Origin of the sequence: Butyrivibrio sp. INlla14 (assembly GCF_900102515.1) — a bacterium.
Classification (GTDB): domain Bacteria; phylum Bacillota; class Clostridia; order Lachnospirales; family Lachnospiraceae; genus Butyrivibrio.
Map to the genome: position 1 here is coordinate 1 of NZ_FMVS01000003.1, position 57671 is coordinate 57671.

At 40.8% G+C, this 57671-nt stretch carries 48 protein-coding genes, 2 tRNA genes and 1 pseudogene (1 of these 51 running past the window's edge); 19 read left to right on the plus strand and 32 right to left on the minus strand.

Going from position 1 to position 57671, the window contains the following annotated elements:
• Positions 1–295, plus strand: a pseudogene (locus BLO53_RS19415) (hypothetical protein); the annotation flags it as partial.
• Between the two features lie 35 nt (positions 296–330).
• Here the strand turns inward: BLO53_RS19415 and BLO53_RS01345 are convergent.
• From BLO53_RS01345 to BLO53_RS01355, 3 genes are all read right to left on the minus strand, one after another.
• Positions 331–1512: a galactokinase gene (locus tag BLO53_RS01345; protein WP_092058526.1), complete on the minus strand. Its 1182-nt coding sequence runs from the start codon at positions 1510–1512 to the stop codon at positions 331–333.
• Positions 1513–1776: 264 nt separating this feature from the next.
• The gene (locus tag BLO53_RS01350; RefSeq protein ID WP_092058528.1) at positions 1777–2937 is read right to left on the minus strand and encodes a toxic anion resistance protein; all 1161 of its coding nucleotides are present in this window, start codon (positions 2935–2937) and stop codon (positions 1777–1779) included.
• A 33-nt stretch (positions 2938–2970) separates the two neighbouring features.
• The gene (locus BLO53_RS01355) at positions 2971–4224 is read right to left on the minus strand and encodes a 5-bromo-4-chloroindolyl phosphate hydrolysis family protein (protein ID WP_092058530.1); all 1254 of its coding nucleotides are present in this window, start codon (positions 4222–4224) and stop codon (positions 2971–2973) included.
• A 195-nt stretch (positions 4225–4419) separates the two neighbouring features.
• Here BLO53_RS01355 and BLO53_RS01360 point away from each other — a divergent pair, with 195 nt between their 5' ends.
• Positions 4420–5331 (plus strand): AraC family transcriptional regulator, encoded by a 912-nt coding sequence (locus BLO53_RS01360; protein WP_092058532.1) that lies wholly within the window; start codon positions 4420–4422, stop codon positions 5329–5331.
• 18 nt (positions 5332–5349) lie between these two features.
• Here the strand turns inward: BLO53_RS01360 and BLO53_RS01365 are convergent, their stop codons facing one another.
• Positions 5350–7830 (minus strand): glycogen/starch/alpha-glucan phosphorylase, encoded by a 2481-nt coding sequence (locus BLO53_RS01365; protein ID WP_092058534.1) that lies wholly within the window; start codon positions 7828–7830, stop codon positions 5350–5352.
• Between the two features lie 249 nt (positions 7831–8079).
• Here BLO53_RS01365 and BLO53_RS19810 point away from each other — a divergent pair, with 249 nt between their 5' ends.
• Entirely contained in the window at positions 8080–9402 is a 1323-nt protein-coding gene (locus BLO53_RS19810) for a flagellin N-terminal helical domain-containing protein (protein ID WP_092058536.1), read from the plus strand.
• Between the two features lie 117 nt (positions 9403–9519).
• Here the strand turns inward: BLO53_RS19810 and BLO53_RS19835 are convergent, their stop codons facing one another.
• From BLO53_RS19835 to BLO53_RS01395, 4 genes are all read right to left on the minus strand, one after another.
• Positions 9520–11478 (minus strand): flagellin N-terminal helical domain-containing protein, encoded by a 1959-nt coding sequence (locus tag BLO53_RS19835; RefSeq protein ID WP_330388781.1) that lies wholly within the window; start codon positions 11476–11478, stop codon positions 9520–9522.
• A 15-nt stretch (positions 11479–11493) separates the two neighbouring features.
• Positions 11494–11892 carry a hypothetical protein gene (locus tag BLO53_RS01385; protein WP_092058537.1) on the minus strand — a complete coding sequence of 133 codons (399 nt, stop codon included), beginning with the start codon at positions 11890–11892 and terminating at the stop codon, positions 11494–11496.
• A gap of 177 nt (positions 11893–12069) precedes the next feature.
• Positions 12070–15261 (minus strand): isoleucine--tRNA ligase, encoded by a 3192-nt coding sequence (gene ileS / locus BLO53_RS01390; protein WP_026489535.1) that lies wholly within the window; start codon positions 15259–15261, stop codon positions 12070–12072.
• 357 nt (positions 15262–15618) lie between these two features.
• Entirely contained in the window at positions 15619–16308 is a 690-nt protein-coding gene (locus BLO53_RS01395) for an MIP/aquaporin family protein (RefSeq protein WP_092058539.1), read from the minus strand.
• A gap of 255 nt (positions 16309–16563) precedes the next feature.
• On the opposite strand from BLO53_RS01395, the gene BLO53_RS01400 reads away from it, so the two are divergent.
• Positions 16564–18138 carry a glycoside hydrolase family 28 protein gene (locus BLO53_RS01400; RefSeq protein WP_092058541.1) on the plus strand — a complete coding sequence of 525 codons (1575 nt, stop codon included), beginning with the start codon at positions 16564–16566 and terminating at the stop codon, positions 18136–18138.
• A gap of 111 nt (positions 18139–18249) precedes the next feature.
• Here the strand turns inward: BLO53_RS01400 and BLO53_RS01405 are convergent, their stop codons facing one another.
• From BLO53_RS01405 to BLO53_RS01420, 4 genes are all read right to left on the minus strand, one after another.
• Entirely contained in the window at positions 18250–19326 is a 1077-nt protein-coding gene (locus BLO53_RS01405; protein ID WP_092058543.1) for a threonine aldolase family protein, read from the minus strand.
• A gap of 18 nt (positions 19327–19344) precedes the next feature.
• Positions 19345–19845, minus strand: coding sequence for a GAF domain-containing protein (locus BLO53_RS01410; RefSeq protein WP_092058545.1), 501 nt, complete (start codon positions 19843–19845; stop codon positions 19345–19347).
• Positions 19846–19949: 104 nt separating this feature from the next.
• Complete coding sequence (locus BLO53_RS01415; RefSeq protein WP_176757110.1) at positions 19950–21023, minus strand: GGDEF domain-containing protein; 1074 nt, start codon at positions 21021–21023, stop codon at positions 19950–19952.
• A gap of 95 nt (positions 21024–21118) precedes the next feature.
• On the minus strand, positions 21119–22414 hold the full coding sequence (locus BLO53_RS01420) for a class I SAM-dependent rRNA methyltransferase (protein ID WP_092058549.1): 1296 nt from the start codon (positions 22412–22414) through the stop codon (positions 21119–21121).
• A 103-nt stretch (positions 22415–22517) separates the two neighbouring features.
• Between BLO53_RS01420 and BLO53_RS01425 the strand changes: the two genes are divergently transcribed.
• Positions 22518–23651 carry a CapA family protein gene (locus BLO53_RS01425; protein WP_176757111.1) on the plus strand — a complete coding sequence of 378 codons (1134 nt, stop codon included), beginning with the start codon at positions 22518–22520 and terminating at the stop codon, positions 23649–23651.
• A 97-nt stretch (positions 23652–23748) separates the two neighbouring features.
• Positions 23749–23821 (plus strand) — tRNA-Gly (locus BLO53_RS01430).
• 71 nt (positions 23822–23892) lie between these two features.
• Here the strand turns inward: BLO53_RS01430 and BLO53_RS01435 are convergent.
• Complete coding sequence (locus tag BLO53_RS01435) at positions 23893–25425, minus strand: Na+/H+ antiporter NhaC family protein (protein WP_092058553.1); 1533 nt, start codon at positions 25423–25425, stop codon at positions 23893–23895.
• Between the two features lie 159 nt (positions 25426–25584).
• Here BLO53_RS01435 and BLO53_RS01440 point away from each other — a divergent pair, with 159 nt between their 5' ends.
• The 4 genes from BLO53_RS01440 to BLO53_RS01455 all read left to right on the plus strand — a co-directional run bounded on the left by BLO53_RS01440 (position 25585) and on the right by BLO53_RS01455 (position 28099).
• Entirely contained in the window at positions 25585–26025 is a 441-nt protein-coding gene (locus BLO53_RS01440; RefSeq protein WP_092058555.1) for a LytTR family DNA-binding domain-containing protein, read from the plus strand.
• Position 26026: 1 nt separating this feature from the next.
• Positions 26027–26503, plus strand: coding sequence for a DUF3021 family protein (locus tag BLO53_RS01445; protein WP_092058557.1), 477 nt, complete (start codon positions 26027–26029; stop codon positions 26501–26503).
• Between the two features lie 104 nt (positions 26504–26607).
• Positions 26608–27303: an ABC transporter ATP-binding protein gene (locus BLO53_RS01450; protein WP_092058559.1), complete on the plus strand. Its 696-nt coding sequence runs from the start codon at positions 26608–26610 to the stop codon at positions 27301–27303.
• Positions 27304–27307: 4 nt separating this feature from the next.
• Positions 27308–28099 carry an ABC transporter permease subunit gene (locus BLO53_RS01455; RefSeq protein ID WP_092058561.1) on the plus strand — a complete coding sequence of 264 codons (792 nt, stop codon included), beginning with the start codon at positions 27308–27310 and terminating at the stop codon, positions 28097–28099.
• On the opposite strand, the gene BLO53_RS19060 is transcribed toward BLO53_RS01455, so the two are convergent.
• From BLO53_RS19060 to BLO53_RS01470, 3 genes are read right to left on the minus strand one after another with little or no spacing between them, the layout of a single operon-like run.
• The gene (locus BLO53_RS19060; protein WP_176757112.1) at positions 28100–28384 is read right to left on the minus strand and encodes a hypothetical protein; all 285 of its coding nucleotides are present in this window, start codon (positions 28382–28384) and stop codon (positions 28100–28102) included. It lies immediately after the preceding gene.
• Positions 28368–28604: a helix-turn-helix domain-containing protein gene (locus BLO53_RS01465; protein ID WP_092058563.1), complete on the minus strand. Its 237-nt coding sequence runs from the start codon at positions 28602–28604 to the stop codon at positions 28368–28370. Before BLO53_RS01465 ends, BLO53_RS19060 begins: the two co-directional genes overlap by 17 nt.
• Positions 28605–28614: 10 nt before the next feature.
• A complete protein-coding gene (locus tag BLO53_RS01470; protein WP_092058564.1) occupies positions 28615–29154 on the minus strand; it encodes a hypothetical protein in 540 nt (179 codons plus the stop codon).
• A gap of 196 nt (positions 29155–29350) precedes the next feature.
• On the opposite strand from BLO53_RS01470, the gene BLO53_RS01475 reads away from it, so the two are divergent.
• A complete protein-coding gene (locus tag BLO53_RS01475; RefSeq protein ID WP_092058566.1) occupies positions 29351–31084 on the plus strand; it encodes an ABC transporter ATP-binding protein in 1734 nt (577 codons plus the stop codon).
• Between the two features lies 1 nt (position 31085).
• Here BLO53_RS01475 and BLO53_RS01480 read toward each other — a convergent pair whose 3' ends face one another.
• From BLO53_RS01480 to BLO53_RS01525, 11 genes are all read right to left on the minus strand, one after another.
• Positions 31086–33677: an ABC transporter permease gene (locus BLO53_RS01480; protein WP_092058568.1), complete on the minus strand. Its 2592-nt coding sequence runs from the start codon at positions 33675–33677 to the stop codon at positions 31086–31088.
• The gene (locus tag BLO53_RS01485; protein ID WP_026663387.1) at positions 33674–34369 is read right to left on the minus strand and encodes an ABC transporter ATP-binding protein; all 696 of its coding nucleotides are present in this window, start codon (positions 34367–34369) and stop codon (positions 33674–33676) included. Before BLO53_RS01485 ends, BLO53_RS01480 begins: the two co-directional genes overlap by 4 nt.
• Positions 34370–34580: 211 nt before the next feature.
• Positions 34581–35579 (minus strand): sensor histidine kinase, encoded by a 999-nt coding sequence (locus BLO53_RS01490; protein WP_092058570.1) that lies wholly within the window; start codon positions 35577–35579, stop codon positions 34581–34583.
• Between the two features lie 19 nt (positions 35580–35598).
• Positions 35599–36309 carry a response regulator transcription factor gene (locus BLO53_RS01495; protein WP_092058572.1) on the minus strand — a complete coding sequence of 237 codons (711 nt, stop codon included), beginning with the start codon at positions 36307–36309 and terminating at the stop codon, positions 35599–35601.
• 156 nt (positions 36310–36465) lie between these two features.
• Positions 36466–37782: a tyrosine-protein phosphatase gene (locus BLO53_RS01500; RefSeq protein WP_092058574.1), complete on the minus strand. Its 1317-nt coding sequence runs from the start codon at positions 37780–37782 to the stop codon at positions 36466–36468.
• Between the two features lie 63 nt (positions 37783–37845).
• On the minus strand, positions 37846–38592 hold the full coding sequence (locus BLO53_RS01505; protein ID WP_092058576.1) for an alpha/beta hydrolase family protein: 747 nt from the start codon (positions 38590–38592) through the stop codon (positions 37846–37848).
• Positions 38593–38692: 100 nt separating this feature from the next.
• Positions 38693–39787 (minus strand): GNAT family N-acetyltransferase, encoded by a 1095-nt coding sequence (locus tag BLO53_RS01510; protein WP_242875274.1) that lies wholly within the window; start codon positions 39785–39787, stop codon positions 38693–38695.
• Positions 39733–39984 carry a hypothetical protein gene (locus BLO53_RS19545; RefSeq protein WP_242875266.1) on the minus strand — a complete coding sequence of 84 codons (252 nt, stop codon included), beginning with the start codon at positions 39982–39984 and terminating at the stop codon, positions 39733–39735. Before BLO53_RS19545 ends, BLO53_RS01510 begins: the two co-directional genes overlap by 55 nt.
• Positions 39985–40739: 755 nt before the next feature.
• Positions 40740–41186: a GNAT family N-acetyltransferase gene (locus tag BLO53_RS01515; RefSeq protein WP_242875267.1), complete on the minus strand. Its 447-nt coding sequence runs from the start codon at positions 41184–41186 to the stop codon at positions 40740–40742.
• 365 nt (positions 41187–41551) lie between these two features.
• The gene (gene tnpA, locus BLO53_RS01520; protein WP_092058580.1) at positions 41552–41956 is read right to left on the minus strand and encodes an IS200/IS605 family transposase; all 405 of its coding nucleotides are present in this window, start codon (positions 41954–41956) and stop codon (positions 41552–41554) included.
• 34 nt (positions 41957–41990) lie between these two features.
• Positions 41991–42149, minus strand: a complete 159-nt coding sequence (locus BLO53_RS01525; RefSeq protein ID WP_092058582.1) for a DUF551 domain-containing protein — start codon at positions 42147–42149, stop codon at positions 41991–41993.
• Positions 42150–42230: 81 nt separating this feature from the next.
• Here BLO53_RS01525 and BLO53_RS01530 point away from each other — a divergent pair, with 81 nt between their 5' ends.
• The 4 genes from BLO53_RS01530 to BLO53_RS01540 all read left to right on the plus strand — a co-directional run bounded on the left by BLO53_RS01530 (position 42231) and on the right by BLO53_RS01540 (position 47499).
• Entirely contained in the window at positions 42231–43370 is a 1140-nt protein-coding gene (locus tag BLO53_RS01530; protein WP_092058584.1) for an RNA-guided endonuclease InsQ/TnpB family protein, read from the plus strand.
• A gap of 131 nt (positions 43371–43501) precedes the next feature.
• Positions 43502–43687 carry a hypothetical protein gene (locus tag BLO53_RS18915; protein ID WP_143003190.1) on the plus strand — a complete coding sequence of 62 codons (186 nt, stop codon included), beginning with the start codon at positions 43502–43504 and terminating at the stop codon, positions 43685–43687.
• 447 nt (positions 43688–44134) lie between these two features.
• Positions 44135–45916, plus strand: coding sequence for an MATE family efflux transporter (locus tag BLO53_RS01535; RefSeq protein ID WP_092058586.1), 1782 nt, complete (start codon positions 44135–44137; stop codon positions 45914–45916).
• 29 nt (positions 45917–45945) lie between these two features.
• Entirely contained in the window at positions 45946–47499 is a 1554-nt protein-coding gene (locus BLO53_RS01540; protein WP_092058589.1) for a glycosyltransferase family 2 protein, read from the plus strand.
• A 9-nt stretch (positions 47500–47508) separates the two neighbouring features.
• On the opposite strand, the gene BLO53_RS01545 is transcribed toward BLO53_RS01540, so the two are convergent.
• Entirely contained in the window at positions 47509–48141 is a 633-nt protein-coding gene (locus tag BLO53_RS01545; RefSeq protein WP_092058591.1) for an HDOD domain-containing protein, read from the minus strand.
• 136 nt (positions 48142–48277) lie between these two features.
• Here BLO53_RS01545 and BLO53_RS01550 point away from each other — a divergent pair, with 136 nt between their 5' ends.
• A complete protein-coding gene (locus BLO53_RS01550) occupies positions 48278–49498 on the plus strand; it encodes a MerR family transcriptional regulator (protein ID WP_092058593.1) in 1221 nt (406 codons plus the stop codon).
• A gap of 33 nt (positions 49499–49531) precedes the next feature.
• Here the strand turns inward: BLO53_RS01550 and BLO53_RS01555 are convergent.
• A tRNA-Gly gene (locus tag BLO53_RS01555) sits at positions 49532–49604 on the minus strand.
• 214 nt (positions 49605–49818) lie between these two features.
• On the opposite strand from BLO53_RS01555, the gene BLO53_RS01560 reads away from it, so the two are divergent.
• The 3 genes from BLO53_RS01560 to BLO53_RS01570 are packed head-to-tail and all read left to right on the plus strand — an operon-like array spanning position 49819 to position 54424.
• Positions 49819–51321, plus strand: a complete 1503-nt coding sequence (locus tag BLO53_RS01560; protein WP_092058595.1) for a GGDEF domain-containing protein — start codon at positions 49819–49821, stop codon at positions 51319–51321.
• Between the two features lie 9 nt (positions 51322–51330).
• Positions 51331–52872 carry a glycosyltransferase family 39 protein gene (locus tag BLO53_RS01565; RefSeq protein WP_092058597.1) on the plus strand — a complete coding sequence of 514 codons (1542 nt, stop codon included), beginning with the start codon at positions 51331–51333 and terminating at the stop codon, positions 52870–52872.
• Positions 52865–54424, plus strand: coding sequence for a glycosyltransferase family 39 protein (locus BLO53_RS01570; RefSeq protein WP_092058599.1), 1560 nt, complete (start codon positions 52865–52867; stop codon positions 54422–54424). The genes BLO53_RS01565 and BLO53_RS01570 overlap by 8 nt, the downstream gene beginning before the upstream one ends.
• A 1-nt stretch (position 54425) precedes the next feature.
• Here the strand turns inward: BLO53_RS01570 and BLO53_RS01575 are convergent, their stop codons facing one another.
• The 3 genes from BLO53_RS01575 to BLO53_RS01585 all read right to left on the minus strand — a co-directional run.
• Entirely contained in the window at positions 54426–56438 is a 2013-nt protein-coding gene (locus BLO53_RS01575) for an FtsX-like permease family protein (protein ID WP_092058600.1), read from the minus strand.
• Positions 56428–57198, minus strand: coding sequence for an ABC transporter ATP-binding protein (locus BLO53_RS01580; RefSeq protein ID WP_092058602.1), 771 nt, complete (start codon positions 57196–57198; stop codon positions 56428–56430). Before BLO53_RS01580 ends, BLO53_RS01575 begins: the two co-directional genes overlap by 11 nt.
• 144 nt (positions 57199–57342) lie before the next feature.
• Positions 57343–57671: the final stretch of a sensor histidine kinase gene (locus BLO53_RS01585; protein WP_242875268.1), read on the minus strand. The gene runs 589 nt beyond the window's last position; the window shows 329 of its 918 coding nt (coding positions 590–918); its start codon lies off the right edge, out of view; it ends in the stop codon at positions 57343–57345.

Sequence of the window (57671 nt, forward strand, 5' to 3'; positions counted from 1 at the left end):
AAATGCTGGACTTCTGAAACAGATGTCCTATGGTGAACTCATGGATGATCTTTCATCAGCATGGCGTAGGGCGGATGCACCTGCAGAGCCATCATCCGCTGACGGGTTTTGGGTGCACACAATACAAACCGCAATGGAAGAGCTCGAAGCTCTTGGGCTTTCAAAGCCGGCTCCAAAGCCTGAGCCTAAGAAACGCGGGCGAAAGCCGAAGCCAAAGGATCAAGTTGAAATAAAACCCAAGCGGCCACGTGGTCGCCCAAGAAAGGAAGCTAACCCTTCTGCCGGAAATCTATAGTCCGGCAGATTGGGAAACTTTTAATAAACCTAAGATCAAACTTCCTGTGGGCCACCGCCAATTTCTACTGTGTAGAAGGTTGCATCATAGCCAATCTTCTTGCGGTAGTTTTCTCCAACTGTCTTTTTGAAGTTTTCCACAGCCTCGTCCTTAACAATTGAAACTGTGCAGCCGCCGAATCCGCCGCCTGTCATTCGAGAACCGATAGCTCCAGGGATCTTCCATGCTTCTTCTGCAAGTGTATCAAGCTCAATGCCTGTTACATCATAGTCGTCACGAAGTGACTCGTGGGACTGTCTCATAAGCTCGCCGAAATGATTGATATCTCCTGCCTTAAGAGCCTTAACAGCCTCGATTGTACGCTGGTTCTCATATACAGCGTGCTTGGCCTTTCTCTGCATATCAGGATCTGTAAGGACATCCTTGTGAGCTTCAAATTCTTCTATTGAGAGATCTCCAAGTCCCTTAATATCAACAGTCTTCTGAAGGATTGCAAGTGCTTCCTCACACATGCTGCGTCTTGCATTGTACTGAGAATCTGTAAGTTTGTGCTTTTTGTTGGTATTAGCAATAACAATCTTAGCTCCATCAAGCTTGATTGGTGCATATTCAAAAGAAAGATCTGCTGTATCAAGGAAGATTGCGTTGTTCTCCTTGCCCATTGCAGAAGCAAACTGATCCATGATTCCGCAGTTACAGCCGTTGTAGTTATTCTCTGAATACTGGCCAATAAGAGCTATATCCTGGTTAGTAACATCAAATTTATAGAGATCCCTTAAGATAAATCCAGTAAGGACCTCAAGGGAAGCTGATGATGAAAGACCTGATCCATTAGGAATATTTCCGTTGATAACCATGTCAAAGCCCTTATCAAGCTTCATTCCACGCTTTGCAAAGGCCCAGATAACACCGATTGGGTAGTTTGTCCAACCAGCCTGGTCACTTATAGTATCTATATCATCAAGATTTACTCCATATACGCCAAATCTGTCCTGGTTAACAGAATAGAACTGAACCATGCGATCATCTCTTTTTGCTACAGCTGCGTAAGTACCAATTGTAAGAGCGCATGGGAACACATGGCCTCCATTGTAGTCTGTATGCTCGCCAATAAGATTAACTCTTCCTGGTGCGAAGTATGTCTTGACGTCTTCTCTTTTTCCAAAAACCTTCTCGAAGTTCTCAAGAACTGACTGCTTCATGTTCTGATCGATCATAAAACCCTCCTGAATTTTAACTTTATGTATATTTCTATTAAAACTTTTGACCGCTTACTTGCTCATAAAGAGCAGTTATTCTGCTTATACTATATATTTATGCTGCAAATAATTAAATACCTCTTTGTTCATATTACCTGTCAAAATGTTAACTGTTGACTATAATCATCTAAAAAATTTTTTGAAAAAACCCGGGTATACATAAGCCATATACCCGGGTCGAATTGTTCATATGAAATTATGTATCTATACAGAACAGTGCAATTACTGCTTGGCAGCCTGAAGGAGCTTATCCTTGAGCTGTGTCTCGATCTGAGCAAGCTCAGCCTCTGCCTCACGGCGTTTGCTCTTACCTTCTGTCTGGATCTTAAGAACCTCATCAAGAGTTGTGATAAGAGATTCGTTAGTGTGCTTTAGAGTCTCGATATCAACAATTCCTCTCTCTGCCTCTTTAGCACTCTCGATTGTAGCAACCTTGAGGGCATCTGCATTGGCCTTAAGGAGTTTATTGGTCATATCATTAACCTCACGCTCTGCCTGAGCAGCCTGTGTTGAATGCTCGATACCAATAGCAATAACCATCTGGTTCTTCCAGAGTGGAATTGTATTAACGATGGTTGACTGGATTTTCTCAGCCATTACTGTATCTGAGCTCTGTACCATACGGATCTGAGGGCCAGTCTGCATAGCAATTGTTCTTGTAAGCTCAAGGTCATAGATCTTTTTCTCAAATCTGTCGCACTTATTAGCAAAATCCTTGGCCTTTTCAGCATCCTCAGGAAGTCCTGATGCCTCAGCCTTTTTCTGAAGTTCTACAAGAGTTGTGTTTCTCTCCTCTTCAAGTCTCTTCTTACCAGCAAGGATGTACATTGTAAGTTCCTTGTAGTAGTTGAGGTTAAGGTCATACATTCTGTCAAGGAGCTCAACGTCCTTCATAAGTGTAACCTGGTGCCTCTCAAGCTCATTAGCAATAGTCTCAACGTTTGTCTCAACCTTGCTGTACTTAGCCTTCATTCCTTCAATTCTATTGGCACTCTTTTTGAAAAGAGCCTTAAGTCCCTTCTCATCCTCAGCAACTTCAAAGTTCTTGAGCTGAGTAACAAGGTCTGTGATCATATCACCAACCTGGCCCATATCCTTGGTGCGGACATTGTCGATTGCCTTCTCAGAGAAATCTGCAAGCTTCTTCTGTGTTCCAACACCATAGTTCATGATACCTGTTGTGTTGCTGATATCGATCTGCTTACTAAAGTCCTCAACCTGCTTGAGCTCTTCTGCTGAAAGCTGCGCCTCCATAGCAACGTTGCCCTTATCCTTGACCTTTTCAGGTTCTACTGCAGGCGCTGGTGCTTCTGCTGCTGCCTCAGCCCCAAAAGAAAGTGTAGGTGCAGCTGGTGCTGCATCAAAATTAAGTTCGTCACCCATTATAAAAATCCTCCTAAATACTTTTTCTCTTTATTATTTCTGGTCAAATTCCAGCATTACCCCTTGTTGTGCCTGTGCCATTGCTCCTCCTGCTGTCTGAGCCGCCTGAGCTGTAGCCACACCTGATACCCCAGACATAAGGGCATCTTCTGTAAGTCCGTCCTGAGCCATCATAGTCTTCATAACTGATATATCAGATGAAATATCCCAGGCCAGATCCTGGAATAGACTATCAAGAAGATTAGCAAATGCCTCGTTGATAGTATCCATAACCGTTTCTATCTCTCGCTTAGTCTGCTTGACGTTTTCACCGTTTCCTGCCTGCTGCCTGTCAAGATCAACATAGGCTGTAAGGAGCTTTTTAGTTGTTGGCAGATAATAATTCATAAGCTTATGAAGATCATCTGCTGTCTCAGGCTCTTTTTTAACCTGTTCAAAAATCTTATTCATGATGCTCTCAAGCTTGTAGAGCTTGTTAGACATCTCCTCACTGTCAGGGACAATATCATTGATATGTCTTACAAATGCTATATACTCGCTTCCCTCATCCAGAATGCTCTGAACCTTGGGATCAATACCGTTTTCAGCAGCTCTCTTCTTGGTATCTTTGGCCTTCTGTTCAACATTTACCTGTTCTCTTGCAAGTCTGTCCTGTTCAGCGCCAAGATACAGCTGATATGCCGCATCTGTAATCATAAATGTGCTCTGAGTAGAATCAAATCTTCCTCTTGGAAGGTAGCCAAGATCCATCATTCCCTTTAAGTTCTTGCGGACATCCTCATCAGTCTCAAGAGCTGCCTGGGCAAGATCACTTACATTAAAGAACTCGGCATCCTTTAAAATATTGCCGTATTTGTGGTATTCCTTGGAAAGCTTAAGCTTTTTAAAGCCTCTAAATCCTATAAGACCTGAGCCAATCGTTAAAGCAAGCCAGGTAATTATAAGTGCTGGGATATGAGTAAACAGACATCCAAAAAATGCCCAGAAAAAGCAAAATCCCAGGGAACTACCAAGTATTCCCTCTAATATTCCATTATATTTGCTGACTCCCTTGGCCAAAAAAGGATATTTCCTTGCTCTTGGAGCAGATACCCTGTGCACAACTCTAAGATCCTGCTCTGGTACCCTTCCGCTTGCGTAAGTAGTTCTTCGTTCAATGCTGACTGATTTCACGGTACTTGCTATCTCTGAAGCCAATTTGCTGTAGTCATTGGTGTCTATAGCCTTGGTCACACTCTTTAATATATCACTTCCCGCATCCAATAAATCCTGCGTATTCTTCTCCACAACCTGCCTCCACGTATATCTTAATAAAGCAAAAATTTAACACACGATGCAAGTCCATTTTACAGTAACTCTACCCAAAATACAATTTGTTGAGCCTATTTGTTTCATTTTTAACTTGTTTTAATCCGCATAACTTGATTTAAACCATCCATAATTGATAAGATTGGTTTATAGATAGTTTTTTGAGGAAAAGACATGGAGAAAGCATATAAACTACTTTTTAATACAGAAGAATCTGACGACCTGTACGTATATTGCTGCGGCTTGTCCCAGACAGAGCCTGGTCACAGCTTTGGTCCCGCCCTTAAGCCCCACTTTATGATCCACTACGTGCTAAGTGGCAAGGGTTCTTTTTCTATTGGAGGGAAAAGATATCCACTTAACGAGAAATATGGTTTTCTCATCATCCCAGATGAGCTTGCCTACTACGTAGCTGATGAAAACGACCCCTGGACCTACGTTTGGATAGGTTTTGGCGGACGAAGAGCCGAGGAAATAGTATCTCAGCTTGGTTTATCCCTTCAGCAGCCTGTGTTTAAAAGTGAGAAATCAAAAGATATATACGACATAGTAAAAGATATGATGGATCATAACACCTTTAGTGTTGAAGATGATCTTAGAAGAAACGGGCTCTTATCAATGTTTCTGTCCGTTATTGCATCTGGCCTTAGCGTCACACCAAAGAGTGATTCCGGAAGTGCCAATGATTACGTAAACAGAGCCCAGGCCTATGTCCGCAGTAATTACTGTAACCCGATCAAAGTCACAGATATCGCCGACTACGTGTGTATCAACAGAAGCTATTTGTATACTCTTTTCCAGAATGCACTAGGTATTTCGCCGCAGCAATATCTGGCCAGATATCGTATTGCCAAGGCCGTTGAACTTCTGCAGCTCACAAGCCTTCCCATTGAGTCAGTTGCTATATCCTGCGGATACTCAGACCCACTTGTATTTTCAAAAGCCTTCAAGCAGGAAAAAGGCATTTCACCCTCTACCTACCGCAAGTCCCTTCCAAAGAGCGACAATGCAGCAGGTAAAGAGCATCTTCAACAGGTAGAACAATTGATAGAGGAAAAACATCTGGAATCGACTGATCCAAACTAGTAAATTCAATGCATCAAATTATTTAGCTTCTACGTTTACCTTATCCAAGTGCCATACTTCATCTACGTATTCCTGAATAGTTCTGTCTGATGAGAACTTGCCACAGCAAGCTGTATTCATAAGAGCCATTCTAGCCCAGCGCTTCTTGTCAGTGTAAGCATCTGAAATCCTTTTCTGTGCTTCCATGTAGGATTCAAAATCCTTAAGTATAAAGTACTGGTCTGCCTTGTTGGAATTAACTGTATTAAGGAGGCAGTTATACAGAGGTCTAAAGAGTTCTCTATCCTTGGAGAAGGTTCCATCTACCAGCATATCAAGGACTGTCTTGACGTTAGGATCTGAATTGTAGATATCCATTGGATTGTAATTGCCATTTTTCTCATATTCCATGACTTCCTGAGAGGATAGTCCAAAGATAAAGGCATTCTCTTCACCAACTTCATTGACAATCTCAACGTTAGCACCATCCATTGTACCAATTGTGACCGCACCATTTAGCATCATCTTCATATTACCAGTACCAGATGCTTCCTTACTTGCTGTAGATATCTGCTCTGATACGTCTGCTGCTGCAAAGATAAGCTCAGCGTTTGAAACCCTGTAGTCTTCTATAAATACCACCTTGATCTTGCCCTTGATATCCGGATCATTGTTGATAACATCCGCAACTGCATTTATAAGCTTGATCGTAAGCTTGGCTGTCAGATATCCAGCTGCTGCCTTGGCTCCAAAGATATAGGTCTTTGGATAGAAGTCTTTACTAGGATGCGTCTTTATATCATGATACTTGTACATTACAGTCAGTATGTTAAGGAGCTGACGCTTGTATTCATGAAGTCTCTTAACCTGAACATCAAAGATGGACTTGGGATCAACCTTAACACCGTTGTGCTCTAAGATATAAGCAGCAAGTCTTTGTTTGTTCTTGTACTTGATATCCATGAACTCGGCCTGAGCCTTCTTGTCATCCACAAAGTCTTTTAACTTATCCATCTGAGACAGATCTGTTATCCAGCCATCTCCAATCTTTTCTGTAACCCAGTCTGCAAGAAGAGGATTTGCATGCATCAGGAATCTTCTCTGGGTGATACCGTTGGTCTTATTATTGAATTTCTCGGGCATCATCTCATAGAAGTCCTTAAGCTCACGCTTTTTAAGAATTTCTGTATGGAGCTTGGCAACGCCGTTTACAGAATGTCCGCCGACGATAGCAAGGTGAGCCATCTTGACCTGATTGTCGTAGAGGATAGCCATGCTGCGTATCTTGGCCTGAACATCTATTCCGGCTGAGCCACTGTAGGTTCTCATGATCTGGTCAACAAATCTTCTGTTTATCTCATCTACTATCTGATAAATTCTAGGAAGAAGCCTTTGGAAAAGATCTACAGGCCACTTCTCAAGAGCTTCTGACATGATAGTGTGGTTTGTGTAACAGCAGGTCTTAGTTGTTACTTCCCATGCCTCATCCCATGAAAGATAATACTCATCCATCAGGATACGCATAAGTTCTGCAACAGCAACTGTTGGATGCGTATCATTAAGCTGGAATACAGCCTTTTCATAGAAGTGCCTGATATCATCGTGATTACGCAGATATCTCTGAACTGCTGTCTGAACAGAAGCTGAGATAAAGAAATATTGCTGCTTGAGACGCAGCTCTTTACCTGCAATGTGATTGTCATTTGGATAAAGGACTTCACAGAGCTGGCTTGCAAGGTTCTCCTGCTCTACAGCCTTCTGATAATCGCCCTTGTCAAAAGAGTCAAGCTGGAAACACTGTATTGGCTCAGCATCCCAGATTCTAAGAGTATTAACCACGCCGTTTCCATAGCCCAGAACTGGCAGATCGTATGGAACGGCCCTAACTACCTGGTAGCCTTCCTGTTTGAAGATGGTCCTGCCATAATCGTCAGTATACATATTTACATAGCCGCCAAATTTAACCTCTTTGGCAAGCTCGTTTCTTCTAAGTTCGAATGGATTTCCGTTTTCGAGCCAGGTATCAGGAACTTCTACCTGATAACCATCCTGGATTTTCTGGCGGAACATACCATATTTGTAACGGATACCACAGCCATAAGCTACATATCCAAGTGTAGACAGAGAATCAAGGAAACATGCTGCAAGTCGTCCAAGACCACCATTTCCAAGGGCTGGATCCGGTTCCTGATCTTCCACAAGGTTAACATCGATTCCCAGCTCATCAAGTGCCTCTTTTACCGGCTTATAAGCCTGAAGATTGATCAGATTGTTACCAAATGCTCTTCCCATGAGAAATTCCATGGACATATAGTAAACAATCTTGGGATCCTGCTCAGCTACTGCTCTCTGAGTAGTCATCCAATGATCAACAATGGCATCCTTTATAGCATATGCTGCTGCCTGGTAGATTTCCTGAGGTGTAGCCTCTTCCATTGTTTTTCTGTACAGGGTCTTTACATTGTACAGGACACTACGCTTAAACAAATCCTTATCAAAAGATAACTGTTTTTTCTTCATAAAGCCTCCTCAAATGCAAGATATTATTAACATTATAGCAAACATTTCTGTGCCCGTGTGGGTTTTTGCCATATGGACAAAACTATACGTATATATTTTACCGCAATTTCATTTATCTTTTTATTAAATATCCCTAAACACAAAACCGGTATTTCAAAATTTCTTTTTGCTCAATCTAATTTGAAACTAATATTCACATTTATCTTACCGATATATATATTGAAAATATCTGCACAAGGATGTCTGAACATGGTAATACAACACAATATAGCTGGTATGAATGCCAACAGACAACTGAATATCACCACTAATCTTCAGGCCAAGTCGTCAGAAAAGCTCTCCTCTGGTTACAAGATAAACAGAGCGGCTGATGACGCTGCAGGTCTTGCTATTAGTGAAAAAATGCGCCGTCAGATAAGAGGTCTTACTCAAGCCTCAGAAAATGCTCAGGATGGCGTTTCTCTCGTGCAGGTTGCAGATGGTGCCATGGCTGAAGTTCATGACATGCTACAGCGCACTAATGAACTTGCTGTAAAAGCTGCCAATGATACACTTCAAGACACAGACAGAGCCTATATCCAGTCTGAAATTGACAGGATAAAAGAGGAAGTTGACGCCATAAACGGCAAAACTACTTTTAATGAGATATATGTTTTAAAGGGAAAAATTACTGGTGGAATTGATCTTGGAGTAACTATTGATTCTTCTACTAAACTGCCTGACTGGGTAGGCATAAGTGATACGGATGGGGGACATATGTCCGGAAGCTATGGAACTAATCAGGCTTCATCCACTCTTGATTTTAGTAGCTTTGATGGTTCGCAGGACATGATAGATGAGCTTGCAGGAAAAGGTTTCCACTTTACCTGCTGTACCTGCGATAATCATTACAGCGTCAGGTTCAACAATGGTGAAGGCAATTCCGTAGAAACAAGTGGCAGGCATTATATTTATAATGTCGATATCAGTGGTGCGCAAAATGCTGATGATATTATGGACAAGATCATAAGCGGTACGCAAAACGGTCATCCCAACAACCACTACACAGAGCTCACTAAAGATAATGGCAAATTAGTCATCTACGATAATCGTCCAAATCAGCGCCCTTCAGCAAACTATGGTTTCTTTGGAGAGGGCGTTGCCAAAAAGCAGGATAAATATGATGATGCTGAAGGAGATATTATCCTTCAGGTAGGCTCAGAAACAGATAGCCAGAATCAGATTACTCTGGAAATGCCCTATATATGCGCACAAACCTGTAAGATTGATCAGATAAGTGTGATGAGCCACAGACAGGCACTTGATGCTATAGAGAGCATTAAGGATGGTCTTAGCTTCGTAAGCGAAGAGCGAAGCCGCATGGGTGCTTACCAGAATCGTTTGGAACACACTATTAAAAACCTGGATAATGTCGTTGAGAATACTCAGTCTGCTGAATCTCTTATTCGCGATACAGACATGGCCGCAGAAATGGTCAAGTACTCCAACAATAATATTCTGGCTCAGGCAGGACAGTCTATGCTGGCTCAGGCTAACCAAACCAATCAAGGTGTACTTTCACTTCTTCAGTGAGCTTAAACTATTTTCATATATTTGACTAATCAAAAAAAGACTGACAACGGGAATTATGCTCAATCCCGGAGCCAGTCTTTATTTTTTGCTCAAATATCATTTTGATGATTACTATATCTACTGAAGGAGTGATAGCACTCCCTGGTTAGTTTGATTTGCCTGGGCCAGCATGGCCTGACCAGCCTGAGCCAGAATGTTGTTATTAGAATATTTGACCATCTCAGAGGCCATATCTGTATCTCTAATCCTGGATTCTGCCGACTGAGTGTTTTCTACTACATTGTCAAGATTCTTGATCGTATGCTCAAGGCGATTCTGCATAGCACCGTAGTAGCTTCTAACCCTTGATACATTCTGAGCTGCGGTCTTAACAGTATCAATGGTCTCAAGGGCTTTTTGCCTTGTAGTTGTGTCAAAGGTCTTACCCTCTGAAAGAGCTGCCATTGTCACGTTAAATCTCTTTAGGGCTATCTCATTTTCGCTGGATGTTTCTGACCCAACCTGCAAAAATAGTGTATTCCCAAGGCCATCATCTGTACCTTCACCTGTCGCAGTACCGCTTTGTTTTTCAGGGAAGACATAGCCTGTTCCATAAGCATTTGCATACTGGGTGTTTCCTGTATTTATCGTATAATTTGATCCGCTCGATGTAAGCGATGAAGGAGCAAAAAGAGTCTCTTCAGGAGTACTTAAGTTTCCAAACAAAGATCCAGCTCCGTTTGTACCTCTTGCATCAAGAAATGCATCTGTAAAGGCAAGGGGGTCAAGCCCTGCCACACCGGATTTGGCTGATGCAGATTTAAAGTGTGATTCAAAATCGCTAAGACCTGAATAACCTGTTAGATCTGCTATAGCCTGATCTAACGTCTTTTTAGGAGAACCTGACATTTCTCCCATCAGCTTATTAAGTCCACTTGCAATATTAGATGAGTTCACAGCGGTATTGCCATCTGCAGCTGATACCGCGTAGCCAAGATACATAGCTGCCAGATATCCAGCTCCATAGGGCATTGAGTCCAGTTGTGACATGTATGATTTCATGTTGGCTTCACTAGATCCAGGGTTTAAGCTATTCGAAAGCCACCCACCATCTCCACATGAAGTCTGGGCAACACCTTCTACAAACCACTGTGGAAAACCAGATAGCATACCATCTGTCAGGGTATCATACATAGCAAGATGAGTCATCTCGTGGCCTATTGTTGCAGCAAGATCTGCCTTTTGAGCATCTGTCATGCTATCAAATGATGACAATGGATAATCCGCTGTATCGATCTGCATAGTATAGCTCATGACCGTGTAGGAGCTAGTATAGGACATTGAAAGGGAAGCTCTTGCCAGTGTGCCGCCAGAGCCATCAATGCCAGATAGTTTAAGTCCAACCTGAACGTCATTAGATGCAGCATTAGAGAAAAGAGTTGGAAAATTATTATATAGATTTGCTATAGCATCAGCAGCCGCACTCTGAACGAACTTGGCATAATCAGAATCAGCATAGCTTGTATCCTGACCAACAGCCTGGCTGGCTTGTGTATTAACCTTATTTCCATCGCTATCTACAAATTCACAGGTTATTTCTACATTGGTTCCATTGGGAAGGACCATTGATATAGAATTTTCTTTTCCCGAAGTAACCATTGCATTACTTGGAGAAAAGCCTTCATCAGAGAAAATATGTATATTATTAAACTCTGTAACTCCATGGATCCTGTCTATTTCTTCGCTAAGTCGCTGAACCTCAGCATTTATATATTCTCTGTCTGTATCCTGAAGCGTGTCATTGGCTGCCTTAATAGACAAGTCACTTGCCCTTACCAGCATGTCACTTACTTCATTCAAGGCTCCATCTGCAATCTGGCACCAGGAAACTCCATCCTGAGCATTGCTTGATGCCTGCGTAAGACCTCTGACCTGACGTCTCATCTTCTCTGAAATAGCAAGGCCCGCAGCATCATCAGCTGCTCTGTTTATCCTGTAACCGGAAGATAACTTTTCTGAGGATTTAGCCTGGATTCCAGTTGTAATATTCAGTTGTCTGTTGGCATTCATGCCAGAAATATTATGCTGTACTACCATTTGGCTACTCCGCTATCAGTCCCAATACCCCTCATTCCTTGCTACAAGAAGATCTCCACAAGCCGGGCACTCAAGTTTGATCTCGCCACTTAATACCTTTTCCATATCTACAATGTCCACATCTCCGCCGCAGATGCACTTTCCTCTGTATTCAACAACAGTGCCATCCTCTTTATTGAGGATAAATACAGGTATTGCGGAAATCTTGCGGCACCTTTCGCAGACGCCTATTTCCTTTGTTATGGTCCAGGTTCCGTTTGGATTTTTCTCAAGATCATTTCTTATTCTCTGCTGGGTATCTTTATTAAAAAGAGTTATTGTCTTTTCGATGTCAAAAAAGGTCATCCCCGCCCCAACCCATAGGTTTGCCTCATAACCACATCTTTCGCACTTTAGATTAACAATCTGTCCCATATTATCTCCTAACCCCAAAATACTATTTGCAAATACTATTTACTTTGTCTTATTTTATATCGGACAATTTTATTCGGTATATTATGCTTCAAGATAATTTTACACAACTTTTTTGCAAAAAAACGAGGGCCTCCAATTAAGGAGAACCCTCGCGTTTTATCATCTATTCTGTTTTGATCAGATCTTCTCAACTCCGATTGTTACCTTCTCGCCGTTGATATCCCATTCCTTGGCATTAGCAACGTCTGAGCCGTAAACAACTTCGTTGGCAAGAACTTTTGTAGAGATGCTGCTCTCGTTGTCCTTAACAATCTGCGCAAGCTTATCATTGCCGTTAAGAGAAACCTTGATATGATCCATAACTTCAAAGCCTGAATCCTTACGCATAGTCTGGATCTTACTGATAACCTCCAGAACAAAACCTTCATTGATAAGTTCCTCTGAAAGGTTAGTATCAAGAACAACTGTAATACCCCAGTTCTCCTGAGATACAAAGCCTTCCTTCTGAGCCATCTCGATAAGGAGGTCTTCCTTAACAAGTTCTACATCTACGTCGTTTACATTGAACTTAATTGAACCATTAGTATTAAGCTCGTCCATAGTAGCGTTTCCATCGAGGCCTTCAAGATAGGCCTTGATAGCACCGATGTTCTTGCCATACTTAGGTCCTAATGTCTTAAGCTGTGGCTTAAAGCTGTAGCTTGTGAAGTCACGAACATCATCTGTAAAGCTTACATTCTTGACATTAAGCTCTTCTCTGATGATCTCTGTGTAGAACTCGCCTACAGTCTGCTCTGCCTTAACATACATCTGTCCGATAGGCTGACGGTTCTTGATGTTAGCTGCGTTTCTTGCAGCACGGCCGAGTACTACGATATCAAGAACTTCTTCCATATCCTTCTCAAGCTTAGTGTCGATAAGAGACTCATCAACAGCAGGGAAGTCACAGAGATGGATTGACTCTGGAGCATCTTTAAAGCTGTTACGAACAAGGTTCTGGTAGATTTCCTCTGTCATGAATGGAACCATAGGTGCTGCAGCCTTACATACAGTAACAAGTGCTGTATAAAGAGTCATGTAAGCAGAAATCTTATCCTGTTCCATTCCCTTAGCCCAGAATCTCTCACGGCTGCGACGTACATACCAGTTAGACATCTCATCAACAAAGTTATCAAGTGCCTTACCAGCCTCAGGAATCCTATAGTTATTAAGGTTATCATCTACTGCCTTAACACAGCTGTTGAGCTTAGAAAGAAGCCACTTATCCATTACAGTAAGCTTATCAAGTTCAAGCTTGTAGTTTGCAGCATCGAAACCATCGATATTTGCATAAAGTGTAAAGAATGCATAAGTGTTCCAAAGTGTTCCGAGGAACTTACGCTGTCCTTCCATAACTGCATCACCTGAGAAACGGCTAGGAAGCCAAGGCGCTGAGTTAGTGTAGAAGTACCATCTGATAGCATCTGCACCATATTTTTCAAGAGCATCGAAAGGATCAACAGCGTTACCCTTAGACTTACTCATCTTCTGTCCATTTTCATCCTGCACAAGGCCGAGTACTATAACATTTTTAAATGCAGGCTTATTGAAAAGAAGTGTTGCCTCTGCGTGAAGTGAGTAGAACCATCCACGTGTCTGGTCTACAGCCTCTGAGATAAACTCAGCAGGGAACTGCTTCTCGAAGAGTTCCTTATTCTCAAATGGGTAGTGGAGCTGAGCAAATGGCATTGCGCCTGAATCGAACCAGCAGTCAATAACCTCTTTTACTCTGTGCATCTTCTTGCCGCACTTAGGACATGTGATCTCAAACTTATCAATGTAAGGTCTGTGAAGCTCACAAGTCTCTGCGCTAGGATCTCCTGAAAGCTCAGCAAGCTCTTTTCTGGAACCTACAGAAAGCTGATGTCCACAGTCGTCACACTCCCAGATATTAAGTGGTGTTCCCCAATATCTGTCACGGGAGATACCCCAGTCCTGAATGTTCTCAAGCCAGTCGCCGAAACGTCCCTTACCGATTGACTCTGGAACCCAGTTAATCTCTTTGTTGTTGCGGATAAGGTCTTCCTTAACCTCTGTAACCTTGATGAACCATGATGAACGAGCATAGTAGATAAGTGGTGTACCACATCTCCAGCAGTGTGGATAATCATGTTCCATCTTAGGTGCGCCAAAGAGAAGTCCTCTCTTATCAAGGTCTTTCAACACCTCTGGATCTGCACTAATTGCACCCTCATCCATTTCCTTCTGAGTAGGCTTACATCTCATGCCTGCAAAAGGAGTCTCTGCCTTGAGCTTACCTTCTGAATCTACCATCTGTACAAGTGGAGCGTCATATTTACGTCCAACTCTTGCGTCGTCTTCACCGAATGCAGGAGCGATATGTACGATGCCTGTACCATCTGTCATAGTTACATAGTTATCGCAGTAGATAAAGAAGCACTTCTTGTGCTGCTTCTCAGCCTCATCAGCTGCGCACTGGTAAAGTGGCTCATACTCTTTATATTCAAGGTCTGTACCTACATAAGTCTCAAGAACTTCGTACGCCTTCTGGCCTTCCTCTTTTGCAAGAGAACCAAGTACGTTGTCTGCAAGAGCTGCAGCAAGGTAGTATACGTTTCCATCAGCAGCCTTAACCTTAACGTACTTCTCATCTGGATTTACGCAAAGGCCGATGTTTGAAGGAAGTGTCCAAGGTGTAGTTGTCCATGCAAGGAAATATGCATCTTCGCCCTTAACCTTGAAGCGAACGAGAGCAGAACGTTCTTTTAATGTCTTATATCCCTGAGCAACCTCGTGTGATGAAAGAGGTGTGCCACAACGAGGACAGTAAGGAACTACCTTAAAGCCCTTGTACAGAAGACCCTTCTTCCAGATTTCATTAAGAGCCCACCACTCTGACTCGATGAAATTATCATCATAAGTGATGTATGGGTGCTCCATATCAGCCCAGAAACCAACTGTGCCAGAGAAGTCTTCCCACATTCCCTTATATTTCCAAACAGATTCCTTACACTTCTTGATGAAAGGCTCCATTCCGTATTCTTCAATCTGTTCCTTACCATCAAGGCCCAGCATCTTCTCTACTTCAAGCTCAACTGGAAGACCGTGAGTATCCCAACCAGCCTTACGAGGAACAGTATATCCCTTCATTGTGCGGTATCTAGGGATCATATCCTTGATGGCACGTGTAAGAACGTGACCAATATGAGGCTTACCGTTTGCTGTTGGAGGGCCATCGTAGAACATATACATATCGCCCTTACTACGAGTGTCCACACTCTTCTGGAAGATATTCTCATTTTTCCAGAATTCTTCAATCTTCTTTTCTCTGCCGACAAAGTTCATGTCGGTATCGACTTTGTTGTACATCTTTGAGCTCCTTTCTTGATAAAAAAAGAAGCCCCCATCCTTTGTAAAAAGGACGAGGGCTGATTAATCTAGTCTCGTTATACCACCTGTTTACACATACGCGCCGAATAATAAATCCGGTTGAATACGCTTCCCGTTAACGCCAGGATATACGGCAAAAATCTACTGTATTACGAATAATATCTGTTCGATTCTGCAGCTCAGAAGTGATTTTCGAAAAGCTCCTACTCGCACTGACTCGCACCAACCGCCAGCTCTCTGCACGCTTTCACAAGCTATCTACTGTCTTCGTCACAGCTTTTTATCTATAATGCACACATCATACTACGTATATTAAAAAAGTGCAAGCTAATAATATCAGTTTTTCTCAAGAGCCTTGTATACGCAAGCTGCCAAAGCTGCTCCTACAAGTGGTCCAACGATAAATACCCAAAGAGCTGCTATTGGAGCTGTATTTCCAGTAAAAGCTGCTACAAGTGCTGGTCCAAAGCTTCTTGCCGGGTTAACAGATGTTCCAGTAAGACCAATGCCGAGGATATGAACTACTACAAGAGTAAGACCTATTACAAGTCCGCCAAAAGAGCCATGTCCAGCCTTCTTGGATGTAACACCTAAAATTGCTATTACAAAAATAAATGTAAGTACGATCTCAACAATAAGTCCGGCTATAGGATTTCCATTAACACCTGCAAGGCCATTTGATCCAAATCCGCCGGTCTTGTCTTCTACGCCGCCAAGTCCAAAAATAAGTGCAAGGATTCCAGCACCAGCAAAAGCGCCAATACACTGTGATACAACATAGCCAACAAATTCGCTGACTTCCATACCGCCGCTAAGTAAAACTCCAAGAGAAACCGCAGGGTTAATATGGCATCCTGAAATGTTTCCGATTGAGTAAGCCATAGCTACGATTGTCAGACCAAATGCAAGAGCAGTTAAAAGATATCCTGATCCGCTTGCCGCATCACATCCAACCAGCATCGCTGTTCCGCAGCCCAGTACTACAAGTGTTGCTGTTCCAATACATTCTGCTACATATTTCTTCATACCACGCCTCCTAGAATTTAGGCCTCCGCCCATTTTTTTATACACTATATTATAATCATTTCCCATGGGAATTGTTACTCTTTTTCGATAATTATGTGACAATTCCAAAAAAGAATTTGCATCATGAATAAAATTGCTATATTTCTAAGCAAAATTTACTAGAACTGGCGCAGCGCACAGGGTATCATTTGTTTATCATATAATTTGATACATGCTTTTATTATCTCTTTTATAAAGGATGAAGGAGAACACACAATGAAGGATTTCGATTTTCTGCTGGACTACAGAGCTACAGCTACAGAAGCTGAAGTTTTCTGGGATATGCCCCTGGATGCAACGTCAGATACTATCTACGAAGTATTAGTTGATGGTTTTGTAACATCTAAAGTTAATAAGACACATATTTCTTTTGATAATCTGGTCCCAGACACCGACTATGTTGTTGAGATCAGAGTAAAAGACTCTGAAAAAAGTCTTGGAATCACCACTGTTCACACAGGCTCTGTTAAAAAGATGCTTGATGTAACCAAGGCTCCTTTCTTTGCAATAGGCGATGGGGAGCACATGAACACAAACGCCATTCAGGATGCACTTGATGCCTGTGATAAGGATTCTTGTGTATGTTTTCCTGCAGGAACATATCTTACAGGAGCTCTCAATGTGCACTCAGATACAGAAATCTATCTGGATGAGGGAGCTCTTTTGCAGGGAACAGACGAGCCCTTTGACTATCTTCCCAAGATACACAGCCGCTTTGAAGGCTATGAAATGGAGTGCTACAGAAGTCTTTTAAATCTTGGTGAACTTGACCACAACGCAGATTTTACCTGTGAAAATGTCGTTATCAGGGGAAAAGGTACTATCTATGGAGGCGGAGCTGCGCTTGCCAAGGCAATTGCAAGAATAGAAGGCGAAAGACTCAAGGACTATATCGCATCTCTTGGGGATAAGATAAAGGATTATGAGAAGCCAGAAACTATCGCAAGCCGCTTTAGAGGAAGGCTCATCAACATGAGTAATTGCCGCAACATCTGGATCCACGGACTTACCCTTGGCTATGCTCCTTCCTGGAATATTCACTTTATCTACTCAGATCAGATTGTTACAGATCATTGCACTATAAAGTCCGAAGGTATATGGAATGGAGATGGCTGGGATCCTGATTCATCCACAAATTCAACACTTTATGCCTGTGATTTCTATACTGAAGATGACTCCGTTGCCATCAAATCCGGCAAGAACCCTGAGGGCAATGTTATAAACAGACCAACCAAACATATCAGAGTTTTTGACAGTGTAACTCACTTTGGCCATGGCCTTTGCATTGGAAGCGAGATGTCAGGCGGTGTTGAGGATGTTCGTCTATGGGATTGCCAGATGGGACCGACCTGGTCAGGAATAGAGATAAAGGCCACAAAAAAGCGCGGCGGCTATGTGCGAAATATTCTGGTTCGCGATATCACAGCTTCTCATATTCAGATGCACTCTGTAGGTTACAATGACGACGGCGAAGGCTCTAAGGTTCCACCTCAGCTTGGGGATTGCCAATTTGAGAGAATACATCTCCTTGGAAGATACCTTGATAATAATGCCGGCAAAAATGAATGGCACGACTGCCCGTCAGTTCTGTTGTGCGGCTTTGATGTTCCAGGTTATGAAGTAAAAGATATTGTGCTTAAGGATATTGTTATGGAAGATAAAGCAGGAAGAAATAAGGCCTATGAAGGTGTGATCACTGATGTTTCCGACTTTACTCCTGATAATATAAGCCTTGAATATTGCGAAAATATAAAGTTTGAGAATATGACTCTTATTCCAAGACAACTTTGAAATACAAATCGAATTATTCATATCATAAAAAAAGAATTTGTTACCCGCGAATATACAGGTAGCAAATTCTTTTTTTCAAAGGATATAGTTCTTGTTTATCACAAGCATTTCTTACAGGAAATTCTTTAGAGCTTCTATGTCCTCTTTTGTGGTTGCCCAGTCTGTAGCAAATCTGATAACAGTATGGGTGTCGTCAAACTTCTCCCAGAAGCCATAACCAACCTGTCCATCTAGTTCCTTTAACTTATCGTTATCCACAATAACAAACTGCTGGTTTGTTGGAGAATCAAGGAAGAATCTGTAGTTCTTTTCCCTGAGGATTTCTTTTAACAGCTCTGCCATTTCTATAGCGTTTCTGCTGATTTCAAAGTACAGATCATCTGTAAACAAGGTGTCAAACTGCACTCCTAAAAGCCATCCCTTGGCAAGAAGGGCGCCATGCTGCTTGATAACTGGGATTGGATGGGCTGTTGTAACTCCATTAGGGAATACTACTGCTTCTCCAAATAGTGCTCCCACCTTGGTTCCACCGATATAGAACACATCTACAAGGCTTGCGATATCCTGAAGGGTAACGTCTGTTCTTTTGCTCATAAGTCCGTAGCCAAGCCTTGCCCCATCAAGGAATAAGGGAATCTTGTACTCCTTGCAGACAGAAGAGATTTCGGTAAGTTCCTTCTTGGTGTAAAGAGTTCCATATTCTGTGGGATGAGAAATATACACAGCACCTGGAAATACCATGTGCTCATGATTATCATCGCCATAGAAAGTATCTATGAATCCCTTAAGTTCCCTGGCATCGATCTTGCCAGCATTCTCAGGAAGAACAAACTCTGAATCCTCCTGTCTTTCTATGTGGCCAGGTATTGTCAGGACCTTGTGTCCGGAAAATTCTATTGCGCCAGCTTCGTGGGCTGCTATATGACCAGTCTGGGCCGCGATAACGCCTTCATAGGGCTTTAGGAGCATATCAATGATTGTCTGGTTTGTCTGAGTGCCACCAACAAGAAAGAACACATCTCCCTCCTGGCATCCACAGGCTTTTTTTATCTTATCTGCTGCAGATCTGCAGATATCATCCGTGCCATAACCCGGATTCTGAACAAGGTTATCTGCAACTAAACGCTCAAGGATTCTGGGATGGGCTCCCTTTGTGTAATCACTGGAAAAAGAAATCTTTGCTGACATTTTAGTCTATCCCCTTAATTATTCTTTGAACTGATCCTCTCTAAGTCCGTTGAACCTGCAAAAATCAGTTTTTTCCTCAATAACCTTAACAAACTTCTCAAGCCCAATCTGATCCTCAAACTTGAATCTGTCAAAAGAAGGGCTATCAATATCAAGAACACCAATCACCTTGCCATTACAGTGCATTGGAATAACTATCTCTGAGTTGGATGCACTGTCGCATGCTATATGTCCAGCAAATTTATGAACATCCTCTACTAAAAGTGTTCTGTCCTCCTTGGCTGCGGTTCCGCAAACTCCCTTACCAAGAGGGATTCTGATACAGGCAACCTTTCCCTGAAATGGTCCCAGCATAAGGGAGCCCTTATCTATCAGGTAAAAACCTGCCCAGTTTATATCTTCCAAGTTTTCAGCTAAAAGAGCAGATGCATTGGATAAAACCGGCATGAAAAAGTTCTCATCCTCCGAAAGTGATTTCAGCTGTTGTGTAAGTAAATCGTAATCTGTCATTCCTGGCATTTTCATTTCCTCCTTTATAGAAAATCCAAAAAAGGTATGAAGTCCTCCATGACTCCATACCCACGATTCTAACACTCTTTTATCTTGTATACAATCTATTTTTGTCAGTAAACTACTTTGTTTCTTCCGGTTTCCTTGGCCTTATACAATCTGTCATCAGCTAAATTTACAAGTTGTTCGGAGGTATCTCCTTTCTCGTAAATAGCGGCACCTATCGAAATTGTAAATTTAATTTTAGCATTTTCTATTAACAGCTCATTATCTTCTACCTGCTGCCTTATATCCTCAAGCAACTTGGCAAACTCATCATATGACATATCTTCTGGGGCTATCAGCAAGAATTCCTCGCCTCCCCATCTTCCATATAAAAGCCCTGCATCTAAATACCTTGCAAAAACGTTTGTAAGTTCTTTTAGGGCTTCATCTCCTGCAACATGGCCATAAGTATCGTTTATTTTTTTGAAATAATCTATATCTGCAATAGCAACCATCAAGTGCATATCTGAAAACACCTGTGCCCGCAAGATCTCTGAATCTAATATTTTCTGCATTCTCTGCCTGTTGTAAATGCCTGTCAAAAAGTCATGTTCCGCAGCCATCTGAAGTTCCATGTTCTTTTCTGACATTCTGATGTTATATGCAGCCGCATAAAACATAATTGCACTAAAGCCAAGAAATGCATTTACATAATACAAAGCACTGGCTACTTCAAAGGTTGCATTATACCTGGTCGGTAAAAGGCCTCTCCTTCCCAGAGCAGTAATTATCATGAAAGATGCAACAATGATAGTACTAAAAATGCCTATTTGTTTTTTCTGAAATCCATTTAAACCAGGTAGAAAAAATGGCAGAAATACACAAGACAAGGTTCCATAGAGCCAAAGCTGATATCCGCACGTTATACCAATAACGACGCAGCAGCATAGGGCATGAAGATATACTTCAAACACCATTATCCATATGGATAACAGTACTTTATTTCTTATGAGCACAAAAATACTGACTACATACGTCAAAATACTGAAGATATTAATTATGACCATGGGAGTAGCGCCAAGCCATATGTAAAACGCCTCCAGTATTAAATGCACAACTAAAAGAGCAGTGGCAACTACGAAATACTGCTTGTCAGATAGGTAATCGCCACCAACAACCTGTTTATATGTCCTATCACGCATAATAGGTTGTCTGCTCTCGTTCTTCATACCATAATTGTAATTCCGGGTATAAGAATGTTCAAATTAAGAAATGTGAAATAATAATAAAAACATTATTATATTTCGTCAGTCACCTGGAAGATAACAAACTTCAAATAATAAGATGCTGCTCCGCCCCAGAGGATTGGATGATCTGCTGCCTGCTGTCTGAACTCCACCTGTGTAAGGCGCTTGTGAGCATCTCTAGCTGCATCAGCTATGGTCTTGAGGAAAAGTTCTTCATCCATAAAGTGTGAACATGAGCAGGTTGCAAGATATCCACCGTCCTTAACAAGCTTCATTCCACGCATATTGATTTCCTTGTAGCCAGTAGCTGCCTTCTTTATAGAAGCCCTTGACTTGGTAAATGCTGGAGGGTCAAGGATCACAACATCAAACTTCTCACCTTTCTTCTCAAGGTCTGGAAGAAGCTCAAACACATCTGCGCACTGAAATGAGGCGATTTTTTCAAGTCCATTAAGTGCTGCATTTTCCTCAGCCTGTTTGCAGCCAAGATCTGATGCATCAACTCCAAGAACAGATGAGGCTCCGCCTGCTGCCGCATTGAGGGCAAAAGATCCAGTGTGGGTAAAGCAGTCGAGAACTTTTTTACCCTTACAGAGTCCTCTTATAGACTGTCTGTTAAACTTCTGGTCAAGGAAAAAGCCTGTCTTCTGGCCGTTTTCAACATCAACATAGTATTTGACACCATTTTCTTCTATGAGAACCTTAGTATCAAACTCCTGTCCTATAAAGCCCTTTGTGCGCTCAAGCCCTTCTAGTTCACGCACCTTGGCATCGCTTCTCTCATAGATTCCCCTGATATTTACGCCATCTTCTGCAAGAACTTTTTTGCAAATGTCGAGGATAATGCCCTTCATACGGTCAGTTCCAAGAGCCAGTGACTCTATTACCAGCACATCTGAGAACTTATCAATCGTAATTCCCGGAATAAAATCTGCTTCGCCAAAGATAAACCTTGTTGAAAGCTTGCTGAGCGCCTTTGCGTATTTCTCTTTGTCTTTAGCTGCCTCTTTATCTCCATCCAAAAGATATTCATCAATATAGCTGGCCATGACAGCTTTTCTGTATTCCCAGGCTCTTTTTATTCTTTTTTCCAATAAAGCTTCATCCACTGGGTTCTCTTTTTTCCTGGACATCATACGGATCCTGATCTTGGACTTTTCATTGATAAAGCCATATCCCAGGAAATATCCATCAAAATCGTGAACCTCTATGATATCTCCGTTTTCGAAGCTTCCTTCCACTCTGTCTACTTCATTGTCATAAATCCAGGCGCCGCCTGCCTTAAACTCGCGGCCCTCTCTTTTTCTTATTATCGCTGCTGCGTTTGCAGTCTTTATTTTTCCCATGTTTTTTCTCCAACTAAATTTCGTTAACTACTGTGTCATTTTTGTGCGCCCATTTCGCACAAGATTGTATAATAACATTATAATGGTAAAAGAGGAAATAGCTATGGAAAAAAGTCTTATTCTTATCAGTCTTGTCGCTTCGCTATTCTTTAATCCAAATTTTTCAGCGCAAGGCTCATCTGAAGATGTCTCTATTGTCATGGTGGGCGATATTTTGCTGCACACGCCTGTGGAAGAAGCTTCCGTGAGCGAAAATGGCGATTATAATTTTGACTATATTTTCCAGGATACAAGGGATATTATCAGCGCCGCAGATATTTCTATCGTTAATCAGGAAGTTATAATTGGTGGAGTAGAGCTTGGAATATCTGGTTATCCCTCTTTTAATGCGCCTTATGAAATTGGTGATTCTCTTGTAAATGCAGGGTTTGATGTTGTATGTCACGCCACCAATCACTCTCTGGATAAGGGGAAAAATGGCCTTCAGAATTGTTACTCTTATTGGAAGAACACTCATCCAGGCATGACTGTTGTGGGACTTAATTGCGATGAAAGTGACTATGCACGTGTAGATATTGTGGAATCAAAAGGAATTCGTATAGCAGTCCTCAATTACACCTATGGCACAAATGGCATAAATCCGCCAAAAGACATGCCTCATGCAGTCGATATGCTGGATAAAAGTAAGGTTATTGCCGATTTACAATACGCAGAAGAAAATGCTGATTTTACTATCGTTTGCCCCCACTGGGGAACAGAATACAATCTGGGTATTGATGCAAGTCAGAAAAAATGGGCCGAAGTATTCAGACAGTATGGCGCAGACCTTGTAATAGGAACTCACCCTCATGTTATCGAACCTATTGAGTTTTTAGATGATGGCATTTCAGGAATTACCAACAACCACGGCGGCGGCGATATGCTTGTTTACTACTCTCTTGGTAATTTCGTAAATTGGACCTCAAGCTCCGGCAGTGGCATTGCAAACCGCATGGTAGGAGGGATGGCTCAGATAACTATTGGCAGAAACTCTTCTGGTGAGGTTGTGGTTAAAAGCCATGGCATAACTCCTGTCGTGTGCCATCTTCAGAAAGGCCATCAGGGAATTCATGTTTACCCTCTTAGCAAGTACACTTCTGATATGGCTCTTCAGAATCAGATCATTGCCCAGGATCCTAGCTTTTCCCTGGAATACTGCACTAATCTGTGTAACAAGGTTTGGGCTGGTCAGTGGTAAAACATAGATTTAAAAGATTCAATAAAAAACCGTTGACAAACCCCATGGTCTAGTGTAATAATTACTTTGTTGTCGCGCAGACAACAGCATACGAAACGCGATAGTAGCTTAGTTGGTAAAGCGCCACCTTGCCAAGGTGGAGACCGCGGGTTCGAGCCCCGTCTATCGCTCTAAAAAAGGACATCCAATTGGTTGTCCTTTTTTTGTTGTGTGAAGACCGAAATGGTACTAGGGGACGGAGTCACTTTGCTTTTTGTTTGATCACGAATAAAGTTCCCAGCATGATCACTATGCCAAGTGGCAGGCAGATCAGCCAGTTCCTGATAAATCCGGATATGATATATGCTGCAAAAGATACAGCGGCTGCGGTCATAGCATATGGAAGCTGCGTAGATACGTGCTTAATATGATCGCACTGAGCTCCGGCGCTGGCCATGATAGTTGTATCTGAAATAGGTGAGCAATGGTCACCACATACAGCACCGGCCATGCATGCTGAAATAGAAATGATCATCAGCTCGTTCCCCATATTTGAACCAAATACGTTTACAACAATCGGAATCAGTATTCCAAAGGTTCCCCAGGAAGTTCCTGTTGCAAAGGCAAGGAAAGCTCCGATTATGAATACTACAGCAGGGATAAAGCTCATTACTGCACTTCCATCTGCAAAGTTTTCAAATATTCCAGCAACGTAATTTGCTGCGCCCAAAGAATCTGTCATTGACTTAAGAGTCCAAGCCAGAGTCAGTACCAAAATAGCTGGAACCATACTCTTAAAGCCTTCTGGAATTGAATTCATGCACTCGATAAATCCAAGAACTCTTGTTGCCATAAAGAATATAACTGTCAGTATAAGTGCTGCAACTGAGCCATATACAAGTCCAACAGAGGCATCTGATCCTGAAAAGGCATCAACAAAGTTCTCGCCTGAAAAGAATCCACCAGTATAGATCATTCCAATAACGCAGCATACGATAAGTGAAGCGATAGGGAAAATAAGGTGAATTACTCTTCCCTTTACAGATGTTGGTGGATGTGGCTGATCCACAGCTCCCAAAAGGCCTTCGCTGTCGCCAAATGCATTCTTAAAGTCTTTTACCTGAGAATGCTCTTCTGCCTTTTTCATAGCCCCATAATCAAAATTCATGAAAGTAAGGCCAAACATCATTACTATAGTTAGTAAAGCGTAGAAGTTATAAGGAATCGCCCTTACAAAAAGAGTCAGTCCATTAGCTCCATCCACAAATCCTGTAACAGCTGCTGCCCAGGATGAAATTGGAGCAATTATACAGACAGGCGCTGCTGTTGCATCTATAAGATAAGCCAGTTTCTCACGAGAAATCTTATGCTTATCAGTAACAGGTCTCATTACCGAGCCAACCGTGAGGCAGTTAAAATAGTCATCGATGAAGATAAGCATTCCAAGAATTATAGTAGAAACCTGCGCCCCAGCCTTGGTCTTAACATGGGCCACTGCCCATTTTCCAAAGGCCGCAGATCCTCCCGCTCTATTCATGAGCATTACCATGGTTCCCAAAACTACCAGAAATATCAATATTCCAACGTTCCATGAATCTGAAAGCTGAGCAATCATACCATCTTTAAATACATGCTCAATAGTCCCTGTAAAACTGAAGTTGGAATAAAGCATACCACCGACCAGGATACCGATAAACAACGAAGAATACACCTCCTTGGTTATCAGTGCCAGCGCAATAGCTATCAGCGCAGGAAGCAATGACCAGTAGGTATCAATAAACGTTATATCAAACATAACTATCTCCTTTACGTTAAAGTGATAAAGTTATCTATATTATTTCTTCTGATATTTCCTGTGTCAATGTTTTTCTTTGTGCAACAAAATAATTACACCTGTAGACTGAGCATTTGAGTGCGGAATGTGGTATGTTAGTAGTATGGAAGGAAAAATGCCATGAATATTGACATTCAAAAGATAACTGACGGGGATGAGAGCATAACAATCAGATATAAAGAGCCAAATCCCACCATAAATAAAATAATCGGCATTCTTGAAGGCGGATCTGGCAAGCTCTGGGGCAAAGTAGATTCAGAAAGCGTCTGCATTAACCTTGAAGACGTGCTCTATCTGGAATCAGTGGATGACAAACTATTTGCCTACACTTCCAAAAAGGTTGTCCGCATCGACGGATCTCTTTATTCCTTTATGAATGAAATAGACGACGAAAGCTTTTTTAGATGCAGCAAGTCAATGATCATCAACATAGGCAAGGTTGTGGCGCTAAAGAGCCTGTCTTCTAACAGGATTGACGCAACTATGCAAGGCGGCGAACATATCATGATCTCCCGGCGATACGCTGTGGATTTCAGAAGACTACTGAAAGGAGATCGATAACATGAAGGATGGTAAAAGAAAAAATGGATCCCGCGTAACATTGTGGGAACTCTACCTTACAAAAGAAATTGGCATCGAGTTCAAGGCCTGCCTCTACTTTTTTGCATTCCTGTTCTACTACTGCGTTTTCAGGATGATTGGCGGAATCTTCGTAGCAGATATCCTGCATATGACAGAACTGATCTTTACATGTTATTTTATAGGCTATCTCCAGGTATACGTCCTGTGGAACTTTGACGAAGCAGAGCACCTTGGCAAAAAAGAGTGGGGTGCCATTATTCTGTGCACTGCCCTATACTGCGGCGTTTCTTATCTCTTTAAATGGTTTGATAGAAACCTCCTTGCCACTATCCTCTTTGCGGCTTACATTCTGATTGTTTATGTCTGCGTTTTTCTGATCTATAAGTCCAAAAGACAAATCGATGACAAAAGATTAAACGAAGACCTCAGAATCTTTCAATCTGAACACAAAAAGTGAATCTTACCAGTTAATATGTGCATCTTGCGGGAACATCTATTGTTCCCGCTTTTTATTTGTGCTAAATGTAAGATATAGACAAACGAAATAAAGGAGACAATTTTATGACAAATATAGTCGAGATTGAAAATCTCACAAAGAGTTACGGCAAGAACCGTGGCGTAATAAACGTTTCTCTGGAAATTAAAGAAGGTGATATTTTCGGATTTCTAGGACCTAACGGAGCTGGAAAATCCACCACCATCAGATCAATGCTGGGACTACTAAAGATAAATAGTGGAAGTATAAAGATATTAGGCCTTGATAGCGTAAAGGATCATGAAGAAATCCTTAAAAATGTGGGCTACATGCCATCAGAAGCCTGGTTCTACGATTCTATGAAGGTCAAAGATGTAATAAAATACGCCGCAGATGTAAGAGGAATCGACTGCTCCCAAGAAGCCGAAAAGCTCTGCGAAAGGCTAAAAGTAGACTGGAACAAAAAGATAAAGCAGTTATCCTATGGCAATAGGAAAAAAGTCAGTATCGTGTGCGCAATGCAGCACAGGCCAAAGCTTTTTATATTTGATGAACCTACAGGCGGCCTTGATCCTCTTATGCAGAAAACCTTTTTTGACCTTGTAAATGAATACGTTGACGACGGTGCTACCTGCCTTTTATCTACTCATGTGCTGACAGAGGTAAATAAATACTGCAGACACGCAGCCATAATGAGAGAAGGAAGGCTCACCATGCTGGATTCCGTTGATATAGATGATGAAACCTTCCTGAAATTCTATGAAGATGGAGTGGAGGAATAAGAACATGAAACATATATTATATAGAGAACTAAAGCTTAATCTAAAAACATTCCTGATATGGTCAATTTCTGTTGGAGCTATCGGCCTTATATGCATCCTCCTATATCAGAGTATGGAAGGTGACATGAAGGACATGGCAGACATGTTCTCCAATATGGGTGCCTTCTCCGATGCCTTTGGAATGAGTACCCTCAGCATCGCAACTCTTTCCGGCTACTTTGCCACAGAGGTTGGCACTGTACATGGACTTGGAAGTGGCATGTATGCCGCAATTCTGGCAGCTGATATCATATCCAAGGAAGAGGATAAACACTCCGGAGAGTTTCTGTTTACCTTGCCTGTTTCAAGGTCCAAAGTCCTGACCGCCAAGGGAATCTGCGTGGCAATCATGCTAGTTCTTTTTACTATAATCTGCGCAATATTCTATGTATCAGGCTTCTGGTATCTTGGTGAAGAGCTGCCAACTTCCGAATTTGTCACCTTTATGTTAAGACAGCTCCTTATGAATATTGAAATTGCTGCCATCTGCTTTGCAATATCTGCACTTTCCGGAAAGAGCAAGATGGGTATGGGCCTTGGGATTACCCTTTTCTTCTATGTTTATGACCTTATGGGGCGAGTTGTTCCTGACCTTAAGGATTATCTCTTTATCGGTCCCTACTCCTATGCTAACGCCTCAGAAATCTTTTCCGGAATTGAAGTTTCTGCCTCTGGGCTGATATTGGCTGTTTGCGTATCTATTTGCGCCACTATCTGTGCCTACGTGATCTTTGGCAAAAGAGATCTTGCAAGCTGATTAAAAACAACGAGTCCTCACCATAACTGAGATAAATGATGATACATTCCAGTCAGTTCTCAACACGGTGAGATTAAGGATTGTTCCAACTACTTCGCATATTACAAATGCACCAAGCATGAATAGTAATATTTTTTTCTTATCTCCTACTGGCTTTTTAAGACCGATCCAGGAAAAGAAATTTTCTTTTTTCCTGGCGGTTATAAGCCACCAGATAAATGGAATGAGAGTAAAAAGAAGTATCTGCACTACTGAACCTATTAATTCATTAACTGTCTGTATCATCGCTGCTATCTCCATTCGGGTCGTATTTTAATATGTCTCCTGGCTCACAATCTAATGATTCGCAAATTCCTGCAAGTGTGCTGAATCTTATGGCATTCACCTTATTATTCTTTATCTTGGATAAGTTTACGTTTGCAATTCCAACCTTCTCTGAAAGGTCATTAAGTGACATGTGGCGTCTGGCCATCATTACATCTAGTTCTAGAACAATTTTTCCCATATCGATCTCCTTATAACAATCCTTCTACATCTTTTTCAAGTGATGCACCATATGCAAAATACTGAGCAAGGCAGAGGATGATCAGTCCAAAGAGAAATTCGCTAGCCTCTATGCCAATAGTGAAATCCTTGCTGATAAATCCTAGAACGATGTTTGCTATTATCTTGCATACTGGAAGTGCCAGTGCAATAAAGCCTATATTCTTGATGCGACTAACATTTGAAACATCAAATGGAGAAGCTGTATTAGTTGTCTTAAAGATAAGATTTACATTTCTAAACATAATAGCCAAAAGAACTCCAACCACCAGGCCATAAATAAGAAGTGCTGCCACTGCTGGTAAAAAGGTATTCTCATCAATTGTTCCAGGGTTGATGCCTGTAGTTGTTAATTGAAAATTGTTTGTCTCTGTGTAGGCCTTAAGAACCTGATCTTTCAGCGCTACAATAACTATTCCGGATAATACGATAGCTCCTGTGCCAACCCATGCTATAACTTCCATAACCTTGGCAAATACTGCTGTAAAGTTTCTAAGTTTTGATGTTCTCATTTTTTGCCTCCTACGAATTTCGTTTTGTTTTTAATGTTTATCGTTAAATTCATTGTAAAAGGTCATTTTATATTTGTCAACAACTTTTTAATGAAAAACGTTAAATTACAAAATCCTCGTAAAGCGCTTGGAGATGCGATATATTTATATTAATACTCAATAGTAATAGCATCGTATTAGGAAGGGGCCTGGAAGTATGGGAGTATGGAAAGTATTGTGGAAGCTGACCAAAGAGGCAGCGCGCTACAAGGGGTTATATGTAATTGCAATTCTGGCAACATTTGGGCTGACAGCAGTGAATCTTACTGCGCCCAAGGTTCTCTCAAATATGGTAGGAATCGTAGGAAAAGGTGTAGATGAAGCCGCGCTTTCACAGGTAAAAGGACTTGCCCTGACTCTTCTCATTCTCTATCTTCTAAGAGTTCTCTTTAGATTCCTTAGTAATTATCTTGCTCACAGAGCCGCCTGGTATCTTGTGGGCGACCTTAGAAGCAGACTCTATGACAAGCTTCAAAGCCTGGATCTTGGCTTTTTCCATGATAAGCAGACAGGTGATCTTATGAGCAGGATTGTCAATGACACAAGGGACTTCGAGCTCCTCTATGCCCACATGATCCCTGATATGATCACTAATGTCGTGACCTTTGTTGGAGTCCTTGTGATTCTCCTTACTGTAAACGTGAAGCTTGCGCTTATCACCTGTTTCCCAATACCACTTATACTTATTTCAGGAGTTATTTTTGCCAAGGTTGTAAGGCCATTTTTCAGGGCTTCTCAAAAGAGTATGGGCGAACTTAATGCACAGCTTCAGGATTCATTATCAGGTCTTCACGAAATACAGGCCTTTGGCCAGGAAAAATATGAAAGTCAGCGCATTAAGACAAAGAGCTTTGATCAGGTAAAAGCAATGCTAAGAGCCCTCAGAGCAAGCGGAATCTTCCATCCAAGTGTAGAGTTTCTCTCATCTATCGGAACTATCCTTGTAGTATTTTTCGGTGGTTACCTTGCTTACAGAGGTCAGCTTGGTGTTGCAGATATCGTAGCTTTTATGCTCTATCTCTCACTCTTTTACCAGCCAGTATCAGGACTCGCCAGACTCATCGAGGATCTTCAGCAGTCCCTTGCTGGTGCAGAAAGAGTTGCCCTTATTCTCGATACTCCATCCGCTATCTCTGATTCAGAGGACGCAGAAGAACTCACCGATGTAAAGGGGGCTGTTGCCTTTGAAAATGTAAGTTTTCACTACAGCAACGAAGTTCCTGTTTTAAAAGATGTTTCTTTTTCCTGCAAACCAGGGATGATGGTTGCCCTTGTAGGACCTACAGGAGTTGGTAAGACCACAGCAACCCAGCTGATTTCCAGATTCTACGACCCTCAGCAGGGCCGTGTTCTTATTGATGGAAAAGATATTAAGCACGTGACTCTTGAAAGCCTTAGGCATAACATCTCCCCAGTTCTGCAGGATACATTTCTTTTTAACGGCACAATTGCCGAGAACATAGGCTACGCAAGGCCTGAAGCCACAAGGCAGGAAATAATAGCTGCTGCCAAGGCGGCCAATATTCACGACGACATTCTAAATATGCCAAAGCTTTATGATACTCAGGTTGGAGAAAGAGGGCTCAGGCTCTCCGGGGGACAGAAGCAGCGAGTAGCTATTGCCAGAGCTATACTCAGGAATTCTCCTATCATAATTCTGGACGAAGCTACTGCTTCTGTAGATGTTCAGACCGAGAAACAGATTCAGGCTGCAATCAGTCAGATGGCTGGAAAGCGGACAATTATCGCAATTGCCCACAGACTTTCCACCATCATAAACGCAGACCTTATTCTGGTAATACATGAAGGACGTATTGTTGAACAGGGAACCCATCAGGAGCTCCTTGATAAGAAGGGCTTCTACTACGAAATGCAGAAGGTGCAGCTGTAACTTAGACTGCGTCTTCTTTCAGAGCCTCTATGATATTGTCGTCCTTGATCCTATGGATGCTAAGACCCATGCTGATTCCCAATATTGCAAATACTGCAATTATGACCACGCCATAAAAGGCAAGGTTCGGACTAAAGGTATACAGCGCAGAATCAAATGAGCGGTACATCATATAGCTTAGGAAAAGAGATATGGGAAGTCCCCAGAGCAAGGCCTTAAAGCCATAAAGAAATACCTCAAGCCATATCATTTTTTTAAACCCTCTATTATCAAGGCCCACAGACTTATACATTGCAAACTCTTTTCTCCTTAAGAGGACTCCTGTAGAAATAGTGTTCACAATATTTGCGATAGCTATAAGCGTCAACAATGTGGAAAAGCCGTACATAGCTGTGTTGAGCATAAGTGTAATAGTGTCCATGATCTTCAGCGAATCCGTAAGATCTGTACAATAATAGTTGTGATAACCATCTTCCATCAGACGCTGATAGATTTTTGAATAAACTGCTTTATTATCTGTAGTCTCAACTGCCAGATCAAGTGTTAGCTTATCCTCAGGAAGTACCTCTTTTGCCTTCTCATAATAAACTGACCTTGGAACAAATACTGTCATTGTCCCTTTTGGTATATAGTCAAAGACTTTATTGTCATCAGCATAAGGAACCAGTGCCGCCACTTCAATTGCAGGTGGGAAGCCCATTACCTCATCATAATAAAGGCTCTGGCCTATGATGCCTTCATTAAATACAGGTTCATCATTTATCTCATGGAAGTAACTGTTTAAGAGAACTCCTCTAAGTGTCCCTGAATAATAGTCCTCCCTTGAAAGCCCGTTTTCATCCAGAATCTTGTCAAAATCTTCATCATCAACTATTTCTACAGCTATAGTATACAGATCAAAGGCATCGGTCTTTTCTCTAAAACTCTCTGTCAAAAAGTTCCTATCTGCTATATCTGTGTTTGCAAGAGTTGTATATGGGTCATCTTGCTCCTTTTTAAATGAGAAATGGATCAGTCCAGAACAATAGACATCGTTTACTCCCGCCATTTCACTGATTGCTTCTCTTAATCTGTCACTTTCATCAAGTGAGCAGGAAGCTATGATCTGATAAGGAATATCAATATCGTAGCTATTAGCTCTTGCTATTGATCTGCAAAAGAAATTAAGAGTCAGGAAAAGAATTATAGAAACCGCAATGGATATAGTAATCACCTTTCCTTTAACTCCATTTCTCTTAATATTCTTGTAAGCAAGCTCTCCCTCATAACCAAATATCTTTCTGATAAGCGGATTGACGCGAAGGTTTCTTGCCTTAACCTTGATGGTTGTGCTCTGTCTGAGGGCATCTATAGGCATGATCCTGGCTGCCTTAATTCCCGGCACCAAAACAGAAAATAGTATTGTAAGGGCAGAAAAGATAATAATAGTTGCAATCACAGGAGCCTGGACTACTATTGGAATCGTACCACGCATGCCTTCAGCTCCAACAATGATATCTGCCTCAAGAATCCTTCTTCCCAGTATAGCCAGCGTTATCTTTGTTCCTATATATCCAAAGAGAAGTCCTAAAGGTATACCAATAAGGCCTAGTACAAAGCCTTCGTAGTAGATTGAAAATCTCTTTTGACGGGCCGTGGCACCAACGCTTGCCAGCATCCCAAGATATCTCATTCTCTCAGTTAGGGACATTCCTATAGAGTTAAAGATAAGGATAACTGAAGTTGCAATTACAATTGCCAGTGCTATTCCCATCAGAACAAAAAATCTTTTGTAGGAGCCGGCGCTACCTTCGAAGGCGAATCTACTAAGCAAATATTCAGTATTTATCGAGTACTTTTCGATTCCATATTTCTTAATCAAAGTCTTTATCTGCTTGATTGACGAGCTGTCACATTTTTTAAGCATTATAGAGACTGTTGCTTTCTCCCGTTCTGGATAGTAGTTATTATCCATTCCCCGAAGGATATCCCAGTCTTTAGTTGCTCGGTTTCCATGCAAAATAGCTGTAATGGTGCAGGTATCTGTAGAGTTTGCCTTGAATAATTCGTCGGATCTGTAATTTCCTCCAAGATATCCGAAGCCTTCAAGCTCGTTATCAATGTATCTGTAGCCTTCTTCAAATGTGAGCTTATCTCCAACCTTGAGATCAAGATCATTATCTTTTAAAAACTGCTCTTCAACAGCAATTTCTGACGAGTTTGAAGGCAGTGTGCCATCATAGTCTGAAACAACCCTCATAGAATAATCTTCCAAGGTAGCGTGATCGATGTTCCCGATTCTGAATCTTTCCTCCGCGTCTGTTAGCAGCCTTACGCCTGTCTTTTCTTCTTCAACCTCTCTAAGGCCAACCGTCTTTAACGTATTATCTGCTAAAAGGGCCTCATACTGCTCTTTTGAAGCCTTCTCAAAAGCAGCGTGGGCAGCTCCTGAAGTCTGAACTGAAATGTATCCAAAAAAGCTAAAGAAGGAAAACACGCCAAGAAGAATAGCACTGATAAGTGCAGTTGAAGTAGCTATACCAAGAATTGTTACTACAGATCTTTTCTTATTATCCAAAAGATGCCTTAGTGTTAACTTCGATATGATATTCATGATGCGATCACCCCGGCTTTCCCTGAATCCCTGGTAATCTGACCATCTTCAATTGTAATCACTCTGTCAGCTGAAAGAGCTATCCTCTCATCATGAGTAATGATGATTACGGTCTGGTTGTTTTCCTTGTTGAACTTACGAAGAAGCGAGATGATCTCCTTACTGTTCTCAGAATCAAGGTTACCTGTAGGCTCATCTGCAAGAAGGAGGGCCGGATGATTCATAAGGGCACGGCCAATTGACACTCTTTGCTGCTGCCCACCTGATAGCTGATTTGGAAGATGAGATAGTCTACTCTTTAATCCAAGCTTATCCACAAGGTCATTAAGAAGTGCCTTATCCGGCTTTTTGCCATCAAGAAGGATGGGGAGTGTTAAGTTCTCCTCCACATTCAGAATTGGTATCAGGTTGTAAAACTGATAGATAAGCCCAATGTTTCTCCTTCTAAAGATTGCAAGCTTTGTCTCGTCAAGTTTACCTATGTCAGTGCCAGCTATATTGCAGGTTCCTGATGTTGGCACATCCACTCCGCCCAGTATATGAAGAAGTGTGGATTTACCAGATCCGGAAGGACCGACGATTGCCACAAACTCTCCCTGTTCTACGTCAAAAGAGACGTTTTTAAGAGCATCTACTCTCGTCTCCCCCTGTCCATATACTTTGCATAAATTTCTGATTTCTAAAATGTTCATATTCATGCCCCTTTCTCAGTGCAGAAAAGAACTATACCAAGTGATTCTATCCATTATCATTTTTCCAATTGAATTATTCACTTTGTAGTTCAATCCTGTTATGAGAATAGATTATCGTCCAAGCCTTACTATCCGATGACTATTTAATTACAATTTTGTCATATAATGTATAACTCTGTTCTCAGAATATCTTAGGCTCACATTTGCGCTTTCACAGGATTGTCTTATAGAACCTTACATGAAACGTCGTTCCTTCTCCTTGCCTGCTCTCTACATGGATATCCCCATGCTGACTTGTGATTATCGATTTTGAAAGTGCTAGTCCAATTCCTACGCTATCTTTTCCCGCATTGCTGCCCTTATAGAACCTTTCAAAAATATGTGGCAGCTCATTTTCCGGTATCCCACAGCCGTCATCTTCTATTACAATTTCCGAATAAATGTTGGTTTCATTTGTAGTAATTACAAGTTTTCCACCTTCATCTATGTGTTCAATACAGTTTTTCACAATATTCTGAAGGGCTTCAATAGTCCAGTTTTTATCGCATTTTACGAGCATATCTTTGGCGTCATGGTGATATGTGATGTTTTTAAGTTCCATCTGTATTTCAAAAGGCTTCATCACTTCACTTATCAGCTCTTCTGCATTTTCTTTTTCCGGATTCATAGTGATAGTCCCTGCATCAATCTTGGATAGTTTTAAAAGAGTCTGTATGAGCCAGTTCATCCTATCAAGCTGGTTGGACTGTGTTTTGAGGAATTCATTTCTCTTTTGACTATCCTCTTCTGTCATGAGAAGATCGTTCATAACTATCATTGATGTAAGTGGAGTTTTCAGCTGGTGGCTGATATCTGCAATGGCATTGGCCATAGCCACTTTATCTTTTGACAAAAGTTCTTTTTGATGGCACAAAGTAGATGTGGCTTTGTAGATATTTGTTTTTAATATGGAAAGCTCCCCTTCCTCCTGATCCAGGATATTGGGGGCTTCTCCACCTGCAAGCACCTTTTCAAGGTAAAGATTAAGAGCATAAATGTCTTCATATCTTCTTTTTGTTATGTAGATAAATCCGCTTGTTATGGCCACGCCAAGTAGCAGCAATAGAAGAAATGCGGATATGCCACATAGCGCATATCCGCATACTGAAGCTACTGCAGTAAGTGCAGCTGCCAAAAGTATCATTATCCTTAAATCTCTGTTTTTAAACATATTTATCTTCCCCGTCGACTCACTTATCCACAATATACCCAAGACCACGCACAGTTCTTATGATCTGAGGATTTGCAGGATCTTTTTCTATCTTATCTCGTAGTCTTTTAATATAGACTGTCAGGGTGTTATCATTTACAAAGTCTCCGTTAACATCCCACATATCCTCAAGAAGCTGATTTCTGGACATTACGTTTCCTCTGTTATTACAGAAAGCTAGAAGAAGCCTGTACTCAAGAGCTGTAAGGTCGGCTGTTGTTTCTTTCCCTATAGTCTCATCAACTATTCCAACCTTGGCTTCACTTAAGTGTATACGGACATTTTGGATTTCAAGGATGCCCTCTGTCTCAGAAGTACTGGCATCTCTCCCGCGTCCGCTTCTGCGCAGTACTGTTTTTATCCTGGCCATGAGCTCATTTATCCTAAAAGGCTTACAAACATAGTCATCAGCTCCCATCTCGAGCCCCATAACTACGTTGACTTCAGCGTCGCTGGCAGTTAAGAAAATTACAGGCACATCCTCTTTTGCCTTGATATATCTGCAGACATCGTAGCCATTTCCGTCCGGAAGATTTATGTCCAAAATGCAGAGGTCATAGCTCTTTTCGCTAAATGTTTCAAGAGCTTCATTCTTGGTTCTGACATGAACCACCTCATAATTCTCTTTTTCCAATGAATATTTAAGCCCCATTCCGATGGCATCATCATCTTCCAGCAAGAACAGCCTCATCGCTTAACTCCTTTAACTTTGTTGATAATATCATCATATTACAACCACTAAGCTTTTACATTACAGTTTTGTCACATTCTATAGCAAATGATGCACTCAGTAATAACGCCACTTTTCTGATAAAAAAATCCCCAACAACTTTTTTGCTTACCATGTCTAATGCTCCATTTTACGAATTATCTTTTCCTGAATATCTCTGCCAATTCCAATTGAGGAGAAATACTCCTGCACAGTTCCGTGGTTTTCTTCTATAAGCTCTATGAATCTGACCAGGTTGTTCTCACTTGGAATGACTATGTTCATATCAAGTTCAGGGCGCTCTTTATGGATCAGCTCAAAGCGCTTTTTGCTGTTTTCTTTGGTTCTCATGTAATCGTAAACAATATCGCTTTTGCGTACACCGCAGAGCCAGAGAAGGAGTGCTGAGATTACGCCAGATCTGTCTTTTCCTGCATAGCAATTGAATATTACATTTACCGGCGCATTAGCAATAGTGTTAAAGACATCGCTTATATTGGACGCATGGGCAATCTTGTAGTAGCTCTCCGGAATGGCCTCTACGCTGTCCGGAGTTTCACTGCCTTCTTCGATTGCAATGTCATGATAGTCAAAACCTTCCAAACTAGCCAGTCCATGAGGCTTCCTAGCTTTTTCTTTTACCGATCTCATATCTATGACGGTAGTGATCCCTGACTTTCTCAAAAACTCCACATCTGTATCAGAGGGCTTTAGAACTACATCGCTTCTGATAATGCGCCCGTACCTTGTGTATGTATCAGTGCCATCAATCCTGTAGCCGCCAAGGTCTCTGGTGTTGATCGTGGTTTCCAATAGCGAGTACACCCTGCTATCCCAGGCATTATCGTAGCTTTCAATCATGCCAGATCCTTCCTCAAGGGCCTTAAGCTCTTTAAGACATAATTCCACCGATTCTTCAATAAATTCATCTGCCATTTCTCTGGTAAAAAAGAAAATGTCTTCATCCGGAACCTCTTTAAAATATTCATCCATTGATTCCATAAGCCAGGTCACATCAAAGTGACAAAGGTCATTTATCTTTTCCGCCTGAAAAGCTTCCGGAATGGATAGGTCATTTTTCAGATGATATTTATCTGCAACATATTTATTGATGATAGAGTAGTCCTTATGAAGTTTTTCCACATTTCCGGGAATCATTGGATTCCAGTGATATTTGTCATAGACAAAATGTCTGTAGCATATGTCCTGAACCAAATGAAGATAGTAACCCAGATATAGGTCATCTGATTTAAGCTGTTCACCGAACATGTCTCTGAAAAGCTCAAAATTATAGGCCTTTTTATTGTGTCCCCAGATATACTTGTTTAAGTGACCTTTTTTCCCTTCGCCTGCATCAGGGAGGATTGCGCCGAATTTAAGTCTGTTTATATCTTTAAATTTGTGTCTCTTTGTCAGCTCATTTGTAACTGCAAGATGTATTATGCTTGATGCCATGTCCCCAGTATCCTCCAACAAACGTTTTTTTCCTGTGCATACCTGATGTTCTTTTGTATTTTCTTACCTTGTCATCTGCTCAAGCATAAATTCTTTTACCGCTTCGGTGACAAGTTCAAGATGGTGATCGTAGCAGTGGGTATCTCCGGGAATAGTTACCAATTTACAGTTCTTATACTGCTTAGAAAAAATCACGGAAGACTCATAAGGAACGGCTTCATCCTGATCGCCGTGAACTATAAGCACTGGTTTTGTATACTTATCCACAAAATCCTCAACCTTTATAGTCTGAGCAACCCTAACGTAATTGCCTTTAAGCTTTCTTCCATCCCAGGCGTCAAGTTCATCGGGAATATTCTCCGGATCAAATATAATTCCGAGAAGTTCTCCGGTTCTGGCAATTTCTGGGATCATCGCAGCCGGTGATAATGGAATAAGCGCCTTGATAATATCTCTTTCCATTGCTGCAGCGAGCATTACAGAGAGTCCGCCCTGAGAGTGTCCTGCCATGTAAATATCTGTAACAAAATCAAGCTTCTTGGCATAGTCAACTACCGCAAGAATATTTGTAAGCCACTTAAAAAGCGTGTGATCCTCAAACTTTCCGTCGCTCTTTCCATGTCCGTACATGTCTGCGCGAAGTGTTGCTACCCCGATTTCATTAAGTGTTTCCTGAACCGCAACAATATGTCTTTCTTCACTGTGTCCTGTAAAACCATGAATTATGATGCACAATGGGCATTTCTCTGGATTATTCTTTGGCATATCTAGATAGGCATTTAATTTTATGCCGTCACAATCAATATACATTCTCTTTTCCCTCCATGTATGGTAGTGACTTCTATCATATATCTTCAGATAAGAGCAGGTCTACTCTATTATTGCTGGAATGGTCCTATGACTCGGTCCCTTAGTTTCTTTTTTTGCAAATATATAGAAGATGGTTTGTGTTGCCCAAGAGTTCCCTCTTTTCAGAAAATTGCAGGTACCACTCGAATAACTTGTTGAAATCTTCATCAGAAACTTCAAAATCAACTCTATGTTCTAGTGGTTCCAAAAGTCCGTCTACACCCGTTGTGGTTATCCAGGAAATATTTTTTTCTTTAAAGAGCTGCTCAAACTCAGTAATGTCATAACCTGTAAAGAGCTGTTCCTTAAAGTGTCTGATTTGATAATCTTTTGTAAAATTTTCTTCCTGTCCCAAAGCCCAGTTTCCATAAAAGTAATTAGAATACATGATTGCGTAAACTGATATGAACGCAAACATAATAACTCCACCAGGTTTTGTTACCCTAATGGCCTCATCTATTGCTCTGTTCACTTCATTTGATTCGTACAAATGATATAGTGGGCCCAAAACAAGAGTGACATCAAAGGTATTGCTAGCCAGCGCTCTAAGATCTGTGGCGTCTCCCTGGATAGAATGAAGGTTAGGAAGTTCTTTACTACGAGCCCTTAGCACCTCAAGATTCTTCTCAACCAGCTCAACTGCTGTTACGTTCATTCCTTCCTTAGCAAGAGCTATGGAATATCTTCCTGTACCGGCACCAATTTCAAGCACCTTAGAATTTTTATCAACAAATCTATGGATGTAATTCATAGTTGTAGCATATTCCAGCCTTCCATGAACTGACCTTTCAAGGCGACCATCTTCTTCATACTGGGAATAGAATTTGGTCACAATTTCTTCTCTTGAAGCACCCTCTGTTATCTGATCTATCCTAGTAAAATACTGTGTCTCATTTTCATGGTGGATATAAGCTCCATTTTTAATTTGCACCCGCAGGCTCGCAGGATTATCCTTATTCACAGACATATAGACTTCATGGATACACATCTGTCTTGCTTTTTCCAAAGTCAGCTCAAGCCCTTTTGTGGCATACCCTCTTCCCCTGTACTTTTTTGATATGCAATAGCCAATGTGACCGGGGCCTTCCCTTAGAAAATCATTCAAACAATGGCGCAGATTGAAAACTCCAACATATGTATCACCATCAGCCAGCACATAAGTAGTATCAGGTACAAACCCCTCCGGCAACTCTTTTCCCAGGGACCAGTTGCGCTTTTTTCAATCCATTCCAAAAACTGCTCATAATCATAGCCATATACATTGTTCATATAGCCATTTTCGTTTTCAGGAAAAGACATATAAAGCTCGTAAGTCTTTCTGTAGTCTGAATCCTGCACCCTAATTAGTTCCATTATCTTCTCCTCCTGGTTTTGAATATAAAAAAACCTCATCAAACATTTATCTGTCTGATGAGGCTTAATCTCTTATCTGATCTGCATTTTCATAACTATGCATTACCGCTTTCCTCATCATACATAACACCAATAAACCCCTGATTATTATTCACGGGCTGATTATTTGATGGTGTAGTTGAATTGATGAGTCTGATATTTTGCATGGTTTTCCTTTGTTTTCCGAAAATTATTAGTTGTTAGTATAATTTACAGACAAAAGGGTGTCAATACTCTTTTTTAACCCATTGAATAAAGCATTATCTTGGTGTATACTATGAGTTCGAATTGGGGTATGTGTTTGCGGACACATACTTGAGAGGATCGGAGAAATCTGGTCCTCTTTTTAATTAATGAATCAACCATCAAAAACTCAAAAAAATAATAGGCGGCAAAACCGCCTATTGATGTTATAGCTCCCACTTATTGGTGGGGAATCACCTGATGTTAAAGCTCCCGCTCATGGCTGGGAATCGCCTGCTGATGTTTTTTATGTCTCTGCTATGTTGTACTTCCTTATAAAAAAATGACCCGACGTGGTCCGCATCATAATGAGAGGCGTGTCGGGTTCTGTTGAAAATATTATATGGTTAAAGTAAGTTTTCGTCAATAAATAGGCGTGATTATCTAAATCTGAGGACAAACGCCTGTTTATCAGCTTTCATAGAAATTTTGTACCACATATGAGTTATTTTATGCGGTTGTTTTTGTGTTTATCAAGTCTCCTCCAAGAATTTTCCCATCATTACGAAATTTTTAGTTTCATAATAGGAAAGCTTTGAATAAAAATGCTTGTGCATTTCATCATTAACACTGTTCAACTCTATGATAGAAGCTCCACTTTTGACGACTTCCTGCTCCAGTATCTTTAGAAAATCTGTACCATATCCTTTTCCTTGAAAGCCTTTAAATATTACAATCTCTTCCAGAAAGTAACCTCTTATATCATCAAATTCCTTGAAATATCCCATTAAATAGCCTGTTATGGTGTTACTGTCATCTAGCTGGACCATACACATGGAGTCTTCCATTGTTAATACCTGATGAATTCTTTTGTATGCTTTTTCAAATGTCCAGCAGCAGTCTTCGACAGTGTTATAGTATTCAATGTTCCTTTCAACCACACATTCTAAATCTTTTTCTGTCATCATTCTGTAATTCATGATTCACCTGCCTGCTATACTTTTTCAACAAGGATTATCTTATCATAGTCACGCAAATGGACAAAATGAATCTATACACACATAGTCACACAATTTAATTGTAATGTGAGCATTATGCGTTGCAAACGCACTGTTTACAAAGTATTATGGAAAAGTACTTATTAAAAACATACGAGGAGACTACAAAAATGGTGATGTTTAGAAAGCTTAGAAATATCTTATAAGCATGAAACCTTATCGAAATAGTTTCATGCTTACTTTACGGGCAAACAAACTATTTTTTCATAAATAAAATCCTTTCGGTTGTTGTGGGCGGAAACCCACTGCCCTTGGGCGGTGGGAGGAGCCTTGTAAATTCGTAGCCATTAACCTTGGCTTTCGATGTACTTCTGTATGGTGGCTGATGATACTTCACCTATGCTACAAGCAAAGTATCCGTCAGACCAAAAAATTCTCTTCTTCCAATATTGCTTAGACAGAAAGCTTGGATATTTTTGCCACAGATAGTATGCGGTCTGCTGTTTAATAAGTTTTACAATGTCGCAAACTCTATCCGTAGTATCGTAGCTTATAAGAAAATGTATATGATCTTTATCAGTTTCCATAGCAATAATGCCGTACCTTTTGGAATTGCAGATATCGTATATTTTCTGTTTCACATCGTCAGCAATAGTACCTCTTAGCAGTTGCTTACGATGCTTTGTAACGAGAACTATATGTACTTTTAGACTGTACTTACGTCTATTTTGACGATTATATCTGTTATCCATACCGTTATTTCTCTGGAGGCGCAGGATACGGCATCTAGTGTGTGATTGTTCCATCCATCCAGTAATCTTGATATTCAAAGCGGGAAATGATGATATGTTGGCCACTATGGAATGGGTCATCATAGGTATGATATGCCAAGACCAACTCTCCGCTATTTGGCATTTTATCTGATACTTTAATCCATTTATCCATGCTAAAATCTCCTATAGATGATTGATTTTCACTAATTATTATTATATCATATGGTTAGTGAAACAAAAATGAGGTTAACTTATGGAACAAATGACAGTTACTGCTAAAATACAGATATACGTTAATACAGAAAGTAAGGTTTTACTTGATGAAACCATGTCTGTTTATTCTGATGCCTGTAATTATGTATCTGACTATGTGTTCCGCACTCACGACCTAAAGCAGTTCTCGCTTAACAAGGTTTTGTATTCTACACTTCGAGAGAAGTTTGGACTTAAATCTCAAATGGCTCAGTCTGTATTTAAGACTGTCATTGCAAGATATAAGACCATTCTCGAAAATCAGAAGGAGTGGATTCAGCCATCCTTCAAAAAATCACAGTATGACCTTGTTTGGAACAGAGATTATTCCCTTACACAAAACTGCTTTTCAGTAAATACACTGAATGGACGTGTTAAGTTACCCTATTTCGCTGAAGGCATGGCAAAATACTTTGACCACGACATCTATAAGTTTGGAACTGCCAAGCTTGTAAATAAGCATGGTAAGTATTTTTTGCATATCCCTGTTACCTATGATGTCGAGGAAAGTAATATCTCAGATATTTGTAATGTTGTAGGCATTGACAGAGGTATAAACTTTGTCGTAGCCACTTATGATAGTAAGCACAGGTCTGGTTTTGTAAGCGGTAAATCTATCAAACAGAAACGTGCTCACTACTCTAAACTCCGCAAGGAACTCCAAATACGTCAGACACCATCATCAAGACGTAGGCTCAAAGCTATCGGTCAACGAGAAAACCGTTGGATGCAGGATGTAAACCATCAGGTATCAAAGGCACTCGTTGAATCCAACCCGAAGCATACGCTCTTTGTTCTTGAAGATTTGTCAGGCGTTCGTAATGCTACAGAGCATGTCATAACCAAAGACCGCTATGTTTCCGTATCGTGGTCTTTCTACGACCTTGAACAGAAACTTATCTACAAAGCTAAACAGAATCAGTCTACTGTTATTAAGGTTGACCCTCGTTACACGAGTCAATGCTGTCCTGTTTGTGGACACATTGAAAAAGCCAATCGTGATAAGAAATTGCATCTGTTTACTTGTAAGAATTGTGGCTATAAGTCTAACGATGACCGCATTGGAGCTATGAATCTGTACCGCATGGGAATCAACTATCTCGAAGATAGCCAAGTACCTGATACAGTTACGGCAAAGTAAATCTTTGTCGTAAGGGGCGGTGTCAACCGTCCCATGGTGCGACCCCACGGAAGTCTCACCGACAAAATGTAGGAGTTATTGCAACGAACTACATGGGAGTCGCAAGCCACGTACCTTTAGGTGCGTGGTAGTTGACACACAGTACAACGGACTATGAAAAGGCAAAACGCACCTGCAATCAAACGTTGTTTGAACTCAACATAGAGAAATACAATGCTGTAAAAGGAAGTAAATTCTTTTTGGTGGAGCGAAATTATAGCCGAAATGTTGCTGACACAGTAGTTCTTGTAGAAAAGCATTTTGGCTGGTCTGTATGAATCTAGTAAATAACCACATGCAATATCCTAATTAAATGACAAGGTACAGGAAATGAGCCTTATAACTCACTTCTTGTACCTTGTTATCATTTTCCAGTTCGGTGGGAAGCCGATGTGAGTGCATGATCACATCGGCTTTGTTAGTGAGCCATTGGCCGACAACTGAATTGTAACTTTACTTCTGTTGAAAAATACGAAAAAATGGATTATTCTGAAATCGAAAAAGAAATGGATAAAATAAATAACGGTGATGCAGAACCTTTAAGCGACGCTGCTTCATACAAAAAGCATCGGGTGCTTTTGTTAGAACAAGAAGTATTATAATGAGAGTTGAAACAAGACACGACCACGGAGAACGAGGCGATTATTACAATTGGCAAATAATATGATTGTAGAGTCGGACTATTTGATTCTGCCATAATTTATTGTATTAGGTAAGGGAATTTTATGGATAAAACAAATCCTTTCGGCTATAACTTTAAGATGACAGCCAAGCTACTGTTCAGGCTCCTTCCTGTGCAGATACTTCTAAGCTCTATTATTACAATAAACGGAATTGTAACCGGCGTTTTTGCTACTAACTATGTTGGCGAAGCAGCTATGGGCGCCGTGGGATTATATAACCCTATAAACTTCCTTGTGAGCAGCATAAGTAACTTGCTCATGATTGGAGCAGTGGTGATATGTGGAAAATACATGGGTAAGAACCAGGTTGATCAGATGCAGAATGTCTTTACATTGGATATAATTCTGTGCACCATCATATCTGCTGTGATTGTTGTAGGTTTGCTTATTTTGGGAATATTTGATTTGACAACCGCCATGTCTCCTGACCAGGCCACAAGGATTGTATTTAACAGATTCTTGCTTGGGCAGGCTATTGGTGTTTTCCCTCTGTTTATAGGCAATCAGCTGGCGGCATTTCTTTCACTTGAAAACAAAGCTATGAGGACTACCGTGGCCAGTATCATATACATAATTGCCAATCTTTTATTTAACTATATCTTTGTGCAAGTAATGCATCTTGAAGCTCTTGGACTTGCTATGGCATCGTCTCTTGGAATGTGGGTATTTATGCTGGTCCAGGCTCAGTACTTCTTTTCAGCCAAGGCATCTATCAGGCTTAAGTTTAAGGGACTTAAATGGGAAGATGCAAAGGAAATGGTGAAAAAAGGAAGCCTTGGTGCTATAGGTAACGGTTATCAGACTATTCGTGGCTTTATCGTAAACGGACTTATCATTTCTTACGTGGGCAGTGCAGGTATTTCTGCGTTTGCAGCTTCAAATGCCATAATGGCTTTTTTCTGGGCAATCCCCGCGGGGATGTTAAATGTCTCAAGGATGCTCATGAGTGTCAGCGTCGGTGAAGAGGACAGGACAACTCTTGCCAATGTCATGAGGACAGCCCTGTTCAGGTTTATTCCGCTGCAATGCGCAATTGCTGCATTTATCATCTTTATGGCAAAACCTTTTACCATGGTTTTTTTTCAAAATCCTGCCGAGCCGGTATTTGATATGACCATGTGTGGATACAGGATACTGCCTATTTGCATGCCGTTTTCTGTATGGCTCATGCACTTTAGCTGTTACGCTCTTGCCTCGGGCAAGCAGTTTATGGTCCACCTGTATGCAATCCTGGACGGATTTGTCTTTGTATGTATCTTCACGGCTTTTTTGATACCATCCTATGGCATGAATGCAGTTTATTATGCAAATGTATTAAACGGTATATTTTGCATGTTAATTGTTATTATTTACGCAATCATCAAGAATAAAAAGATTCCGGGAAATATAGACGAACTCATGGTAATACCTGGTAATTTTGGAGTGGATGACAATCACAGGATAGAACTTAATGTCCACAGGATGGAAGATGTGACAGAAATCTCAGAGGTTGTTCAGAGATTCTGTACAGTCAAGGGCATAGACAAGAGAAGGGCTTATTTTGCCAGCCTCTCTCTCGAGGAGATGGCAGGTAACGTTGTTAGCCATGGGTTTACCATGGATAGTAAGCCTCATAATCTTACTGCCAGGGCAATAGTAAAGGATGAGGATATTATCCTGTCTATCAAGGATGACTGTCAGCCATTTGACCCTGTCCAGAGGCAGAGAATTGCTGATCCTGAAGATAAGACCAAAAATATTGGACTTCGCATGGTCTATAGGATTGCCAAGGATTTTACCTATCAGAATGTCCTTGGGCTCAATGTTCTAACCATAAAGTTGTAAAAGAAGGATATGACTTTTAAGAGGAGCATATGTTTGAAAAACTTGAAAGCCTGTTAACAAAAGGTAATTATAAAGAAGCACTCTATGAGTTTCGAAACCAATACTATCATGCTGGTGAGTTGGACAATGAAAGCGCTGCAAAACTTTGCATTTTGGAGGCTTCTTTATGGGAAGGCCTAAGGGATGCTACAGCAGAATTTGGAGCAATATCCAGGGGCATGAAATATGCCCCGACAAACTATGAGCTATTTTACATGCTTGGTCTTTATTATCGCAATTTAAATGTTAATAAGGCATATCTTTGTATGGAAATGGCTTATTTTTATTGTGACAATGAGGATAAATCTTTAATTGAAGAAACTTTTAATGAGCTTAAGAATTCTCCGGGAATGAGGGTAAGAAACGTCAGCATTCAGATTCTTTCTTATAACGACCTTGAAATATTAAAGTCTTGCATTGAAGCTATAGAGAGTTGCCTCCCTGATAATTCTTTTGAAGTTGTGGTAGTGGATAATGCATCAACTCAGAGCGGTGTAAGAGAATATCTTAAAGGAAAAAGAGATAGCGCATCTTACAGATTTAAGCTGATTGAAAGTGATGAAAATCTGGGATTTCCGAAAGGTAGTAATCTTGGATATAAATACTGTGCCCCTGCTAATGATGTATTATTTTTAAATAACGATGCAGTTCTTACACCAAACGCCCTGTTCTATCTGAGGATGGGACTATATGAGGATAGGAATGTAGGGGCATGCAGTGCTATGTCCAACAGTGCTTCTCGTCAGGAAATTGATCCTTCTTTATTTGAAAAATATGTCGGAGAAGAGCTTTTGCCGGGATGGCACAAGAAGCTGGGCTTTAAGAGGAGTCTTGACATATTTAATAGGTATGCTTTAGATAACAGCTTTCCGGACTTTAAGTCCTGTATAAGGCGATTCAGGTTAACGGGGTTTGCACTTCTTGTTTTAAATGATGCTTTAAAAGAGGTAGCTCCTGATGGGGATGTCTTTGATGAACAGTATTCCCCAGGGTATTTTGAAGATGATGACCTTGGAATAAGATTGGCTGCTCTTGGCTATAGACAATATGTCTGCTCGAATAGTTTTATATATCACGATGGCGGTGAAGGTTTTGAAGGTCACAGTGATTGTTTTGAAATCAATAGAGAGAGATTCAAGAATAAATGGGGCTTTGATGCGTGGAAATATAGCCTTGAATGGGACGAGGCAGTAGCAGCAGTAATAGCTTATGCAAAAGATGCAAAGCGTCCATTGAGGATTCTTGATTTTTCCTGCGGCCTTGGTGCTAATGCATCTTTTATTAAACATGCACTACCTGAATCTTATGTATGCGGAGTCTGCGTCAACTCTTTTGCCGCTCGAATCGCGTGCACTGTAGCTGATGAGACGGCCTGGGGAGACCTCGATACCTGCACTCTTCCCTGGGCAGAGCATTCCTTTGATGTAGTGATCCATGAGAAAGAATCAGTCCGCCGTGCGCGGGCTTCTCAATATTTAATTTGTAATGGTATTATCATTGATGAAGACTTTTTAATGAACTATTGTTCAAAAAATAATAGTTGATATTGGTTACTAACATTGGTTTACCGGTGGTTTCCAGGGTTTAGGACAGAGAAGTGTAGTTCTGCCTATATCCGGAAGAACATCATATATAGAACATCCCATACGCTCTTCAAAATCTTCTTTTATTTTGAAGGCAATCTCCCAGCCTTTTATGTAGCCTTCCATAATTCCGTATCGTCTTGTAACATCAACAAATCTTTTTTCAAGAATTACAAAACCATAATCTGCAGCAAGAGAATCACAGAGCTGGATCAGCTTGTCATAATCATTCGGCTCACCACAATTTATTATGTAATCTTTGATAGCCTTCTCATGTCCTGTTTCGGGCTCGTAGCTAAACTCATTCTGCATGCGAAGATAGGAATGTGTCATGCAAATTCTGGCTGGCTCATCCCATCCTTTTTCCATGCAGTATTTGTATCCCTCATATACATGCCTTGGAATATTTACTATACCTACTCGTCTGCCTATATCATGAAGGAGTCCAAGTATATAGGCTTTCTCTGAATCCATATCATGAATCTTTTCAGCAATGTTACGAGCTGCTATGCCAACATTCTTTGAGTGATCCACCCATGGTCCGGGATTTAGTTTTCTTGCTATTTCTAACTCTTCCAAAGCTTCTTTGACACTTGGAAACATCTGTTATACCTCCAATCTTATCTTGACTATATTCAGGCGCGCACTGAACTTATCATGCTATAATCAGATTATAAAAGGTGACGTTACGTAATCTTCAAGCATTTTTTAACTATAATGCCTAAATGGAGAAAACTTTATGAATAAAAAAGGCTACTATTCATCCGGACAATTTGCTAAAATGGCTCATGTATCGGTAAGAACTATAAGATTTTATGACCAGAAGGGTCTGCTTGTGCCATCTTATATAACCGAATCAGGTGCGAGATTTTACACAGATTACGATTTTGCTATTCTACAGCAGATATTGCTTTTAAAGTACCTGGGATTTTCTCTGGATGAGATAAAAGAAATACCAAATGGTCAGACTGATAATCATTTCATTCTAAATGCCCTAAAGATGCAGAAAAAGCTGCTTTCAGAGCGAATTGATGAAATGAAAAATGTTGAGGCAGGTGTAAATGCCACCATTAAAGCTATAGAAAGCTCTGCCACTCCCGATTGGAAGCAGATGCTTGATCTGATTCACATGACTTCAATGGAGAACAACCTGAAGAGTCAATATCAAAATGCCAACAACATCTCTGCCAGGATAGATCTTCATAACAAATATTCAACAAATAAACAAAGATGGTTTAATTGGGTATTACAGGAATGTGAAATCTCTTCCGGGATGGATATTCTTGAGCTTGGTTGCGGTAATGGAGCATTATGGGCAGAGAATATAAGCGAATTGTCCAAGCGCAATTATACAGATATACAAATAACTCTTTCAGATATCTCTGCCGGGATACTGCATGATGCAAGACAGAATATAGAAAGCGCGGTATCAGCATATTCAAACGAACTACGGGATTTCTCTTTTTCTTACAAAGCATTTGATCTTAATAATATACCATATGAAGATAATTCCTTTGATCTAGTAATTGCGGGTCACGTCCTTTTTTATTGTGAGGATGTCCAACTTGCCTGTAAAGAAATAAGCAGAGTGCTAAAGCCTGGCGGAAGATTTGTCTGCAGCACATATAGTAGTAACCACATGAAAGAGATCAGAGAGCTGGTAAAAGAATTTGATGATAGAATCGTGCTTTCCAGCAATGACTTGTATAAAATATTTGGCTTGGAAAATGGTGCTAACATCCTGCGGAGCGTATTTGAAAAAGTGGAGCTGAAGAAATACCAGGATGAAATAGTCATTACTGACGCCGGCCCGTTAATAGATTATATCTTTTCATGCCACGGCAATCAGAACCACTATCTTCTGAATAGATATGCAGAATTTAAGAATTATATCATTAAAAAGGCAAGTCACGAATTCCACATCACCAAGGATGCCGGGCTTTTTATTTCAGACAATTAAAAAAGGACATCCTCTTGGATGTCCTCACTTTAGAGCGATAGACGGGGCTCGAACCCGCGGTCTCCACCTTGGCAAGGTGGCGCTTTACCAACTAAGCTACTATCGCATATATGTAAAGTCGCTTTCGCGACAGCAAAATAAAATATACACTAGTGGTTTTAGTTTGTCAACAACATTTTTGAAATATTTTTTAAAATTGTTATGTTTTTATAACTTTGCGTACAAATATATTCTTTATTGAAATAACAAGTGTTAAAATTATTCTGAAGGATTGTAACTTTAAATGCATGCAGTAGAGTGATTCTATATGGTATAAAGTTATGACAAGTATCTATAATAATTCATATGAAACATTTCTTGTTAATAACCGGATCAGGATCAACAAGTATCTTAATCTGGCTCTTTGGCTTTGTGCATTGACGGGGCCAGCTATCGCTATTGGCATTTTTTTCCATGCCTTTAAGGATGTTACCTATTCTACCTGTGCAACACTTTCTGCTCTCACTATTCTCGTGGCTCTTATTCACTGGATCCTAATCAATCGCCTCCCAGAATCAGTAATTGGTAGTGTATATGTCTTTTTGGTCCTGGATATACTTTTGGTATATATGGCCTACTCTCACATCCAGATCAGGCTTACCTGGTTTCTTGTACCACTTCTAAGCCTTGCCTACTGCAACTATGGTATTTTCTTTACATCTCTTTTTATTACTTACGTTACTATGTGCCTTTCTTTATACTATACAGCTCCCTTCTATGCTGGACAGCGAGCCGATATATCTTCGTTTAATTACTATTTTGCCAATGTTCTTTCCGGAAGCTCAATAGAAATGACAGTTATGGCTATTGCAGGTGTTGGTATCTTAAAGACTATGCAGAGGCATCTTAAAGAGCTGCTTGGAACCTATAGTGATATCAAGAATCAGGAAACCATGGTCCATGATTCTGTAAACACCTTAAAATCCATGGCGGGTATCTATGATAATGTTAATCTGCTGATCTTTACAAATATGACTGAGGTTGCACTTCGTGGCGCAGATTCTGCAGACAGCACCCATAATATCGAGGGTTGCGACCATACTTATATGGTCAATGAAATGAAGAAAAACATAAGCCCTGATCAATTAGACTCTTTCATGGAATTTACTGATCTTAGGACACTTAGAAATCGTCTCCAAGGTAAAAAATCCATCTATGCAGAATTTATTAACGTTGTCACTGGTTGGTTCCGTGCCCAGTACATCACTGTAGAGACGAGCGAAGATGGCATCCCTCAGATGGTTGTTTTTACAGTTCAGGACATAGAAAAAGATAAACGCAAGGAAAGTAATCTGATCAAAATGGCTCACACAGATGAGCTTACAAAGCTCTACAACCGCAGAAGATACGACGAAGAAATCTGCATATATAGAGAAAACGGCCTTGATCAAGGCTTTTCACTATTGTCTGCAGACGTAAATGGGCTTAAAATTACCAATGATACAAAAGGTCACGCAGCTGGTGACGAGCTCATAAAGGGCGCCGCAGACTGCCTTCATTCTGCTGTTGCTCCTTATGGCCAGGTATATCGTACTGGTGGAGATGAGTTTATGGCTATTCTCCATATAGATGACTATACGGAACTTATCAGTGAAATAGAAGCCCGTGCTAAAATATGGCGCGGAAACTATTCAAACACTCTTTCTATTTCACTTGGATGTGTAAGTCACAGTGAATTTCCTGATCATACTGTCGATGAGCTGGAGCACGTGGCCGACAACCGCATGTATGAAGCCAAGGAGCAGCACTACAAGAAAGCGGGAATTGACAGAAGAAAGAAATAGGACTTGTTCATGGGAAATTACGGGGAGAAAGAGAGACAGGCTTTAGGGGGTATATTTTGCCTTATCTCTATTATATGTTTTGCCTATATATGTAAATTTGCAATGGGAAATGACATCTGGTACGACGAGGTCTTTTCCCTTGCTTTTGTAAAAAAAAGCTATGGTGAGATCATAGCTATGACTTCAAGGGACGTTCATCCGCCCCTTTATTATTTTTATCTAAAAGTAATAACTTCAATAATCTGTGCCTTTGCCGGCACTGATAAGCTTATCATCGCATCCAAAATTGCATCGCTCCTTCCCTGGATTTTCATTTTTATCCTGTCAGTAACCTATATAAGGCGCAGGTTTGGCCTAATGACTAGCGGCCTTTTCATGATGCTTATCACTATGATGCCTCAGATTCCCACCTACTATGTCGAGATCAGAATGTATTCGCTTGCTCTTTTCCTCATCACCTCGGAGATCATGCTTACTCATAATATTCTCAGCGGTGATGACAAAAGAAAAAACGTGACCTGGATATTATTTTTCATGGTTGGTATTCTTACGGCCTACACTCAATATTATGCGTGCATAGCTGTAATTGGTTGCTATGGAGCTCTCTTTATAGGAATTCTTCTAGGTAAACTCAATGATAAGAAATCTCTTTGGGTGCGTTTTTCTGCCAGTGTACTAGCCTCTATCCTGCTATATCTGCCCTGGCTACCACACCTGAAAAATCAGATGGATTCTATTTCCGGCAAGTACTGGATACAGCCTCTGACTCTTAGAAGTATCCTGGGCTGCGCCAAGTTCGTACTTCTTCCTGTGGTTTATATGGGCAATCTGCCTGTAATTTCGGCAGGTCTTTTAATAATAGCGCTTCTGGTACTTACTATCCTCTTTATAAAAAGAGCTACAAAAAGCGATATATCTTTTGCCCTCTGCTGCCTTATGCCTGCAATTATCGTAGTTATCAGCGGATTTATTCTGTCAGCCCTTGGAACTCCTATATTTGTGTACAGATACCTGATTCCTGCTCTTGGCGGATTGTGGATTTTTGTGGCCTACATGTCTGAAAAGGCTGTAAATAAGCCTCTTTTAGTACTTCTATTTATACCAATGCTTATGGTATGTGGCCTAAATATGAAAGGCCTTGGAGACGAGGAAGGCAATAAGCTTGCTCAGATGCAGCTTGCATCACCTGCCCTTAGCGAAATTCCAGAAGGATCGATCATTATCACAAACTTTGACCACGTGTGCGCTGTCACTTCCTTTTACAGGCCAGATTGTCAGGTATATATGTATGAAGCAGAAATTGACCCACTTTTAAAGGATATGATGGGAAATATCACGGATAATATCGATGAGTCCAAGGTAAAGTCACTGGTAAAAGATGAAAATGCCCCAGACTCACAGAACGTATACTTCTTTGGAAGCTTTAACTCAAGAGAGGAAATTGTTGATAACTGGGCAAAAGAGGGCATAACCAGCCCGCTTTCAGGTAGTTTCCTTATAGAGAGATATTGGATAAATATTTACAGATTAGAAGGATTGGATAATGAATAAGAACAGACTAGTAGACACCATAAAGGAACATCTTGCGGCAGCAATACTCATTGGAATTGTAGCTATAATCTACATTATCAACATGTTTAAAAATGGCCCCTGGTATGATGAGCTTTATACCTACTACTATTTTATCAGTAGAGGCCCCATCTATGCTGCAATCCACTGGCCCGTTCCAAACAATCATGTGGGTTATTCTGTACTGTCCGCATTTCTTGATTTCTTTGGTAATCCTTATGTGGGTCTTCGCGGCATTTCAGTGATCTGCGGAGTAGTTAATCTTTCACTTATCTATTATTTGTGCAATAAATTCATGAATAAGTTTTTTGCCTTTTCAGCCATGGCCCTGTACGCCGGTTCCTACCTGCCCTTCAGGCTCTCTTTTCAGGGAAGAGGTTATACTCTGGCTGCCTGCTGTCTTCTGATATCCACTTGTGCCATCTATAAAATATCCCTTGGAGACTGCAGATTAAGGTACAATGTGACCTTTGCTACTGCCCTTACACTTGGGCTCTATACGGTGCCAAGCTCCATTTACTGGGTTATTCCAGTATGTATTTCAGGTGGTCTTTTTCTTCTCTTGAAAAAGAGATATCGTGATCTGTTCAGGCTTATTGCCAGCGGTCTTATGGCGGCTATAGCAACTTTCTTTTTATACCTTCTGATATGGCTAGCTATTGGTGCTAATCTTCTTAGCAAAGACTCCAAAAGCGCCTATTATGGCCTGTCTCAGGTAAAGATTATTCTAAAAGCTCCATTTTCTGCAGCTGGAACCGGAATTGATTATATGCTGGCATCTCCTTATATCCAGAGTATCGACAGGCTGGAGTGCATAAAAAAGCTTCCTGAATACTTCATATCACTTCTTGGAAACTTCTACGCAAATACCGGCGTTTTGCTTCTTGTTCTGACTGTGCTAATTCTAGTGCTTAATATTGTTATCGCCGTTAGAAGCTGCAAAAATGGTGGTAATGCTTTTCTTTCTCTTTTTGCCTGCTGCGGACTTTTAGTTGTGCCTGTTATGCTGATCATCCAAAGTGTTCATCCTTATCTTCGAGTACTGAGCTTTTATGCGATTTTTCTTTTTATAGGGCTTCTAAATGCCATGTCTGAAACTTCCACATGGCTTAACAAAAAATCTGTCTCCTGCGGTCTTGGAGTACTGATGTTTATTATGTCTATTGCCATTTGCCTCTCTAACAGCCTTGGTGGCTACTACAATGGTCCTCTTGCAGAAAGAGAAAATGATATCAATAAGGCTCTTTCCCAGATGGAGAATGTAAGCCAGATTGATACCATTTTTTATACAGATGATTTCCAGAAATATGTTCTGAAGTTTTATTATGATGTAAATCCCCAGGAAGTTTACGTCATGGAGGATGCTGCTTATGTCATCACTGGCCCTGAATTTTGGGATAATACCAATGTTTCTCCCGAGTGGCCTATTCTATATGGCTACAGCGATGGTTTTACAAATTATGTAAACTCTGGCATGACGAAAATAGCTGGATCAGAAACCTATTCTATCTATAAGAAAAATACTGAGCATTAAGTCATTTTCCATATACAATTTCGTAATACTGCCTTGATGTTATATGATAAACAAGCGCATAAGTACCTAGGAATATGAGACTTACAATGGCAATTGCCAGATTGAAAGTAAATGTGTCAACGTAGAGGATCATGGCAAGGAATAGCCTTAATATCCTGCTTGCGAAAATAATGTGGATAATTGCGCATACCGCAGGCAGGAAAAACATTATCATAACCTGATTTCTGATGACGCCTTTTGCTTCCTTGACGGATAAGCCTGCGTTTGAGAGGATTTCAAATCTCTTTTTATCTTCTATGCCTTCTGACATCTGCTTGTAGAAGATTATCATCACAGTTGCGATGAGGAAAAGAGCTGCAAGGAAAATTCCAACAAAGAATGTTCCGCCATAAATACTGTAAAATACTTTCTGTTCTTCTGCCTTGTAGCCAACCTCGGCGTTTTCAAGTTTAGAAGATAGTTCATTTCTGACAATATCTACCTTGCTCTTGTCAACATCCTTTGGAACATTAAATCCAAGATAACAACCATCGTATCCATCAAGCAAGGCCTTTTCTCCATTTAGACAAGTGTTCTTGGCTTCTATGAGAGCCTCAATCTCTTTTTCATCAGAAACTACGATTATGTCTTTTGAAAATAGTCCCATGGCTGGATCAAAGGTCTCTACAAGACATTCGTTTCCAATTTTCTCTTTTACCTGATAGTTCTTATCAAATATTGAAAGGATGCCCTTTTTAACCTTATCTGCAGAGCTGTAGCGGAGTATCTCGTTCTGGCCAAGGCTTATATTATCACCAGTGTATGCATTATACTGTTCGGCTGTGATCATATACACAACTCTCATCTGTGAGAAATCTGCAGTCATTCTGGTTAAAGGTGAAAGTCCTTCTCCATCTGCAAAGCACAGATCTTCATGGTAGAGTCTTACTATTTTTTCTGTTCCATCTACATTTCCCGCCAAAAGGGCTTCATCTAATGATTCTTCTAAGCTTTCGCTGGTTTTACTCCCATCATTTTTACACCAGGTCACGATATCTCGCCTATACATGCTGTTTATATTCTGCTCGCCCAGCATTACAAGAGAACTTGAGCACACCATCAAAAGGATTACGGCTGTGGATAAAATACATATAGATGCAAGTCCCGCAGCGTTGTGCTTCATTCTGAAAATAAGGTTTGAAAGGCTGATAAAATGCTTTGTCTGGTAATAATATTTTTTATTCTTCTTGAGCATCTTGAGGACAAATATAGTTCCTGCAATGAACAGCGCATAAGTTCCTATAGTTACAAGAACGATTGCTGTAAAGAGTGAACTGATAGCAGAAAATGTGTTTTCAATATTGACTGCTATAAAGTAACCTGCAAAAAGAGTTACTGCGCCGATCACAAGTAGAACCCACTTTGTCTTTGGCTCTTTTTCTCCAAGATTCTCACTCTTTAAGAGGTCGATTGGATTGCCCAGGCGAACTTCCAAAAGGTTGAAAACAAAGAGGCTGATAAATATAAGTCCAAAGAATACGACTGTAATTACTGTTGCCTTTAGAGAAAACTCCATTCCCTTTACAACAGGCTGGTGGACCAGCTTATACAGGAAAAGAACTACAAGTTTATTCACAAAAACGCTGGCAAGTATCCCTAGTACCATAGCAGATAGCGCCTGAACGCCGCTTTGTATCAGGAGAACTCTGCTGACATTTTTCTTGCTAAGGCCTAAAACTCCATAAAGTCCGATTTCTTTTTTACCTGACTTCTGTACGAACCTGTTGCCATACATGAGAAATATTACTGAGAAGATTGCTACTGCAATACTTCCAAAGCGCAAAAATAATACGATGTAGTCTGCTCCGTAGAACATTGGATGTCCATTACTTACAAGAAATCTGCTGTAAATAAGCGACATCAAAATGTGGAAAACCATTACTGTTATTGAACTTACTAAAACGTAAGGCAATATAGTTTTTTTGTTATTCTTAAGACCGTTAAAGGCAAGTCTTCCTAGGAGATTACTGGTCATTTTCTTCTCCTCCCCTCATGAGAACTGTCACTGAATCGCAGATTTTATCCAACATCTCGCTTCTGGACATCTGACCTCTGTAGATCTGGTGGAAAACTTCTCCATCTCTTATGAACATTACTCTGTCGGCGTAGCTTGCAGCCACATTACTGTGGGTAACCATTAGGATTGTCTGGCCGCTTTTGTGGATATCTCTCAGCTGATGCATGAGATTTGTTGCTGCCTTGGAGTCAAGAGCTCCTGTAGGCTCATCTGCAAGAAGGATCTGAGGCTTAGTAATAAGAGCTCTTGCTACCGCTGTTCTCTGTTTCTGTCCACCTGAAACCTCGTATGGATACTTATGAAGAAGCTGCTCTATACCCAGTGTTTTTACCAAAGGCTCGACTTTTGCATCCATTGTCTTATAGTCTTCACCTGCAAGAACAAGTGGGAGTTTGATATTGTCTTCAATCGTGAAGTTATCAAGAAGATTGAAGTCCTGGAAGATAAATCCAAGGTTATTTCTTCTCATGATAGCTCTTTCTCCGTCCTTAAGTGATGAGAAGTCTTTTCCATTTACCAGAACCTTACCTGCTGTTGGAACATCAAGGCTTGCAAGGATATTTAAAAGAGTTGTCTTGCCACTTCCGGACTCTCCCATAATTGCAACAAACTCGCCTTTTTCAACACTAAAATGAACATCTTTAAGGGCTGTAACTGACTCAGTACCCATTCTTGTTTTATATACTTTTTTTACATGATTTACTTCTAAAACTGACATTGTTTTTTCCTCCACTATTTATCTCGTCTCTCGACAATATAAGGTTATCAAAAAAGGAAATGCGCTGCCTTTTATTTGGCTTACATTTCCTTTGTTCTGGCTTACATTTTTGTAAGGTTAAGGCACTTTTAAAATCGAATTCTATCAATATCTCTTTACATCACTGGCAGATATCTTCTCTCGCAGAACTGAGATAATAACGTCAGTTCCGCGGCCCACCTCAGATTCAATACGGATCTTGTGGCCAAGTTTATCGCAAACTCCCTTGCACATATATAGTCCAAGGCCACTGGCTTTTTTATCGATTCTGCCATTGTAGCCGGTATAGCCCTTTTCAAATACTCTTGGAAGGTCTTCGCTCTTAATGCCAACACCGGTATCTCTTATTACAATTTCGATTCCAGCATTATCTCTTGCAAAGATCTTAATTCCGCCTGTCTTTGTGTATTTAAGCGCATTTGACAAAACCTGCT

What these genes read in the sequence shown, in the direction of transcription:
- BLO53_RS01400 (WP_092058541.1), top strand. Translation starts at nt 16,564, where the DNA reads ATGAAGGATTTCGATTTTCTGCTGGACTACAGAGCTACAGCTACAGAA.
- BLO53_RS19545 (WP_242875266.1), bottom strand. Translation starts at nt 39,984, where the DNA reads ATGGAACTAATTAGGGTGCAGGATTCAGACTACAGAAAGACTTACGAG.
- BLO53_RS01420 (WP_092058549.1), bottom strand. Translation starts at nt 22,414, where the DNA reads ATGGGAAAAATAAAGACTGCAAACGCAGCAGCGATAATAAGAAAAAGA.
- BLO53_RS01530 (WP_092058584.1), top strand. Translation starts at nt 42,231, where the DNA reads ATGGAACAAATGACAGTTACTGCTAAAATACAGATATACGTTAATACA.
- BLO53_RS01445 (WP_092058557.1), top strand. Translation starts at nt 26,027, where the DNA reads ATGAAGGATGGTAAAAGAAAAAATGGATCCCGCGTAACATTGTGGGAA.
- BLO53_RS01515 (WP_242875267.1), bottom strand. Translation starts at nt 41,186, where the DNA reads ATGAATTACAGAATGATGACAGAAAAAGATTTAGAATGTGTGGTTGAA.
- BLO53_RS01385 (WP_092058537.1), bottom strand. Translation starts at nt 11,892, where the DNA reads ATGGGACAGATTGTTAATCTAAAGTGCGAAAGATGTGGTTATGAGGCA.
- BLO53_RS01365 (WP_092058534.1), bottom strand. Translation starts at nt 7,830, where the DNA reads ATGAAGAAAAAACAGTTATCTTTTGATAAGGATTTGTTTAAGCGTAGT.
- BLO53_RS19060 (WP_176757112.1), bottom strand. Translation starts at nt 28,384, where the DNA reads ATGATACAGACAGTTAATGAATTAATAGGTTCAGTAGTGCAGATACTT.
- BLO53_RS01425 (WP_176757111.1), top strand. Translation starts at nt 22,518, where the DNA reads ATGGAAAAAAGTCTTATTCTTATCAGTCTTGTCGCTTCGCTATTCTTT.
- BLO53_RS01410 (WP_092058545.1), bottom strand. Translation starts at nt 19,845, where the DNA reads ATGCCAGGAATGACAGATTACGATTTACTTACACAACAGCTGAAATCA.
- ileS (WP_026489535.1), bottom strand. Translation starts at nt 15,261, where the DNA reads ATGTACAACAAAGTCGATACCGACATGAACTTTGTCGGCAGAGAAAAG.
- BLO53_RS01495 (WP_092058572.1), bottom strand. Translation starts at nt 36,309, where the DNA reads ATGAGGCTGTTCTTGCTGGAAGATGATGATGCCATCGGAATGGGGCTT.
- BLO53_RS01550 (WP_092058593.1), top strand. Translation starts at nt 48,278, where the DNA reads ATGAATAAAAAAGGCTACTATTCATCCGGACAATTTGCTAAAATGGCT.
- BLO53_RS01580 (WP_092058602.1), bottom strand. Translation starts at nt 57,198, where the DNA reads ATGTCAGTTTTAGAAGTAAATCATGTAAAAAAAGTATATAAAACAAGA.
- BLO53_RS01485 (WP_026663387.1), bottom strand. Translation starts at nt 34,369, where the DNA reads ATGAACATTTTAGAAATCAGAAATTTATGCAAAGTATATGGACAGGGG.
- BLO53_RS01455 (WP_092058561.1), top strand. Translation starts at nt 27,308, where the DNA reads ATGAAACATATATTATATAGAGAACTAAAGCTTAATCTAAAAACATTC.
- BLO53_RS01440 (WP_092058555.1), top strand. Translation starts at nt 25,585, where the DNA reads ATGAATATTGACATTCAAAAGATAACTGACGGGGATGAGAGCATAACA.
- BLO53_RS01540 (WP_092058589.1), top strand. Translation starts at nt 45,946, where the DNA reads ATGTTTGAAAAACTTGAAAGCCTGTTAACAAAAGGTAATTATAAAGAA.
- BLO53_RS01570 (WP_092058599.1), top strand. Translation starts at nt 52,865, where the DNA reads ATGAATAAGAACAGACTAGTAGACACCATAAAGGAACATCTTGCGGCA.
- BLO53_RS01350 (WP_092058528.1), bottom strand. Translation starts at nt 2,937, where the DNA reads ATGGGTGACGAACTTAATTTTGATGCAGCACCAGCTGCACCTACACTT.
- BLO53_RS01405 (WP_092058543.1), bottom strand. Translation starts at nt 19,326, where the DNA reads ATGTCAGCAAAGATTTCTTTTTCCAGTGATTACACAAAGGGAGCCCAT.
- BLO53_RS19810 (WP_092058536.1), top strand. Translation starts at nt 8,080, where the DNA reads ATGGTAATACAACACAATATAGCTGGTATGAATGCCAACAGACAACTG.
- BLO53_RS01500 (WP_092058574.1), bottom strand. Translation starts at nt 37,782, where the DNA reads ATGGCATCAAGCATAATACATCTTGCAGTTACAAATGAGCTGACAAAG.
- BLO53_RS01535 (WP_092058586.1), top strand. Translation starts at nt 44,135, where the DNA reads ATGGATAAAACAAATCCTTTCGGCTATAACTTTAAGATGACAGCCAAG.
- BLO53_RS01450 (WP_092058559.1), top strand. Translation starts at nt 26,608, where the DNA reads ATGACAAATATAGTCGAGATTGAAAATCTCACAAAGAGTTACGGCAAG.
- BLO53_RS01560 (WP_092058595.1), top strand. Translation starts at nt 49,819, where the DNA reads ATGACAAGTATCTATAATAATTCATATGAAACATTTCTTGTTAATAAC.
- BLO53_RS01490 (WP_092058570.1), bottom strand. Translation starts at nt 35,579, where the DNA reads ATGTTTAAAAACAGAGATTTAAGGATAATGATACTTTTGGCAGCTGCA.
- BLO53_RS01470 (WP_092058564.1), bottom strand. Translation starts at nt 29,154, where the DNA reads ATGAGAACATCAAAACTTAGAAACTTTACAGCAGTATTTGCCAAGGTT.
- BLO53_RS01480 (WP_092058568.1), bottom strand. Translation starts at nt 33,677, where the DNA reads ATGAATATCATATCGAAGTTAACACTAAGGCATCTTTTGGATAATAAG.
- BLO53_RS01505 (WP_092058576.1), bottom strand. Translation starts at nt 38,592, where the DNA reads ATGTATATTGATTGTGACGGCATAAAATTAAATGCCTATCTAGATATG.
- BLO53_RS01475 (WP_092058566.1), top strand. Translation starts at nt 29,351, where the DNA reads ATGGGAGTATGGAAAGTATTGTGGAAGCTGACCAAAGAGGCAGCGCGC.
- tnpA (WP_092058580.1), bottom strand. Translation starts at nt 41,956, where the DNA reads ATGGATAACAGATATAATCGTCAAAATAGACGTAAGTACAGTCTAAAA.
- BLO53_RS01345 (WP_092058526.1), bottom strand. Translation starts at nt 1,512, where the DNA reads ATGATCGATCAGAACATGAAGCAGTCAGTTCTTGAGAACTTCGAGAAG.
- BLO53_RS01575 (WP_092058600.1), bottom strand. Translation starts at nt 56,438, where the DNA reads ATGACCAGTAATCTCCTAGGAAGACTTGCCTTTAACGGTCTTAAGAAT.
- BLO53_RS01545 (WP_092058591.1), bottom strand. Translation starts at nt 48,141, where the DNA reads ATGTTTCCAAGTGTCAAAGAAGCTTTGGAAGAGTTAGAAATAGCAAGA.
- BLO53_RS01395 (WP_092058539.1), bottom strand. Translation starts at nt 16,308, where the DNA reads ATGAAGAAATATGTAGCAGAATGTATTGGAACAGCAACACTTGTAGTA.
- BLO53_RS01415 (WP_176757110.1), bottom strand. Translation starts at nt 21,023, where the DNA reads ATGCGTGATAGGACATATAAACAGGTTGTTGGTGGCGATTACCTATCT.
- BLO53_RS01435 (WP_092058553.1), bottom strand. Translation starts at nt 25,425, where the DNA reads ATGTTTGATATAACGTTTATTGATACCTACTGGTCATTGCTTCCTGCG.
- BLO53_RS19835 (WP_330388781.1), bottom strand. Translation starts at nt 11,478, where the DNA reads ATGGTAGTACAGCATAATATTTCTGGCATGAATGCCAACAGACAACTG.
- BLO53_RS01525 (WP_092058582.1), bottom strand. Translation starts at nt 42,149, where the DNA reads ATGGATAAATGGATTAAAGTATCAGATAAAATGCCAAATAGCGGAGAG.
- BLO53_RS01360 (WP_092058532.1), top strand. Translation starts at nt 4,420, where the DNA reads ATGGAGAAAGCATATAAACTACTTTTTAATACAGAAGAATCTGACGAC.
- BLO53_RS01565 (WP_092058597.1), top strand. Translation starts at nt 51,331, where the DNA reads ATGGGAAATTACGGGGAGAAAGAGAGACAGGCTTTAGGGGGTATATTT.
- BLO53_RS01465 (WP_092058563.1), bottom strand. Translation starts at nt 28,604, where the DNA reads ATGGGAAAAATTGTTCTAGAACTAGATGTAATGATGGCCAGACGCCAC.